Origin of the sequence: Alcanivorax sp., from assembly GCF_002733835.1 — a bacterium.
Taxonomy (GTDB): Bacteria; Pseudomonadota; Gammaproteobacteria; order Pseudomonadales; family Alcanivoracaceae; genus Alcanivorax.
In genome coordinates, this window is sequence record NZ_NVWY01000009.1 from 1 (window position 1) to 57,671 (window position 57,671).

The 57,671-nt window shown below is 60.5% G+C and carries 49 protein-coding genes (1 of these 49 running past the window's edge); 27 read left to right on the plus strand and 22 right to left on the minus strand.

Annotated elements, in window-relative coordinates; genetic code table 11:
- The 4 genes from trpD to COA55_RS16940 all read right to left on the minus strand — a co-directional run.
- The coding region (trpD, locus tag COA55_RS06575) for an anthranilate phosphoribosyltransferase (protein WP_290501087.1) at positions 1-1,001 on the minus strand (1,001 nt) is incomplete at its 3' end.
- Positions 1,002-1,003: 2 nt separating this feature from the next.
- Positions 1,004-1,594, minus strand: a complete 591-nt coding sequence (locus COA55_RS06580) for an aminodeoxychorismate/anthranilate synthase component II (protein WP_055099690.1) — start codon at positions 1,592-1,594, stop codon at positions 1,004-1,006.
- On the minus strand, positions 1,594-3,084 hold the full coding sequence (gene trpE / locus COA55_RS06585; RefSeq protein WP_026949651.1) for an anthranilate synthase component I: 1,491 nt from the start codon (positions 3,082-3,084) through the stop codon (positions 1,594-1,596). Before trpE ends, COA55_RS06580 begins: the two co-directional genes overlap by 1 nt.
- 247 nt (positions 3,085-3,331) lie before the next feature.
- Complete coding sequence (locus COA55_RS16940; protein WP_363969813.1) at positions 3,332-3,442, minus strand: helix-turn-helix domain-containing protein; 111 nt, start codon at positions 3,440-3,442, stop codon at positions 3,332-3,334.
- A gap of 357 nt (positions 3,443-3,799) precedes the next feature.
- On the opposite strand from COA55_RS16940, the gene thiC reads away from it, so the two are divergent.
- The 8 genes from thiC to COA55_RS06630 all read left to right on the plus strand — a co-directional run bounded on the left by thiC (position 3,800) and on the right by COA55_RS06630 (position 13,889).
- Positions 3,800-5,674, plus strand: a complete 1,875-nt coding sequence (gene thiC, locus COA55_RS06595) for a phosphomethylpyrimidine synthase ThiC (RefSeq protein WP_288368260.1) — start codon at positions 3,800-3,802, stop codon at positions 5,672-5,674.
- Positions 5,667-6,302, plus strand: a complete 636-nt coding sequence (locus COA55_RS06600; protein ID WP_290501088.1) for an NUDIX domain-containing protein — start codon at positions 5,667-5,669, stop codon at positions 6,300-6,302. Before thiC ends, COA55_RS06600 begins: the two co-directional genes overlap by 8 nt.
- A complete protein-coding gene (locus COA55_RS06605) occupies positions 6,299-6,757 on the plus strand; it encodes a DUF1249 domain-containing protein (RefSeq protein WP_290499686.1) in 459 nt (152 codons plus the stop codon). Before COA55_RS06600 ends, COA55_RS06605 begins: the two co-directional genes overlap by 4 nt.
- Before the next feature lie 237 nt (positions 6,758-6,994).
- Positions 6,995-7,801: a 3',5'-cyclic-AMP phosphodiesterase gene (gene cpdA, locus COA55_RS06610; protein WP_290501089.1), complete on the plus strand. Its 807-nt coding sequence runs from the start codon at positions 6,995-6,997 to the stop codon at positions 7,799-7,801.
- 98 nt (positions 7,802-7,899) lie between these two features.
- A complete protein-coding gene (locus COA55_RS06615; protein WP_290501090.1) occupies positions 7,900-8,490 on the plus strand; it encodes a YqiA/YcfP family alpha/beta fold hydrolase in 591 nt (196 codons plus the stop codon).
- An 81-nt stretch (positions 8,491-8,571) separates the two neighbouring features.
- On the plus strand, positions 8,572-10,458 hold the full coding sequence (parE, locus tag COA55_RS06620) for a DNA topoisomerase IV subunit B (RefSeq protein WP_290501091.1): 1,887 nt from the start codon (positions 8,572-8,574) through the stop codon (positions 10,456-10,458).
- A gap of 150 nt (positions 10,459-10,608) precedes the next feature.
- Positions 10,609-12,846, plus strand: a complete 2,238-nt coding sequence (gene parC, locus COA55_RS06625) for a DNA topoisomerase IV subunit A (RefSeq protein ID WP_063519680.1) — start codon at positions 10,609-10,611, stop codon at positions 12,844-12,846.
- Positions 12,847-12,998: 152 nt separating this feature from the next.
- Entirely contained in the window at positions 12,999-13,889 is an 891-nt protein-coding gene (locus COA55_RS06630) for an acyltransferase (protein ID WP_290501092.1), read from the plus strand.
- Positions 13,890-14,014: 125 nt separating this feature from the next.
- Here the strand turns inward: COA55_RS06630 and COA55_RS06635 are convergent, their stop codons facing one another.
- The gene (locus COA55_RS06635) at positions 14,015-14,755 is read right to left on the minus strand and encodes a TIGR04219 family outer membrane beta-barrel protein (RefSeq protein WP_290501093.1); all 741 of its coding nucleotides are present in this window, start codon (positions 14,753-14,755) and stop codon (positions 14,015-14,017) included.
- 148 nt (positions 14,756-14,903) lie between these two features.
- Here COA55_RS06635 and COA55_RS06640 point away from each other — a divergent pair, with 148 nt between their 5' ends.
- From COA55_RS06640 to COA55_RS06650, 3 genes are all read left to right on the plus strand, one after another.
- Complete coding sequence (locus tag COA55_RS06640) at positions 14,904-15,428, plus strand: DUF4262 domain-containing protein (protein WP_063518608.1); 525 nt, start codon at positions 14,904-14,906, stop codon at positions 15,426-15,428.
- Between the two features lie 54 nt (positions 15,429-15,482).
- Complete coding sequence (locus COA55_RS06645) at positions 15,483-16,022, plus strand: DUF2058 domain-containing protein (RefSeq protein WP_063519683.1); 540 nt, start codon at positions 15,483-15,485, stop codon at positions 16,020-16,022.
- 159 nt (positions 16,023-16,181) lie between these two features.
- On the plus strand, positions 16,182-17,027 hold the full coding sequence (locus COA55_RS06650) for a S1-like domain-containing RNA-binding protein (protein ID WP_290501094.1): 846 nt from the start codon (positions 16,182-16,184) through the stop codon (positions 17,025-17,027).
- A gap of 85 nt (positions 17,028-17,112) precedes the next feature.
- On the opposite strand, the gene COA55_RS06655 is transcribed toward COA55_RS06650, so the two are convergent.
- Positions 17,113-19,305 (minus strand): TonB-dependent siderophore receptor, encoded by a 2,193-nt coding sequence (locus COA55_RS06655; RefSeq protein ID WP_290501095.1) that lies wholly within the window; start codon positions 19,303-19,305, stop codon positions 17,113-17,115.
- Positions 19,306-19,476: 171 nt separating this feature from the next.
- Between COA55_RS06655 and COA55_RS06660 the strand changes: the two genes are divergently transcribed.
- Positions 19,477-20,091 carry a trimeric intracellular cation channel family protein gene (locus COA55_RS06660; RefSeq protein WP_290501143.1) on the plus strand — a complete coding sequence of 205 codons (615 nt, stop codon included), beginning with the start codon at positions 19,477-19,479 and terminating at the stop codon, positions 20,089-20,091.
- A gap of 20 nt (positions 20,092-20,111) precedes the next feature.
- Here the strand turns inward: COA55_RS06660 and COA55_RS06665 are convergent, their stop codons facing one another.
- Positions 20,112-20,387, minus strand: a complete 276-nt coding sequence (locus COA55_RS06665) for a DUF2218 domain-containing protein (RefSeq protein ID WP_290501096.1) — start codon at positions 20,385-20,387, stop codon at positions 20,112-20,114.
- Positions 20,388-20,477: 90 nt separating this feature from the next.
- On the opposite strand from COA55_RS06665, the gene COA55_RS06670 reads away from it, so the two are divergent.
- The 3 genes from COA55_RS06670 to COA55_RS06680 all read left to right on the plus strand — a co-directional run bounded on the left by COA55_RS06670 (position 20,478) and on the right by COA55_RS06680 (position 22,705).
- Complete coding sequence (locus COA55_RS06670; protein WP_290501097.1) at positions 20,478-20,909, plus strand: MarR family transcriptional regulator; 432 nt, start codon at positions 20,478-20,480, stop codon at positions 20,907-20,909.
- A gap of 112 nt (positions 20,910-21,021) precedes the next feature.
- Positions 21,022-21,594, plus strand: a complete 573-nt coding sequence (locus tag COA55_RS06675; RefSeq protein ID WP_290501098.1) for a DUF2780 domain-containing protein — start codon at positions 21,022-21,024, stop codon at positions 21,592-21,594.
- 67 nt (positions 21,595-21,661) lie between these two features.
- Positions 21,662-22,705, plus strand: coding sequence for a metal-dependent hydrolase (locus COA55_RS06680; RefSeq protein ID WP_290501099.1), 1,044 nt, complete (start codon positions 21,662-21,664; stop codon positions 22,703-22,705).
- Positions 22,706-22,861: 156 nt separating this feature from the next.
- On the opposite strand, the gene cfa is transcribed toward COA55_RS06680, so the two are convergent.
- The 3 genes from cfa to COA55_RS06695 form a co-directional block, all read right to left on the minus strand.
- Positions 22,862-23,950, minus strand: a complete 1,089-nt coding sequence (gene cfa / locus COA55_RS06685; protein WP_290501100.1) for a cyclopropane fatty acyl phospholipid synthase — start codon at positions 23,948-23,950, stop codon at positions 22,862-22,864.
- A gap of 244 nt (positions 23,951-24,194) precedes the next feature.
- Positions 24,195-25,241: an AraC family transcriptional regulator gene (locus tag COA55_RS06690; protein WP_290501101.1), complete on the minus strand. Its 1,047-nt coding sequence runs from the start codon at positions 25,239-25,241 to the stop codon at positions 24,195-24,197.
- Positions 25,241-26,134 (minus strand): diguanylate cyclase, encoded by an 894-nt coding sequence (locus COA55_RS06695; RefSeq protein ID WP_290501144.1) that lies wholly within the window; start codon positions 26,132-26,134, stop codon positions 25,241-25,243. The genes COA55_RS06690 and COA55_RS06695 overlap by 1 nt, the downstream gene beginning before the upstream one ends.
- Before the next feature lie 404 nt (positions 26,135-26,538).
- Here COA55_RS06695 and COA55_RS06700 point away from each other — a divergent pair, with 404 nt between their 5' ends.
- The 6 genes from COA55_RS06700 to COA55_RS06725 all read left to right on the plus strand — a co-directional run bounded on the left by COA55_RS06700 (position 26,539) and on the right by COA55_RS06725 (position 35,104).
- Positions 26,539-29,019 (plus strand): TonB-dependent receptor, encoded by a 2,481-nt coding sequence (locus COA55_RS06700; protein WP_290501102.1) that lies wholly within the window; start codon positions 26,539-26,541, stop codon positions 29,017-29,019.
- An 89-nt stretch (positions 29,020-29,108) separates the two neighbouring features.
- Positions 29,109-31,064, plus strand: a complete 1,956-nt coding sequence (locus tag COA55_RS06705) for a phytase (RefSeq protein WP_290501103.1) — start codon at positions 29,109-29,111, stop codon at positions 31,062-31,064.
- An 81-nt stretch (positions 31,065-31,145) separates the two neighbouring features.
- Positions 31,146-31,877, plus strand: a complete 732-nt coding sequence (gene tolQ / locus COA55_RS06710) for a protein TolQ (RefSeq protein ID WP_290501104.1) — start codon at positions 31,146-31,148, stop codon at positions 31,875-31,877.
- Positions 31,874-32,317, plus strand: coding sequence for a protein TolR (gene tolR / locus COA55_RS06715; RefSeq protein ID WP_290501105.1), 444 nt, complete (start codon positions 31,874-31,876; stop codon positions 32,315-32,317). Before tolQ ends, tolR begins: the two co-directional genes overlap by 4 nt.
- A complete protein-coding gene (locus COA55_RS06720; protein WP_290501106.1) occupies positions 32,314-33,054 on the plus strand; it encodes an energy transducer TonB in 741 nt (246 codons plus the stop codon). The genes tolR and COA55_RS06720 overlap by 4 nt, the downstream gene beginning before the upstream one ends.
- A gap of 88 nt (positions 33,055-33,142) precedes the next feature.
- Positions 33,143-35,104 carry a PhoX family phosphatase gene (locus COA55_RS06725; protein ID WP_290501107.1) on the plus strand — a complete coding sequence of 654 codons (1,962 nt, stop codon included), beginning with the start codon at positions 33,143-33,145 and terminating at the stop codon, positions 35,102-35,104.
- A gap of 160 nt (positions 35,105-35,264) precedes the next feature.
- On the opposite strand, the gene COA55_RS06730 is transcribed toward COA55_RS06725, so the two are convergent.
- Complete coding sequence (locus tag COA55_RS06730; protein ID WP_290501108.1) at positions 35,265-36,275, minus strand: zinc-binding alcohol dehydrogenase family protein; 1,011 nt, start codon at positions 36,273-36,275, stop codon at positions 35,265-35,267.
- Between the two features lie 151 nt (positions 36,276-36,426).
- Here COA55_RS06730 and COA55_RS06735 point away from each other — a divergent pair, with 151 nt between their 5' ends.
- Complete coding sequence (locus COA55_RS06735) at positions 36,427-37,911, plus strand: amidase (protein ID WP_290501109.1); 1,485 nt, start codon at positions 36,427-36,429, stop codon at positions 37,909-37,911.
- A 31-nt stretch (positions 37,912-37,942) separates the two neighbouring features.
- Here the strand turns inward: COA55_RS06735 and COA55_RS06740 are convergent, their stop codons facing one another.
- The 9 genes from COA55_RS06740 to efp form a co-directional block, all read right to left on the minus strand.
- Positions 37,943-38,860 (minus strand): metal-dependent hydrolase, encoded by a 918-nt coding sequence (locus tag COA55_RS06740; RefSeq protein WP_290501110.1) that lies wholly within the window; start codon positions 38,858-38,860, stop codon positions 37,943-37,945.
- A gap of 15 nt (positions 38,861-38,875) precedes the next feature.
- The gene (locus tag COA55_RS06745; protein WP_290501111.1) at positions 38,876-40,621 is read right to left on the minus strand and encodes an SDR family oxidoreductase; all 1,746 of its coding nucleotides are present in this window, start codon (positions 40,619-40,621) and stop codon (positions 38,876-38,878) included.
- A gap of 243 nt (positions 40,622-40,864) precedes the next feature.
- Positions 40,865-41,230 (minus strand): NirD/YgiW/YdeI family stress tolerance protein, encoded by a 366-nt coding sequence (locus COA55_RS06750; protein WP_063521415.1) that lies wholly within the window; start codon positions 41,228-41,230, stop codon positions 40,865-40,867.
- A gap of 159 nt (positions 41,231-41,389) precedes the next feature.
- Positions 41,390-42,358, minus strand: coding sequence for a pyridoxal-phosphate dependent enzyme (locus COA55_RS06755; RefSeq protein WP_290501112.1), 969 nt, complete (start codon positions 42,356-42,358; stop codon positions 41,390-41,392).
- Positions 42,358-43,638 (minus strand): DSD1 family PLP-dependent enzyme, encoded by a 1,281-nt coding sequence (locus COA55_RS06760; protein ID WP_290501113.1) that lies wholly within the window; start codon positions 43,636-43,638, stop codon positions 42,358-42,360. The genes COA55_RS06755 and COA55_RS06760 overlap by 1 nt, the downstream gene beginning before the upstream one ends.
- Positions 43,639-43,710: 72 nt before the next feature.
- Entirely contained in the window at positions 43,711-45,069 is a 1,359-nt protein-coding gene (locus COA55_RS06765) for a D-arabinono-1,4-lactone oxidase (RefSeq protein ID WP_290501114.1), read from the minus strand.
- Positions 45,070-45,160: 91 nt separating this feature from the next.
- The gene (ubiD, locus tag COA55_RS06770; protein WP_290501115.1) at positions 45,161-46,636 is read right to left on the minus strand and encodes a 4-hydroxy-3-polyprenylbenzoate decarboxylase; all 1,476 of its coding nucleotides are present in this window, start codon (positions 46,634-46,636) and stop codon (positions 45,161-45,163) included.
- A gap of 173 nt (positions 46,637-46,809) precedes the next feature.
- The gene (gene epmA, locus COA55_RS06775; protein ID WP_290501116.1) at positions 46,810-47,745 is read right to left on the minus strand and encodes an EF-P lysine aminoacylase EpmA; all 936 of its coding nucleotides are present in this window, start codon (positions 47,743-47,745) and stop codon (positions 46,810-46,812) included.
- 35 nt (positions 47,746-47,780) lie between these two features.
- Positions 47,781-48,350 (minus strand): elongation factor P, encoded by a 570-nt coding sequence (gene efp / locus COA55_RS06780; protein ID WP_063521660.1) that lies wholly within the window; start codon positions 48,348-48,350, stop codon positions 47,781-47,783.
- A gap of 45 nt (positions 48,351-48,395) precedes the next feature.
- Here efp and epmB point away from each other — a divergent pair, with 45 nt between their 5' ends.
- The 3 genes from epmB to COA55_RS06795 all read left to right on the plus strand — a co-directional run bounded on the left by epmB (position 48,396) and on the right by COA55_RS06795 (position 53,665).
- On the plus strand, positions 48,396-49,403 hold the full coding sequence (gene epmB / locus COA55_RS06785) for an EF-P beta-lysylation protein EpmB (protein ID WP_290501117.1): 1,008 nt from the start codon (positions 48,396-48,398) through the stop codon (positions 49,401-49,403).
- 156 nt (positions 49,404-49,559) lie between these two features.
- The gene (locus COA55_RS06790) at positions 49,560-51,320 is read left to right on the plus strand and encodes a hypothetical protein (RefSeq protein WP_290501118.1); all 1,761 of its coding nucleotides are present in this window, start codon (positions 49,560-49,562) and stop codon (positions 51,318-51,320) included.
- Positions 51,321-51,577: 257 nt separating this feature from the next.
- Positions 51,578-53,665: an EAL domain-containing protein gene (locus COA55_RS06795; RefSeq protein ID WP_290501119.1), complete on the plus strand. Its 2,088-nt coding sequence runs from the start codon at positions 51,578-51,580 to the stop codon at positions 53,663-53,665.
- Positions 53,666-53,826: 161 nt separating this feature from the next.
- Here COA55_RS06795 and serB read toward each other — a convergent pair whose 3' ends face one another.
- Entirely contained in the window at positions 53,827-55,062 is a 1,236-nt protein-coding gene (gene serB / locus COA55_RS06800; protein ID WP_290501120.1) for a phosphoserine phosphatase SerB, read from the minus strand.
- A gap of 243 nt (positions 55,063-55,305) precedes the next feature.
- Between serB and COA55_RS06805 the strand changes: the two genes are divergently transcribed.
- A complete protein-coding gene (locus COA55_RS06805) occupies positions 55,306-56,496 on the plus strand; it encodes a hypothetical protein (protein ID WP_290501121.1) in 1,191 nt (396 codons plus the stop codon).
- On the opposite strand, the gene COA55_RS06810 is transcribed toward COA55_RS06805, so the two are convergent.
- On the minus strand, positions 56,442-57,236 hold the full coding sequence (locus COA55_RS06810; protein WP_063537542.1) for an alpha-L-glutamate ligase: 795 nt from the start codon (positions 57,234-57,236) through the stop codon (positions 56,442-56,444). The two genes, COA55_RS06805 and COA55_RS06810, sit on opposite strands and share 55 nt — an antisense overlap.
- A 145-nt stretch (positions 57,237-57,381) precedes the next feature.
- Here COA55_RS06810 and COA55_RS06815 point away from each other — a divergent pair, with 145 nt between their 5' ends.
- Positions 57,382-57,671, plus strand: partial view of an enoyl-CoA hydratase gene (locus tag COA55_RS06815; protein ID WP_063520500.1) — the beginning only. The gene runs 469 nt beyond the window's last position; 290 of the gene's 759 nt are visible here — the first part of the coding sequence; it begins with the start codon at positions 57,382-57,384; its stop codon lies off the right edge, out of view.

The following is a 57,671-nucleotide window of genomic DNA, read 5'->3' on the forward strand; positions in this document are numbered from 1 at the left end:
CGCATGCGCTCGGCGGCTTCACCGTTATGAATCAAATCATCCGCCATCCGCACACCTTCCGCCAGTGTGCGGGTCACCCCGGACACATGGATCGCCGCGCCGGCGTTCAGGGCCACCATGTCCGCGGCCTTGGCCGACACCGGCCCGGTGCGCTTGCCGAACGCATCCCGGATCAGCGCCAGCGACGCCTCGGGATCGGTCACGTCCAGCCCCACCAGGGAATCTGACTCGATGCCCACGTCTTCCGGTGTGATCTGGAACTCCCGTACTTCACCATCCCGGAATTCCGCCACATGCGTGCGCCCCGCCAGAGTGATCTCGTCCAGGCCATCATGGCCATGCACCACCATCACGTGCTCCGCGCCCAGGCGTCCCATGACTTCGGCCATGGGCCGGCAAAGCCGGTCGGAGAAGACGCCGACCACCAGCCTCTGGACGGAGGCGGGATTGGTCATCGGGCCGAGAATATTGAACAGTGTGCGCATGCCCAGCTCCTTGCGCGGGCCGATGGCGTATTTCATGGCGCTGTGATGGCCGGGAGCGAACATGAACCCCACTCCCACCGCGTCCACGCACTGGGCCACCTGCTCCGGGGTCAGGTCAAGATCGATACCGGCGGCCTCCAGCAAGTCCGCGGAGCCGCTTTTGGAACTGACCGAGCGGCCACCGTGCTTGGCCACCCGGCAGCCGGCGGCGGCGGCGACGAAGGCGCTGGCGGAGGATACATTGAACAGATTGGCACCATCACCGCCGGTACCGACGATATCCACCAGATGGCGGCGGTTCTCGATGGTCACCGGTTTCACCAGCTCGCGCATCACCATGGCGGCACCGGTGATCTCGTCCAGGGATTCGCTCTTCATCCGCAACCCCACCAGGAAACCGCCGATCTGAGCGTCGGTGGCACCGCCGGTCATGATCTGGCGCATTACTTCCCGCATTTCCTCGGTGGACAGATCGATATGCTCCACCACCCGCGCCAGCGCGTCCTGAATGTTCATTGTTATTGCCCCCCGTGCTCGAGAAAGTTCTTCAACATGGCGTGGCCATGCTCGGTCAGAATCGACTCTGGATGGAACTGCACCCCTTCCAGGGGCAGCTCTTTATGGCGCATGCCCATGATCTCTTCCATTTCGCCCTGCTCATTCTCGGTCCAGGCGGTGATTTCAAAACATTCGGGCAGTGTCTCCCGGGCCACCACCAGGGAATGATAGCGAGTGGCGGTGAACGGGCTCGGCAGGCCGGCGAACACCCCCTGGCCGGTATGGTGCACCGACGAGGTCTTGCCGTGCATCACTTGCCCGGCACGCACCACCTCTCCACCGAACGCCTGCCCCAGGGACTGATGTCCCAGACAGACGCCGAGAATCGGCAGCTTGCCGGCGAAATGGCGAATCGCCTCCACGGAAATACCGGCCTCGTTGGGCGAGCAGGGCCCCGGCGAGATCATCAGCCGGTCGGCGCCCACCGCCTCCATGCCGGCCAGATCAATCTTGTCATTACGATGCACCAGCACCTCGGCCCCCAGTTCCTGCAGGTACTGGACCAGGTTATAGGTGAAGCTGTCATAGTTATCGATCATCAAGACCCGCATCAGCGTTCCCCCTCGTCCAGATTAAGCCCGCCCAGGGCCATGTTCACCGCGCGGAATACGGCACGGGCCTTGTTCATGGTCTCTTTCCATTCCAGATCGGGCTGGGAATCCGCCACCACGCCGCCGCCGGCCTGCACGTAAAGCCGGCCGTCCTTGACCACCGCGGTGCGGATGGCGATCGCCATGTCCATGTCGCCATCGAAGCCGATATAGCCCACGGCGCCGCCGTAGACACCGCGCTTGGTGGGTTCCAGTTCGTCGATGATTTCCATGGCGCGGATCTTCGGCGCGCCGCTCAGGGTGCCGGCGGGGAAAGTGGCCCGCAGCACGTCCAGCGGCCCCAGTTCCGGGCGCAGTTTGCCTTCCACATTGGAGACGATATGCATCACGTGGGAATAGCGCTCCACCGCCATTTTCTCGGTCAGCTTCACCTCCCCTGGCTTGGCCACCCGGCCGACATCGTTGCGGCCCAGATCGATCAGCATCAGGTGTTCGGCCAGTTCCTTCGGATCCGCCAGCAGTTCCTCTTCCAATTCCCGGTCCCGCTCCGGAGTTTCCCCCCGTTTGCGGGTACCCGCGATGGGCCGCACGGTGACGGTATCGCCCTCGACCCGGGTGAGAATCTCCGGCGAGGAGCCGGCGATGTGAAAATCTTCCAGGTCCAGATAGAACATGTACGGGGAAGGGTTGAGATAGCGCAAAGCGCGATAAAGATCCATGGCCGGTGCCGGGAATTCACAGCTCATGCGCTGCGCTGGCACCACCTGCATCACATCTCCCGCCAGGATGTATTCACGAATCGTTTCCACCGCCTGGCCATGCCGGTCGCGGGGAAACTCAGAGACGAAATCCTCTTCTCCCACCGGTTCGCCATAGCGATGGTGGCCGGGCTCGGACAACGGCGCCCGCAGCTTCGCCTCCAGCTCGTCCAGACGGCGCAGCGCCCGGCCTTCGGCGTGGCTGTCCGCCGGGTCCACCTGCACGATCAGGAACAGGCTGCCGCGCAGGTTATCGAACACCACCACTTCCTCGGAGCGCATCAGCAGGATATCCGGTACGCCGAGCACATCCTCCCCCGGCGCCGGCCCCAGACGCGGCTCGAAGTAGCGCACGCTGTCGTAGCCGAAGTAGCCCACCAGACCACCGTTGAAACGGGGCAGACCGGGGATCTCCGGGGTGTTGTATTCCTGCCGGTAGGCCTCGATCCAGGCGATCGGATCCGGCACGTCCAACTGGCGCTCGCCGTCGGCATCGGTAATCAGAATGCGCTGGCCGTGGATGCGGATCACCTCCGCCGCTGGCAGGCCGATCATGGAATAGCGCCCCCAGCGCTCCCCGCCCTGCACGGATTCGAACAGGTAGCTGTAGGGCCCGGCGGCCAGTTTGCGATAGGCGGACAGCGGCGTGTCCAGATCCGCCAGCACTTCGCGTACCACCGGTACGCGGGTGTAACCCTGGCGGGCATACTCATCCAGATTTCGTGGTGACATGGTGGTCCCCGATCTTGATACAGACGACAGATTGTAGACGGAAATAAAACGCGAGGGGTGCCGCTATCGGCAGTAGAAGCGGCAAGCGAAGAGCGTCACCATCGCCAGGCGGCGACGGAACGGGGCAGGAACTTGATTTGGAGGTCGGTGCGGCTCACCGGCTTTCCTTCGGCTTTTTGTATTGAGACCGGATTCTAGGACGTGCTGGGCCGGGGCGCAACACGCCCTGGCGAATAGCGTGCCCGCCCTACTTCACCTGCTGTTTGCCCAGCTTGCGGGCCAGGGTGCGGCGATGCATGCCGAGCCGGCGCGCGGTTTCTGTAGGTTTGGTTGATTTCCGAATGGCGGTGGCTGGCATCGATGGTCGGCAGCAGCGCGGCCCGCCCCTGTACCAGCGTTTCCTGATCCGCTTCCCAGGTCTGGCGGGCGGCGCGCCAGGTGCCGTCGTAGCTCCAGGCTGCGTTGGCGACTTCAGTAAGGTCAGCGGCCTGAACGGCACTGGCCAGTGAGGTAAGAAGAAGAACTAGGGGCGTTGCCGGGCTACGCTTCATTCTGGTGCACTCTTTTTGTGTGTCTGGTTAATCATTATGGTACTGGCAAGTACAGAAAATTAACACCGCCTGTTTGGGCCAGTTCCGCGGTTGTTCGGCTGTTGGGCGCTGGCGTATAGTGTCCGCCATTCCTGAATTTCTCTTATTTGCTTCTGGAGGCCGACGTGCCAGACGATCAGCGCCCCATCGCCAACGCCATTGACGAATCCTGCCAGCCTATCGCGGGTTCACGAAAGATCTATGTCACGGGATCGCGCCCGGACATTCGTGTCCCCATGCGAGAAATCCAACAGCATCCGACCCCATTGGCGGACGGAAAGTTCGAGGATAACCCACCGCTGTCGGTTTATGATACCTCTGGTCCCTATACCGACCCGGATACTCAAATCGACATCCGTAAAGGGCTGAATCCTATTCGGGCTGCCTGGATTGATGAGCGGGATGATACCGAGCAGCTGGCCGGGTTGACCAGCGAGTATGGCCGCAAGCGGGCCAACGACGTGGCCAAGGCCGGCCTGCGTTTTGAGCACACGCGCATTCCTCGCCGCGCCCGCGCCGGCAAGAATGTCAGCCAGATGCACTACGCGCGCCAGGGCATCATCACTCCCGAGATGGAATATATCGCCATCCGCGAAAATCAGCGGCTGCGTGAGCATCGCGAAGCGGGCCTGCCGGTGAACCAGCATCCGGGGCAGAGCTTCGGCGCGGCGATTCCGGCGGAAATTACCCCGGAGTTCGTCCGTGATGAAGTGGCTCGGGGCCGGGCGGTGATCCCCGTCAACATCAACCACCCGGAAATCGAGCCGATGATCATCGGCCGCAACTTCCTCACCAAGATCAACGCCAACATCGGCAACTCGGCGGTGACCTCTTCCATTGAGGAAGAAGTCTCCAAGATGACCTGGGCCACCCGCTGGGGCGGTGACACGGTGATGGACCTGTCCACCGGTGACAATATTCACGAAACCCGCGAGTGGATTCTGCGTAACTCGCCGGTGCCCATCGGCACCGTGCCCATCTACCAGGCGCTGGAAAAGGTCAACGGCGTGGCCGAAGACCTGACCTGGGAAATCTTCCGCGACACCCTGATCGAGCAGGCCGAGCAGGGGGTGAGTTACTTCACCATCCACGCCGGCGTGCTGCTGCGCTATGTGCCGATGACCGCCAACCGGGTTACCGGCATTGTGTCCCGCGGTGGTTCGATCATGGCCAAGTGGTGCCTGGCGCACCATGAGGAAAGCTTCCTCTATACCCATTTCGAAGAGATCTGCGAGATCATGAAGGCCTACGACGTGACCTTCAGTCTCGGCGATGGCCTGCGCCCCGGTTCCCTGGCCGATGCCAACGATGAAGCCCAGTTCAGTGAGCTGCGCACCCTGGGCGAGTTGACCAAGATCGCCTGGAAGCATGACGTGCAGGTGATGATCGAAGGCCCCGGCCATGTGCCCATGCACATGATCAAGGCCAACATGGATGAGCAGCTGGAGCACTGTGGGGAAGCGCCGTTCTACACCCTGGGCCCGCTGACCATCGATATCTCCCCCGGCTACGATCACATTTCCAGCGCCATCGGTGCGGCCATGATCGGCTGGTATGGCACCGCCATGCTTTGCTATGTGACGCCCAAGGAGCACCTGGGGCTGCCCAATCGCGAAGACGTGAAGGAAGGCATCATCGCCTACAAGATTGCTGCCCACGCGGCGGATCTGGCGAAGGGCCATCCCGGCGCGCAGCTGCGTGATAATGCCCTGTCCAAGGCACGTTTCGAATTCCGCTGGGAAGATCAGTTCAATCTGGGGCTGGACCCGGACCGGGCCCGTGAATACCACGACGAGACCCTGCCCAAGCAGGCCCACAAGGTGGCGCATTTCTGTTCCATGTGCGGGCCCAAGTTCTGCTCCATGAAGATCAGCCAGGAAGTGCGCGAGATCTACGGTGACGGCACCGCCCAGGTGGCCCAGGCCGAGGCGGGCATGGAAGAAAAATCCCGGGAGTTCCGTGAGCAGGGCTCCGCGCTTTATCATGAGGCCCATGAGTAATCATTCACTGACACCGCCATTTGGCCCGCAGGACGTGGAAGTGCTGGAACGGGAGACCCCGTTCCAGGGCTTCTTCCGGGTGGATACCCTGACCCTGCGTCACAAGCACTATAACGGTGGCTGGGGCGAGCCCGTCCGCCGGGAGCTGTTTGTACGGCCACCGGCGGCCGCCGTACTGCCCTATGATCCGGTGCGGGGCGAGATTCTGCTGGTGGAGCAGTTTCGGGTCGGCGCGCTGGAATGGCGGGATACGCCCTGGTGCCTGGAATTGATTGCCGGCATCGCCGACAAGGACGGAGAAAGTGCCGTCGACCTGATTCGCCGTGAGGCGGTGGAAGAGGCCGGGCTGACCCTGGGCACCATGGAGCCGATCGCGGCCTACATGCCCAGCCCCGGTGGCACCAATGAGCGCCTGCAGGTGTTCGTGGGCCATGCCGATCTGGCCGGCGCCGGCGGCATTTTCGGCTGTCCGGACGAGGGCGAAGACATTCGTGCGGTCACCGTAAGTGCCGATGACATTCCTGCGCTGCTGGAAAGCGGTCAGGTGGATAACGCCGCGTCGCTGATTGCCCTGCAGTGGTTGCTGTTGAACCGCGCCCGCCTGGATGCGGCCTGGGGCGGGCAGTGAGCCGCCGCGAGCGTTACCGGCTGGATTTTCGTGCGCTGATGACCCAGTGCGAGGAAAACTATGCGCGCCTGTTGCCCTTAATGAAGGCGTTGGGTGAGCGAGACAGCATGGCGGTGGACGTGGGACATGACCAGCATCCCCATACCCTGCAGATGCGTGTGCTGGAGCGTTCTCCCTACACCACCACGGTGCGTCTGGAAGATCAGGAATTGCTGGAAGCCTTGCCAGCGTCTCGGCTCACCGTGCGCATGTACCACGATGCGCGGCTGGCGGAAGTCACCGAAGCGCGTCCTTTCCGGCGGGTTAACGCCCGCTACGCCTACCCTAACCGCAACATGCATCAGCGCGACGAGAAGGTGCAGTGGAACCGGTTTCTGGCAGAGTGGCTGCGCCACCTCCATGACCACGGCCGCGACAGTGGCCAGGCCTGGCGCCAACAGGTCACTGGCAGTTGAGCAGATGGCGCTGTGAGTGCGTGGGTGCCTGCCACTCCCCGGATACAGAAGCAACCCGCTCTGCGGTTTCTTCGTAGAGAAATGGTAACCAATTCCAGCTCTTGGATCTGTTTCCTAGAAAAGTGCCATCATCTTGGTTATAAGTGACGTTGAGGGCGGCCTTGCGGTACTGGGGAGTACAAGGAAGGGCCGTCAACGAGATATGGGACCATAATAACGGTTACGGGAGCGGGGATCTTGACGCAGCAGTTGCAGCCCCTTCGAGTCGTGCAGTTGTCAGACTGTCATTTGTTTGCCGATCCACAAGGCAAGCTGCTGGGTTTGAATACCCAGTTCAGTCTGGACAAGGTGCTGGAGCTGATTCGCAAGGAACAACCCAATCCGGATTTGATTCTGGCCACCGGGGACCTGTCCCAGGATGCCTCCTACGAATCCTACGAGCGCCTGGATCGCGCTCTGTCCGGTTTCGATGTGCCGATTTACTGGCTTGAAGGCAATCACGACAAGCCTGCGCCCATGTTGCAGGCGCTGGCAGCCCACCGCGAAAAAATGAGTCCGTGCGTGCTGAATGTGGGCAACTGGACCATTGTCATGCTGGACTCCACCATTCCCGGCGAAGTGCCCGGCGAGCTATTCGACGAAGACCTGAAATTTCTCGACACCGCCCTGCGGGATGCCATCGGTGAGCACCTGATGGTATGTCTGCACCATCACCCGGTCCCGATGGAATGCACCTGGCTGGATACCCAGGTGGTAGGTAGCGCAGACAAGTTTTTTGAGGTCATCGACCGCCATGAGCGCATGCGAGCCATTATCTGGGGGCATGTGCACCAGGAGTATGACGCGCACCGTAACGGGGTACGGATGATGGCGGTGCCCAGCACCTGCGTGCAGTTCAAGCCCAAGAGCGAAGACTTTGCGGTTGACGATGCCAATCCCGGTTACCGTTGGCTGGATTTGCACCCGGATGGCCAGATCGACACGGGGGTGAGCCGGGTGGAAGGCATCACCTTCGAGGTGGATTTCACGGTCAAGGGCTACTGAATCAGTTGATAGTTGAAAGTTGATAGTGGACAGTTTGCGGAGTCGTTGATGTTGTTTCGCTGTCAACGTTCAACTGTCTACTCTCAACGGGTTTTACCATGGCTGTCCCCGAAACGTCTCTTCTCTATATCCACGGCTTCAATAGCTCCCCGGCTTCCCACAAGGCGGGGTTGTTGCGCTCGGTGTTCGAGCAGGCCGGTTGCCCGGAGCGGCTGATCGTGCCGGCGCTGCCGCCATCACCAAGGCTGGCCATGGCGGAGCTGGATGCGGCCATTGCCGGCGCCGGGCCGGTGGCGCTGCTGGGCTCGTCGCTGGGCGGTTTTTATGCCACCTGGCTGGCGGAACACCACGATCTGAAGGCCGCAATCGTAAATCCTGCGGTCAGACCGTGGCGACTACTGGACAAATACACAGGTATCCAGCATAACTACCATACCGGCGAGGCCTACCAGTTCGATCCGGTCTGGCTGGAGCAGTTACGGCACTACGAAGTGGCAGAGATCACCCAGCCGGAAAGCCTGCTGTTGCTGACCCAAACCGGTGACGAAACCCTTAACTGGGAAGACGGCTGGGACTATTACGGTGACTGTCACCGCTATTGTGGCTTGGGTGGCAGCCACGGCTTTGATAACTTTGACGCCTTCATACCGCTGATGCTGCGGTTTTGTGGGATTGAAATACACGCCTGATGCCCGAGGCCAGATGCCGGCCGTGTGATACATCATGCGCCCGGCATCTGGCGTCCTGCGTCTGGTGCTTCTGGAAAATCTATGGCCAATAACTATACGTCCGAAAATATTGAAGTGTTGTCGGGCCTGGACCCGGTGCGTAAGCGCCCGGGCATGTACACCGATACCTCCCGCCCCAACCATCTTGCCCAGGAAGTCATCGATAACTCGGTGGATGAAGCACTGGCCGGCCATGCCAAGTCGATCAAGGTCACCCTGCTCAAGGATGGCGGCGTGGAAGTGGAAGACGATGGCCGCGGCATGCCCGTGGACATGCATCCGGTACAGAAAAAACCGGGTGTGGAAGTGATCCTGTCTACCCTGCACTCCGGGGGCAAGTTCTCCAATAACAACTACCAGTTTAGCGGCGGCCTGCACGGCGTTGGCGTGTCCGTGGTGAACGCGCTGTCCACCAAACTGGAGATTCTGGTCAAGCGCGATGGTCAGCTGCACCGCATGGAATTCGGTGATGGCGAAAAGCGCAGCGATCTGGAAGTGATCGATACGGTTGGCAAGCGCAACACCGGCACCACCTTGCGCTTCTGGCCCGACGCCAAGTATTTCGATTCGCCGAAAATGTCGGTGACTCGCCTCAAGCACCTGTTGCGGGCCAAGGCGGTACTTTGCCCGGGCCTGCTGGTGACGCTGGATAACCAGCTCACCGGCGAGAGCGACGCCTGGCAATTCGATGATGGCCTGATCGAATACCTGCTGGAATCCAGCCGCGGCTGGGAGCGCGTACCGCAGGAGCCGTTCAACGGTTCCATGAGTGCGGAAACCGAGGCGGTGGACTGGGCGGTGACCTGGCTCCCGGAAGGCGGCGAGCTGATTCAGGAAGCCTATGTGAACCTGATCCCCACGGCCCAGGGCGGCACCCATGTGAATGGCCTGCGTTCCGGCTTGTTGGATGCCATGCGCGAGTTCTGTGAGTTTCGTAATCTTCTGCCCCGTGGGGTCAAGCTGACCCCGGAAGATATCTGGGACCGGGCAGCCTTCGTGCTCAGCGTGAAAATGCAGGATCCACAATTTGCCGGGCAAACCAAGGAACGGTTGAGTTCCCGCCAGACCGCAGCTTTTGTGTCTGGTGTAGTGAAGGATGCGTTCTCCCTGTGGCTGAACCAGCACACCGATGAAGCCGAAAAACTGGCGGACCTGTGCATCAATAACGCCCAGAAGCGTTTGCGCGCAGCCAAGAAAGTCACCCGGAAAAAAGTCACCAGCGGCCCGGCCTTGCCCGGCAAGCTGGCGGACTGCACCAGCGATGATCCGTCCCAGAGTGAAATTTTTCTGGTGGAAGGGGATTCGGCGGGTGGCAGCGCCAAGCAGGCCCGCGATCGGGTGTATCAGGCGATCATGCCCCTGCGCGGCAAGATCATGAATACCTGGGAAGTGGATTCCAGCGAGGTGCTGGGTAGCCAGGAAATTCACGATATCGCCGTGGCCCTGGGCATCGAGCCCGGCAGCGATGATCTTGGCGGCCTGCGTTATGGCAAGGTCTGCATTCTTGCCGATGCGGACTCAGATGGTCTGCATATCGCCACGTTAATCTGTGCCTTGTTTCTGCGCCACTTCCCTGCACTGGTCAAAAGCGGCCATGTGTTCGTGGCCATGCCGCCGCTGTATCGCATCGATGTGGGCAAGGAAGTGTATTACGCCCTGGACAAGGAAGAGCGCGATGGCGTGCTGGACCGCATCAAGGCGGAGAAAAAACGCGGCAAGGTGAACGTGACCCGCTTCAAGGGGTTGGGTGAGATGAATCCGCTGCAATTGCGCGAAACCACCATGGCCCGCGACACCCGCCGCCTGGTGCGTCTGGATGTTTCCACCGATGACGGCACTCACCAGCTGATGGATATGCTGCTCAGCAAAAAGCGCGCATCCGACCGCAAGGGCTGGCTGGAAGAAAAAGGGAATCTGGCGGAAGTATAAGGGTGCCGGACGCCGGATGCCGGAAGCCCGACGAAAACTAACAAGACAAGACGACGCCTGAAAAGTCTCAGCCACACGCTTGCCGTTTGTTCGGCAATAAGCATTCGGCTTCAGGCATCAGGCGTCCAGCATACGAGCTAGCGAGTACCTATGGCTGACGAATTTGAAAGTTTTCCGTTAAAGGAATACACCGAAAAAGCGTACCTGGATTATTCCATGTACGTGATTCTGGATCGGGCGTTACCCAATATTGGTGACGGGCTGAAGCCAGTGCAGCGGCGTATCGTGTACGCCATGAGCGAGCTGGGCCTGAAGGCCTCATCCAAGTACAAGAAGTCCGCCCGTACGGTGGGTGATGTGCTGGGTAAGTATCACCCCCATGGTGACTCCGCCTGCTACGAAGCCATGGTGTTGATGGCGCAGCCGTTCAGTTACCGCTATCCGTTGGTGGATGGCCAGGGCAACTGGGGTAGCGCGGACGATCCGAAATCGTTTGCCGCCATGCGTTATACGGAATCCAAGTTGGCGCCGTATGCGGAAGTGCTGTTGTCCGAGCTGGGGCAGGGAACGGTGGAATGGTTGCCGAATTTCGATGGCACCATGGAGGAGCCCAAGCTGCTGCCGGCCCGGCTGCCCAATGTGTTGCTCAATGGCACCACTGGCATCGCCGTGGGCATGAGCACGGATATTCCGCCGCATAACCTGCGTGAAGTGGCCAATGCCTGCATTCATCTGCTGAAAGATCCCGGTGCCTCGCTGGATGATTTGATGCAGTACATCAAGGGCCCGGACTTCCCCACCGAAGCGGAAGTGATCACCCCGATCAACGACATCATTCGCATGTATGCCGAGGGCAAAGGCTCTCTGAAGCAGCGTGCGGTATACGAACGTGAAGATGGCGATATTGTAGTGACCGCGCTGCCGTATCAGGTATCCGGGGCCAAGGTGCTGGAACAAATCGCCGATCAGATGAACAAGAAAAAGCTGCCCATGGTCAGCGATCTGCGCGATGAATCCGACCATGAAAACCCGACCCGCCTGGTGATTACCCCGCGCTCCAACCGGGTGGATGTGGAACAGTTGATGAGTCACCTGTTCGCCAGCACCGACCTGGAAAAGAACTACCGGGTTAACCTGAACATGATCGGCATTGATGGCCGGCCCCAGGTGAAAAGCCTGGACATGATTCTGAACGAGTGGTTGCAGTTCCGCATGGTCACGGTACGCCGTCGTCTGCAATTCCGTCTCGACAAGGTGCTGGAACGCCTGCACATCCTGGAAGGCCTGTTGGCGGCGTTCCTGAATATTGATGAAGTGATTCATATCATCCGTACTGAAGATGCCCCCAAGCCGGTATTGATGGAACGGTTTGGCATCAGCGACCGTCAGGCGGAAGCGATTCTGGAATTGAAGTTGCGCCATCTGGCGAAACTGGAAGAAATGAAGATTCGCGGTGAGCAGGATGAGCTCAACGAAGAACGCGAATACCTGGAAACCACCCTGGGTTCCATGGCGAAAATGAAGAAGCTGGTAGCCAAAGAGCTGAAGGAAGACGCCGAGAAATACGGTGATGATCGCCGCTCGCCGCTGGTGGAGCGCGACGACGCCAAGGCCCTGGATGAGACCGACCTGCTCAGCGCCGACCCGGTGACCGTGGTGCTGTCGGAAAAAGGCTGGGTGCGTGCCGCCAAGGGCCACGAAGTGGACGTGGAAGGGCTCAGTTACAAGGCCGGCGACAAGTACAGGGCCAGCGCCAAAGGCAAATCCAACCAGCCAGTCTGCTTTATCGACAGCACCGGGCGGACCTATTCGTTGCCGGCGCATACGCTACCCAGTGCCCGGGGGCAGGGTGAGCCCCTGTCTGGCCGGGTGAATCCGCCTTCCGGCGCCAGCTTTATGGCGGCGGTGATGGGCAAGGACAAGGATGCCTACCTGATGAGCACCGATGCCGGTTACGGTTTCGTGGTGCGCTATGCGGACTTGCTGGCGAACAAGAAAGCGGGCAAGACGGTGCTTAATGTTCCCAAGGGCGCGCGGGTGCTGCCGCCACAACCGATAGCCTCCACGGCGGATGATCGCATTGCGCTGGTTTCCAATGAAGGCCGGCTGTTGGTGTTCCCGGTCAGCGAGTTACCGGAAATGGTTCGCGGCAAGGGCAACAAGATGATGTCGATTCCGGGTGCGCGTGTGGCCGAGCGGGTGGAATTCGTGCAGGACGTTCAGGTGGTTGGCCCGGACGATGCCCTGACTCTCTACGCGGGCAAGCGTCATCTGACCCTGAAAGCCGGCGATCTTGAGCACTATTATGGCGAGCGGGGCCGTCGTGGGGCGAAGCTGCCGCGTGGGTTCCAGAATGTGGATGCCATGTCTGTGGAACGCAAGGGCTGATCGTGCGGACATAGAACGGGAAAGGCCGGTAATGCAAAGGTGCTGCCGGCCTTTTTTCTGTGTGTACACAAAGCAGGCTCGCAGTAAAAAGGTTCGCCGGGGCGGTGGTGCGGCGAGTGGATAGGGATTGGAGCTAACGAGGTTTGCGCGGAATGCTGACGGGTATCATTGCCATTGTGCTGTTGTTGCTAAACACCTTGATTCTGATTGGTCCGATGCTGCTGGTGGCGCTGCTCAAACTGGTGCTGCCCGGTGCCAAAGCAAAACGCGCCTGTTCGGCCATGGTCATGGGGATTGCGGAGAGCTGGGCGGAGATCTGCAAGGGGATTTTTGCGCTGCTGACACCCACCCACTGGGATATTCGTGGGGTGGAATCCCTGCGCAAGGACACCTCCTATCTGGTGGTCAGTAACCATCAGTCCTGGGTGGATATCCCGGCGCTGGTGCAGACGTTTAATCGCAAGACACCGTACTTCAAGTTCTTTCTTAAAAAGGAACTGATCTGGGTGCCGTTTCTCGGGCTGGCTTTCTGGGCGCTGGATTACCCGTTCATGAAGCGTTACAGCAAGGCGTTTCTGAAAAAGAATCCGCACCTGAAAGGCCAGGATCTGGAAATCACCCGGCGAGCCTGCGAGAAATTTCAGGGTATCCCTGTCACGGTGGTGAATTTCCTGGAAGGGACCCGCTTTACCCCGGCCAAGCACGCTGCGCAGCAATCCCCTTACCGGCATTTGCTCAAGCCCAAGGCGGGTGGTGTGGCATTTGTACTGGCCGCGCTGGGGGATAATCTGGATGCGTTGCTGGATGTGACTGTGGTCTACCCGGACGGGAAGACCCCGGGGTTCTGGGATCTGCTCAGCGGCAAGGTGCAGAAAGTGATTGTTGACGTGCGCACCTGCCCGTTGGAGCCCCGCCTGTGGCGCAGCGATTATCAGGACGATCCGGTGTTCCGTGAAGAAATTCAGCAGTGGGTGAGCGAGTTATGGCAGCAGAAAGATACTCGGATTGAAGTGCTTCGTGGCGGGTGCCAGGATCGTCCGTAACGGTAGGCGGTGGCATCTGTAGGCATTTGCCGGTCGGCTTTACCCGCGGGCACAGAGAGGCCGAAGGCCGTAAGCCGACAGTCCACCTTTCTGCTGGCGCCATCACCCCTGATACCCTGAGTGTTTTAGAAACCCAGAGAGATGGCGACATAGGGGCCGCCCACGTCCAGGTCGGTATCCAGATTGTTCACGTCATCGAGCACGATATTCATCTGGCTATACCCCAGTTCCAGCCCGAGCAGGTAGTCCGAGCGCCAGCCCACACGGGCGTTATAGTCGTTCATCTTGTTGCCGTCGTAGGCAATGGCGTTGAGTTCCGCCCCCACATAGACGCCGGGAACCGGAAGCTGTGCCCGGGCGCCTGCGTGCAGCATGGGCAAGGTTTCATCAATGCTCAGTGAGGTTTTCCCCGCCAGACTGTTCAGCCGGAGTTCTCCGTCCAGGCGGCGCAAAGTAAGGCCAAGATCCACTTTCACGGCATTGTTGAGAGGGCTGTAATAGAGAGTGCCGTCCAGCATCTCCAGGTCAAAGTCCGTGGCCACGCGAGTGTTGGCAACAAAATTTTGCCCATTGAATGTGAAGCTTCGGCTGATGAAATTGCTGGCGCTGTCAGACAGGTCGATATAACGCAGGCGCACATTGGGAACCAGCGGTACGGCGTGTTCCACCCCCAGGTAAAGCACGTTCTGGTCGGCCTTGTTGAAGCCCAGGTCATCCTGCACGTCGATGTTGGCGCCGCCGGAGGCCACGTTGCCTTCCAGTTCGGTATCCCAGGTATAGCCACCGCCATAGATCGCCACGCCGGGGGCTGCGTGGGCGAGGGGCGTGGCCAGTAGTGCGGTTACCAGCAAGCCGGCACGTTTCATGGGCTGTTCCTCATTGTTCTGGATTCGCCCCAGTATTGCAGCTGTGAGGGGTGGCACCAAGTGAAGGCGGAGTCTGTTATGATTGCGATCACACCGCGTTAACCGCTTGCCAGTGCCCCAGGGCGCTGCCTGAACCGATGATGACCCTATGTTTCTTGATGAAATGCCCGGCAAATTTCGTTATCCACAGCCGGAAGATGCCGAAGACAAAGCACTGCTGGCGGATATTCAGCGCAAGGGCTGGCATCACTTTGCCGTCTCCGGTGGCGATGGCCAGCCGGGCTACACCTTCAGCGTGGGGCATTTCCTCAACCTGAACCACCCGGAACTGATAGTGGTGGGTCTGAAAGATGCGCTGGCCAGCAAACTGTTGGACAGCGCTGCCGTGCGCATTCGTGGTCTGAAGAAGCCCTACCAGCCCTACCGTCTGTATAACGACATTGCCGACGGCCTGGAAGTGATGTTTCTGCCGGTGGCGTTTCCGCACTACAAGGAATATCTGGGCTTTGCCAACTGGTTCTACCAGAGCCTGCCGGCGCCGTACCCGGCGCTGCAGATGGTCTGGCCGGATCCCAAAGGCGTGTTTCCCTGGCAGCCCGGTTACGACACCCGTTTTCACCGTGCCCAGCCGTTGCTGGGCAAGGCACCGGCGTCACCGCTGGCCCAGCCTTAATGGTTTTTGACGGCCCTGCCAGGGCGATCTGTTCATGGAGAAAGAGAGAACATCATGGCGAATTCACTGCAGAAGCAATTGATGAAGGCGGGGCTGGCGGACGAGAAAAAAGCCCGCAAGGCCAAGCAGCAGAAGCGCGAGGATGTGAACAAGGCCAAGCGCGGTGAAATCGAGCTGGAAGATCCGGCGGATCGTGCCCGTCGCTTGCGTGAAGAAAAGGCCGAGGCGGATCGTCAGCGTGAAGCCCAGCGCAAGGCGGAGCGGGAAAAGAAAGAGATTGCCGCGCAGATCAAGCAGATGATTGAGCAAAGCCGGCTGGATCGTAACAACGGCGAGGTGGCGTTCCAGTTCGTGCAGAACAAGAAGATCAAGAAAGCCTATGTCACCGGCAAACAGCAGAAGCAGCTGGAACGCGGCCAGGTCGCCATTGTCGCTCTGGGTGAGAGCTTCGAGCTGGTGCCCACGGTGGTGGCGGAGAAAATTCGCCAACGGGATGAAGCGGCTGTGCTGTTGCTCAATGAACGCGGCAATGAAGCCGTGGATGAGGACGATCCCTACAAGGACTTCCCAATTCCTGACGACCTTATGTGGTAAGTGCTGCTACGAAGCTGCTGTAGGAGTTCCCTTCCAGGGGACGAACCTCGCACAGCGAGGCCATCGCCCGCAGGGCGATCAGGAAAACCAGAACGTAGCCGCTTGCGCAAAACGCTCATGTGAAGCGTGGTGCACTCTTCAACCAAACAGGCCAAACCCATGACCGTATCCCCCAAACTCGGCACTCGCCATTCCCTGGAAATTCTCAAGGTCATTCGCAATGGTTTGCTGCTGGATGGTGGCGACCTGGGTGAGGTGCTATTGCCGTCCCGGGAAGTGGAAGGCCAGACGCTGGGCCCCGGTGACAGTGTCATGGTTACGCTTTACAGCGATGGTGAAGGTCGGCCCATGGCCAGCCTGCGTACCCCGCGTGTGCAGCTTGGTCAGGTGGCTTCATTGAAGGTAGTGTCCACCAGCAAGGTGGGGGCGTTTGTGGATTGGGGCATGCCCAAGGACTTGCTGCTGCCGTTTGCCGAGCAGAAAGGGCCGGTGCGCGAAGAGAGCTGGGTGTTGGTGATGCTGACCACGGACCGGGAAGGGCGGCTGATGGTCAGTGCCCAGCTGGACCGTTTTCTGTCCGATACCTGTCAGGCGTATCAGCAGGGGGATGAGGTGTCGCTGGTGGCAGCGCACAGCACTGACCTGGGCTACAAGGTAGTGGTGGATGATCATGCCTGGGGCATGATTGCGGCCAGTGAACTGCGTGCGCCATTGCGCCTTGGGCAACGGGTGACCGGCTATGTGCAGCGCTTGCGTCAGGATCAGAAACTCAGCCTGTCCCTGAATGCGCCGGGGGCGGCGAAGAGTGATGGGCTCACGGAGCAGGTTCTGGCGGCGCTGGAAAAGGCCGGTGGCGAACTGCCTTTGGGTGACAAGAGTTCGCCGGAAGCCATTTTCCAGACTTTCCGCTGCAGCAAAAATGCGTTCAAGCAGGCCATTGGCGGCCTCTACAAGGCACGCCGGATTGTGATCGAGAAAGAGCGCATTTTTCTGTCTGACGTTTGATCTTTGCAGGCTCCGTGATTCCGTAGGTCGGCTTGGGCGCAGCCGTAAGCTGACACCCGCCTTCGCCAGGATTGCTAAACCGCAATCAGAACCGGTAGTCCATTTTCAAACTATACTTGCGGGCATCCCCGTAGTATCCCCCGTTATAGAACCCCAGGTTGTTGAAGTATTTCTCGTCCGTCAGGTTGCTCACGTTGGCGCCCACCGACAGGGCGGGAGTCACCTGGTAGCGAGCCATCAGGTCCACCAGGGTGTAGCTTTCCTGAACAAACTTGTAGTCGGCGCTGGCCCCGGGGCGCGTCACGAATGCATAGGTCTTGTTCTGCCAGGATATCGCCGTGCCGATGGTCAGGCCGTTCAGGTCACCGCGAAAGCGGTACTGGGTGGACAGGCGGATCATGTCTTCCGGCGAAGTGGTGTTCAGCTCGTCGCCATCCGGGTCTTCGGTAATGCGGTAGGTGTAACCTGCCTGTACCTGCCAGTCAGGCAGGATCTCGCCGGCGGCTTCCAGCTCGAAACCGTTGGTTTCGGCACCATCCACAGCTCGGTAGGCCACGGAGTTGGCTGGCCCGCCGGGAATAGGCTGACCGGTGGATTCAGCGAAGTTATCCTGATTGGTGCGGAAGACGGCGAGGGTGGTGTTCAGTCGGCCTTGGTTAAATTCGCTCTTTAATCCCGCCTCGTAGCTGTTGCCTTCTTCCGGGTCGAGAATCTGGTTGTTGATGTCGCGCACGGTCTGCGGTTGAAAGATGCTGGTGTAGCTGGCGTACACGGAGTGGTGGTCGGTCAGGTCATAGACCAGTCCCAGGTAGGGCACGACTTCGCCGTTCTCCTGATAGGATTCGTCGTTCAGCGGTCCTTGCCAGTTAAATCCTGTGGTTTCCTGCTCCCAGTCCACTACCTGGCCGCCGGCAATAACCGCAAGTCGGTCGGTGGGTTTGAAACGGGCGGTGGCATACAGGCTGGTCTGGCGGGAGCTTTGGTCTTCCACCGTGTTGGGCTTATCCCAGGCGGGCTTGGGAATATTGCCGTTCCAGTTGAGCAGGTCAGGCACCACGTTATTGAAGTTAACCGGTGACTGGGCGGTGTAATCCCGCTCTGCGTCGGAGTGGCTGACGCCGACCACCAGTTCGTGCTGGCGGCCGAAGAGGGCGAAGGGGCCGTTGGCATAGAGGTCGAAGGTATCCTGGGTCTTGTCCTCCACGAAGCGGCCGGCCCATAGCGTCATGCCGCTGCCATCGCGGTTCAGCTGGCCACTACCGGCGGAGGATAGCTCGGCGTCATAGTTGTTCTGCTGGTTGGTGTAGGCAAACTTGCTGTACCAGCCGTTCTCGAACTGATGCTCCAGGTTCACAAAGACGGTTTGTGAATCCTGGGCCCAGCTGCTCCAGTCGGTGGCCGGGTTCAGGTCCCGGTCCAGATCGGCGATGCCGCCGTCGCTGTAGAACAACGGGATGCCGCCCCAGGTAGACCCCATGGGATCATAGTCCATGTAGTCCATGCCCACGGTGAGCAGGGTGTTGTCGAACAGGTCCGCTTCAATCACGCCGTAGAACACCTGCTTTTCGTTTTCGTAGTGATCCAGAAAAGACTCGCCCTGTTCGTAGGCGCTGACAAAGCGACCGCGCACCCGGCCATTCCTGGACAGTGACCCGCTGGCATCGAACTCGCCGCGGTAACCGTCCCAGCTGTTCAGCTCCGCACCCACCTGGCCGGTGAAGTCGCGGGTAGGTTTCTTGCGCACCAGGTTTACCGTGGCGGACGGGTTGCCGATGCCATTGAGCAGGCCGCTGGCCCCGCGCAAGACTTCAATGCGGTCGTAGATGAAGGTATCGGACAGGGCCGCTTGTTTACCCAGGGTGTCGATGCGGGTAGACGGCATACCGTCGTAAAGAAAGTTGGTGATTTCAAAACCCCGGGCGAACAGTTGCTGGCGCTCGGTATCCTGGGATTTAACGGTGACACCAGGCGTGCGTTGCATCACTTCCGCCACGCTGTCGAGGTTGAAGTCGTCCATCTGCTGACGGGTAATCACGGAAACAGACTGCGGCGTTTCGCGGGGCGATAGCACCATGCGGGTTGCGGTGTTGGTGGCAGTGGTACCGTATCGCTCCGAGCCTTCGGTGGTCATACTGGCATCGTGTTCGTCCACGCTGCTGGCGGTGACATCGATATTGCCCAGCGTATGCGCATCGCTGCTGCTGGCGGTTTCGGAATAGGCCGTGCCGGACACCAGTAGCAAGCTGGTCGCCAGAACGGAAAAACGCAAATCAGACATGGTTTCCCCCGGAAATAATGAAATGCAGTGGCGGTGCACGCAGGTTGGCGGGCACCGGAGCATGTGATGGCTGGGGGATACCTGGCGAAAATCACAGGCGGTGGATGATAATGGTTTTCATTTGTAATTCAAGATGGCGACAAGAAATGCTGTGAGGCAAGGGCGATGACGATGCTTTTAGCGCTGTATCTGATAGGTATTACGGCGGAAGCCATGACCGGCGCATTGGCGGCGGGGCGGCTGCGTATGGACTTGTTCGGGGTGGTGATGGTGGCCTGTGTGACCGCCATGGGGGGCGGTTCCATCCGCGATGTGCTGCTCGGGCATTATCCGCTGACCTGGGTGGCACACCCGGAATACCTGGGGCTGACAGCGGCGGCAGCGCTGGTCACTACCTGGGTGGCTCCCTTGATGCAGCGTCTGCGCATGCTGTTTCTGGTGCTGGATGCGCTGGGGCTGATTGTCTTTACGGTGATCGGGGTGAAGGTGGCCCAGGGCATGGAGCTGGGTGCACCGGTGGCGGTCTTGTCCGGGTTGATTACCGGCATCTTTGGCGGGGTGATTCGTGATCTGCTGTGTAATCGCATGCCGCTGGTATTTCAGAAAGAACTGTACGCGGTGATTTCACTGGGGGCGGCCTGCCTGTACCTGTTGCTGCAATTCACCCCGTTGGGGGAAATGATCATCACCCTGGTGACACTGGCCAGTGGTTTCCTGATGCGCATGCTGGCGATTCGCTATGAATGGCACCTGCCCCGTTTTCAGTACAACGTCCCCGAACAGTAGACCCGGGTTGTGGTGTCGCTTCAGTGCCAGCGCAGGTCAACCGGTTCGCGGGTGGTGAAGCGGGCCAGGTGACTGTCGATAATTTCACGAAGGCGTTCCAGCTCATCGCTACTGGCCTGGCAGTGCAGGTGTAGTGCCTGGTCATCTGCACTCAACTCGCAGGTGCCGAAAGGAAAACGAATGGTGCCCTTGTGGTCGTCGAATTCGGTTTCCACCTTGTGGCTGAAATGTCGGCAGAGCTTCTTTAGATAGAGGGAGGCATGGCCGGTGGCCGCCAATCCATGGGCGTGTTTCATGGTGGTAACTCCTGTGCTTTAAGTTGATAATATCAACTATATTGCTATTTTGTTGACAGTGTCAACTAAAATGACAGTCGCGAGAACCTTATGCCTGATGATATTTCCGTGCCTCTTGCCCAGGCGTTCACGGCCACGCTTAACCGACTGCGCGGGGCCATGCGTGAACCGCTGTCCGCGCTACCGGTGTCGCTGGGTCCACCGGATATCGGCTTGCTACAGTTTCTGCTGAATACGCCGGGGGCCACCCCCCAGTGCCTGGCGCGCCACCAGGCCCGTGACAAGGCGCAGCTCACTCGCAAGATCAAGACCCTGGAAGCACAGGGGCTGATACGCCGGGAAGCCGACCCGCATGATGGCCGCAAGGTGCGCTTGTTCCTGAGCGAGCAGGGGCAGGCCATGGCGGATGCCGCTGAGCAGGTTCGCCGGGCGGCGTTTGCCGAGCTTCTGCAAGGCTTGAGCCGCAGTGAGCAAGAGCAGTTGCTCGGGTTGTTGCAGAAATGTCAGCAGCCGCTTGAATGACCCCCTGCGCAAAGCGTGCACAAAGTGATGGCCGTCGCCTTTTTGCATGGGTAAGGTTTGCCATACTGTTCCCCTCTGAACAGGGATGATTGACGATAACCAAGGAGCAACTATGAACGCTTTCCGTTTTGGCTTGATGGGCGCCTCTCTGTGCCTGGTCCTGAGTGCGCCGGCCCAGGCGTTTGATCTGAAATCCATGACCGACTCGGCCAACAAGGCGGTGAATGACGCGTCCGACAAGGCCAATGCCAGCGTGAGCCAGGCGAACGACGCGGCCACCAGTGCCATGGACAGCGCCAACAGCAAGCTGGCGGTGACCGGTGAAGCGAAGGCATTGGTGGATTCTTTGTCCACCGACCTGGGGGTGACGCAGCAGCAGGCGGCAGGCGGTGCCGGCGCCTTGCTGGCCATGGCCCAGAACAACCTGTCGGGTGATCAGTTCAGCGGCATCATGAACAAGGTGCCGGGGCTGGATTCCCTGCTGGGTGGCGGCGGTGGCATGGCCTCTTCCGTGCTGGGCAACATCTCGACCCTGCAGGGTGTCTCCAAAGCCTTCAGCGCCCTGGGCCTGAGCCCGGAAATGATCTCCCAGTTTGCGCCGAAAATTCTCGGCTTCCTGGGCGGTGAAGGTGTTGGCGCGACCGCACTGAACAGCCTGAAGGGCCTGTGGGGGGTGGCCGGTTAATGCCGTATTGACGGCCTGTTGGCAGGCGGGATGCGATACTGTCGCTCCGCCTGCCCTAGAGTAATTCATGGATTCATTGTCACAGGCCGTATTGGGTGCCTCCGTCGGGGGCGCTGTTCTCTCCCGCCCCCTGGGTCGCCGGGCTCTGCTCGGTGGCGCCTTGCTGGGCACCTTGCCCGATCTGGATGTACTGATTGATTACGGCGATGCGGTGGCCAATTTCACCGAGCATCGCGGTTTCAGCCATTCCCTGCTGGTGTTGTTGCCGGTGTCGCTGGTGCTGGCCCTGTGCCTGTCCCGCTGGCAGACACAGATTCCGTTGCGACGCTGGTGGTTGTTCACCGGGCTGTGTTTGATCACGCACCCGCTGCTGGATGCGTTTACCACTTATGGCACCCAGTTGTTCTGGCCACTGGGTGACCCGGTGGCCATCAGCAGTGTCTTTATCATTGATCCGCTTTATACCCTGCCCATGTTGGTTGCCGTGATAGTGGCTCTGGCACGACCGCCGGCAATGGCGGCACTGGCCACCGGGCTGACGCTGTCCTCCCTGTATCTATGCTGGAGCCTGGTGGCCCAGCAGTGGATGACACAGCGGGTGATGCCAACGCTGGCGCAACGGGGCTTGAGTGAGGCGCCACGTCTGGTGCAGCCCATGCCGTTTTCCACCCTGCTGTGGCGGGTGACGGTGCTGGGGGAACAGCAGAGACTGGAGATTGTCACCGGTGTGCTGGATAACGGCGATGCGCTGACAGTGGAAACCTTCCCCCGTTCGCCGCAGGACTATGCCGAGGCCATGCAGGTGCCGGCGGGCCGCAAGTTGGCCTGGTTCACCCGGGGGTTTATGGATGTGGACGCCGGGCCTGACCAGTTACTGGCCACGGATATTCGCTTGGGGGTGCCGGGGCTGCATCCCTTCCAGTTTGTGCTGGCGGAACAGGAAGACGGTGTCTGGAAGGCATTGCCCAGCCACAAGCTGCCGCGGCCCATGGCCAACCCGCAGGCCTGGCCGGCGCTGCTGGACCGGACCCTGGCCCGCCAACCGATTCTCTGCCTGACCACCCTGGAAGCCTTGCCGGCGGGTAGCCCCTGTCCATCGGTGATGCCCTAGTGGGCTGCTTGCAAAATCAGGTAACAGTTCGCGTCGCCAAAGCGCCCAGCTCTGCGTTGGAAAAGTTTGAAATAAGCCCACTATTCCTGCTCTTTTCCGCCTAGATCTGAACGCTTTCGCTGTGCTCCTTTGTTACCGAGTTTCACAAGCAGCCCACTAGCGGACGCCGGTATAGACCTCCTCGCGCCCGCCGGCATGGCTGAATACCCATTGCCAAAGCTGAATGTCCCGGGCCTGAAAGGCGCCGGCGCAGGCATTGAGATAATAGCGCCACATGCGCTGGAAGCGTTGGTCGTAACGATCGGATAGCTGCGACCAGTGTGCGACGAAATGGCGATCCCAGGCGCGCAGGGTGCGGGCATAGTCCGGGCCGAAATTATGCAGATCCTCACAGACAAACCAGTCCTCCGCGTTACGGGCAATCTGTGCGCAGGATGGCAGTTCACCATTGGGGAAGATGTATTTGTCGATCCAGGGATCGTGGCGGCTGGTGCTGGTATTAGTACCGATGGTATGCAGCAGCATCAACCCCCGGCGATGCAGCAGGTGGGCGCAGGTTTCCATGAAGGTGGCGTAATTGCGGCGCCCCACATGCTCGAACATGCCCACGGATACCACCCGGTCAAAACGACCTTGCAGCTTACGGTAATCCTCCAGGCGGATGTCGACGGGTAGAGACGCGCAGCGTTCCCGGGCCAGACTGGCCTGCTCCCGGGACAGGGTCACACCGCCGCCGGAGATCCTGTAGTGCCGGCAGGCATACTCCAGCAGGCCGCCCCAGCCGCAACCGATATCCAGCAGGGTCATGCCCGGTTTCAGATTGAGCTTGCGGCAGATCAGCTCCAGCTTGGCTTCCTGGGCCTGTGCCAGGGTCTCGGCGTCGCGCCAGTAACCGCAGCTGTAACTCATGGTGGGGTCGAGCATGGCCTCGAACAGGTCGTTACCCAGGTCGTAATGCTGGCGGGCTACCCGGGTGGAGCGATGCAGGCTTTGCCGGTTGAACAACCAGTGCCCCAGCCATTGCAGACCGCTCTGCAGCGGCGAATGGCTGACCCTGTTGGCGCCATGGGTCAGCAGGCGATGGAAGAATTCATCCAGCGCTTCGCAATCCCACCAAGCATCCATGTAGGACTCGCCCAGACCCAGGGAGCGTTGCAGGGCGATACGGGTCAGGGTGCGGGGGTGGTGGATCTGCATGTCCCAGGGGCGGGAACCGTTGATACGCACATCGGCGGCTTCCAGCACATCCCGGACCCGGCCGGCCGGCCGGTCAGGCCACGGTACACATGGGGGGCCGCTGATTGGTGAATTGACTGCGGACGTTGCACGCTTGCCATCGGGTGCCTCCTTGCCAGTTTGCCGGTCTATGCAGGCGACTGCATGGCTGCCCTTGGGAGTTATAGCATGGTCCCCGGTCATGAAAAGTCGATGACCGCACAACGATTCCTATCGTCAAAGGTCCGCGCCCGCCTTTCAAGTCGGGGCTGATTCAGGCCGGGTACAGGCTACCCATGGTGGCGGCCAGCGCCCGCTGGCAGGCCGCCGGAGTCAGCCCAGACCAACGCTTGAAAGAGCGGCGGAAGTTGGTGCTGTCGGTGAAGTTCAGCTGCCTCGCCACCTGTTCAGTGCTGTAGCCATGAAACTGTAACCAGTGAATGGCCTGATGCAGGCGCGCCTGATCGAGCAGTTGCTGGTAATGGCAGCCCTGGTCGCGCAAACGCCGCTTGAGGGTGGCCGGGCTGCACTGCAGCGGGTTGGCCAGCTGCTGCAAGGAAGGCGGGCTGGCCACGTTCTGCAGCAGCTGGCGATAAAGATACAACCGGAAACTGTCGCCGCCGGCCAGCGGGTCCAGCTGCGGCTGACACTGTTGTTTCGCTGCCCGCCAGGCAATGGTCGACGCGCCGGGCCAGGGGCTTTCCAGGTAGTGGCGCGGCAGGATCATGGCATCCAGCTGGCCATCAAAATAGAGGGTGTCGCCCAGGTGCACCTGGTATTGCTCCGGATAAGATGGCCGGGCATGGCGGAACTGGAAGGCCCAGGGCAGCCGCTCACCGCTGAGCCAGCGCGTTACTGACGCCAGCCCGGCCATGGCGGCCTCCACCACAAAACGATGCTCGCTGCCGTTGCCGCAACTGTCCAGCCAGTGCAGGCACAGGTGCCGGTCGGTGACCGTCAGGCGAGCGCCCAGCAGGGGAAACACCAGTTTGCTGAAACCGGTAAATACCTGCAGAGCATCGTGCAGGTTACCGGCATTGCCCAGCAGGGCACTGATGGCGCCGTAGTGCCCGGGAAACAGGCGCTGGCCATAACGGAAGCTCAGCTCCGGGTCAGGCAACAGTCGCCGGGCATTGTGGATTAGTTGCAGCCAGCCGTGCGGACTGAGCCTGGCTTCGCCGCTGAGAATTTGTTCCTGGAACAGGCCGGTGTGTCGCAACAGCCGGTTCAGGTCGATGCCTTGATCGTGGATCAGGTCAATCAATACCGCCGGCTGATGATGCGCGGGGATGAAGGCCTGATCTGCCAGATAGCCGTTCATCAGGCGACCTGGGGCTGACCCGAGCGGGATTGCAGCAGGCAACGATTGGCGCGCTCGATCAGGCTGTCCGCGCTGTCATGATGGGAGACGGCCAGGCCGGTGTGCACCGTTACCCTGTGGGTTTCGCCGCGTCGTGTCTTGAAGGCAAAGTGGTCGGCAGCCTGTTTCAGTTCCCGGCCCAGGTTCTCGGCAATCAGGCGTTCGGTGGCGGGCAGGACGACGGCAAAACGGTCGCCAGCATAGCGACACAGCAGATCCTTCTGGCGCAGGTTCAGGACCAGCAACTCGCTCAGTTCACGCAACAGCCGGTCGCCGTCGGCGCTGCCAAGCAGGCGGCGGCTGTGATCGAAGCAGTGCAGGTCAATCATGATCAGCGAAACCGGCTGTTGCGTATGCTGCAGCTCCAGCGCCAGTTGCTCGCGCAGGTAACGGGCATCGCTGAGCGGGGTCAGTGCATCGAAACTGCGGTGTTCACGGAAAATCCGTTCGCGCTTGAGCAGCTGCCGGTTGATGGCCTGCTGTTCCCGGTGCCAGTGATAGATGCCCAGTGTCAGCAGGATCATGCCCAGCGGCATGGAGCCGGATTCCACCCAGTGGTCCCAGTGCACATGGGCGGGCAGCTGAATGAACTCGTCCAGCACGTCCTGCCAGTAGGAGAAAAAGATAAACGCCAGCCCACCACTGAGCAGCCGGGTGACCCAGCCGGCGGGGCGGCTGTTGAAGATAAAGACGGTCCACATCAGCGACAGCAGGGCCGCCCCGCCTTCTCCGGCAATATCCAGCCAGGCAATGTCCGCCGCCGGTTTTAGCGCGCCGACCGCCAGGTTCAGTATCAGTATGCACAGGCCGATCGCCACGATGGCTGCGATGGACCAACGGTGCAGTGCTGTCATGTTTCCCACGAATAACCTCCATTGTTTGCGCAGGGTATATCTGGTTGTCATGTCAGGGTGATGACAGCTGCTCCAGGCGAGGGGGCGAGCCTGCTGTGAGCATCTTCCCGGCAAGAACCACCACGCGATGGCAATGATCATGGCTCAGTGGCTTTTACCCTTGAGGGGGGTCAAATCAGCTCACGGGTATGGCATTTCCGGCGTTGAAAAAACGCGGCGGCCAGCGGGTCAGGGTTTTGCAGGTTTCCATGGATTCGGGGTGGGGTGCGATAGGATCACTCGTGACTCGGGATGTCCGTAAGTTATTGATTTGAAATGGCTGCAACGGTGACGCGTCACCGAACTGACATATTTCCCGCCTACGGTGCCCGGCACACGACATCACCGTTACAGGGGGAATCTCCGTGGCTACACCCACTTTCCGATATCGCACGCTGGCGTTGGCCATCGGCCTGCTGTGCGGTTCCGTTCAGGCAGAAGAAGCGCAGACCGTACAGGGCAGCACCGAACACGTTACCGTGATTGGCCAGGCCGCCAGTCTCGACAAGTCACTGAAGGAAAAGCGCCGTTCCGACAGTATTTCCGATGTGGTCTCCGCCGATGGCGTGGCCCAGTTGCCGGATGCCAACGCCGCTGAGGCACTGCAGCGTATGCCGGGGGTGACCGTCGAGCGCGATCAGGGGGAAGGGCGTTATGTCACCGTGCGTGGCCTGGGCGCCGGTCTGAACGCGGTGTCCATCAACGGCTCCCTGCTGCCGTCTCCGGAAGGAGACACCCGCGCCGTGGCCATGGATGTGCTGCCGTCCGAACTGATCCAGTCCATGTCGGTGGTGAAGACGCTGACCCCGGACATGGATGCCAATTCCCTGGGCGGCACCATCGAAGTGCGCAGCCTGTCCGCGTTCGATCATGACGGCCCGTTCAATACTTTCTCCGCCAGTGGCAGCCATGACGACAACACCGGAGAGATCAGCCCGAAACTGTCCGGCGCCCTGTCACGAAAATTCAGCCTGGGTGACGGCACTGACAACTTTGGCGTGGCGCTGGCGGCCAGCTGGGAAGACCGGGATTTCGGTTCCGACAATGTGGAAACCGATGGCGGCTGGGACGACATCCGCGCCGGCACTCTGGAAGAAGTGCTGATGCGCAAGGCGGAGCTGAACCGCAAGCGTCAGGCGCTGGGCCTGAACTTCGACTTCAAGCCGGATGACATGACCTCCTTCTATCTGCGGACGCTTTATTCCAGCTTTGAAGACACGGAAAACGGCAACAATTCCCTGGTCGCCTTCGACCCGGTTGTCGGTGTGGGCGAAGACGGCACGGGCGAGGCGGAACTGGAATTCAAGAACCGCACCGAAACCCAGGAAATTCACTCCGTGGTACTGGGTGGCGAAAAACTGCTGGAGACCTGGACCCTCAACGGCCAGATCGGCTACAGCCATGCCTTTCAGGATACGCCCAACGAGGTGGAAGCCCTGTTCGTCGGTGGCCCTTTCAATGGCGCCTTCCACGACACCCGCAAGCCGATCCCGGCCATGGAGGCGGCGTACTACGATGCCAGCTCCTACGAAATGGACGAGTTGAAGCGCGAAGATCAACTGACTACGGATACCGAGGTCAATCTCAAGCTCGACTTCGCACGTGACTACGTTCTGTCCGGTCATCCGTCACAACTCAAGTTCGGTACCAAGCTGAGCCGCCGCGAGAAAGACAATGATGTGGAGGTGGTGGAGTTTGATACCGGGGATCTGGCCAGCACCAGCCTGGAAGATTACCAGACCGAAGTGGATTACGGCTTGGCGCCGTTCGGTCCCGGCGCCAGCAACAGTGCCATCCGGGGAGCCTTGGCAGGCCTCAACGGCGAACGCAACGAGGTCGATTCCCGCCTGGAAGATTTTGAAATGCGCGAGGACGTGAATGCGCTTTACGTGATGAACAGTATCGATATCGGCGACTGGCACCTGTTGGCCGGCTTGCGTTACGAAGGCACGTCCTTCGAGGCCGACGGGGTGCGCTACGACGATGCCAGCGGCGAGTGGAGCCCCAACCGCAGCGACAAGCAGGACGACCATGTGCTGCCTGGGCTGCATGCCAACTACCGGCTGGACAGCGACACCCTGGTGCGGGCGGCGTTCACCCAGAGTGTGGTGCGGCCTTCCTTCGAACAACTGGCGCCCTATGTCTATCTTGAAGACGATGACGGCGACCTGAAGGCGGAGTTTGGCAACCCGGAACTGGACCCGTTGAAATCCAGCAACCTGGATCTGGGCATCGAGCGCTATGTGGGCCGTGTCGGCCTGATGTCCGCCTATGTGTTCTACAAGGACATCAAGAACTACACCTATGCCACCGACCTGTCCGGTACCGGAGACTGGGCCGCCTATGACGAAGCCGTCACCTTTGCCAATGGCGACGAGGCCAGTATCTATGGTCTGGAACTGGCCTTCTCCCGCAAGTTTGGTCACTTCCTCACCGGCGCCAACCTGACCCTGAGTGACTCCGAAGCCAAGGTCGACGGCTATGACGGTGGCAACTACCTGAGCCGCGACATCGAGCTGCCATTGCACTCCGAAACGGTGGCTAATCTGACTGTCGGCTGGGAGAACGAGCGTGTCAGCCTGCGCCTGGCAGGGAACTACAAATCCGGTTACCTGGAAGAGATCAGCTCGCTGGATGAGCCGCTGAAAGATCGCTACGCCGATGACTCCCTGTATCTGGACTTCAGCGCCAGGTACTACATGACCGACCAGCTGCAAGTAAACGTCGACGCCCTCAACCTCACCGACGAGGTCTACTACGCCTACATCGGTAAAGAGCGGTTCAACGCCCAATACGAAGAGTATGGCCCGACCTTCAAGCTGGGTCTGACCTGGACCGGACTCTGATCGGATAGCGATTTTTTCAGGCACCTCTTCCCGCACACGAGAAGGGCGGGAAGGGGCGTTTTTTAAACCTTGTTTTGAGAGAGTTTTCTATGTCGATGCTCAAGCCGCATGTTTGCTGTGCCGCCTTGTTGATGCTGGCCGTGTTGCCCTTGTCGGGCTGCGGCGATAAGGCGGAAGAATCCGCCCAGAAGAAAAACCACGCGCAAAGCGATGTGCTGATCGAACCCATGGCGCTGGAGGAAAACATCACCGCGGAGGCGGCCCAGTGGTTGCCATCCCTGTCGTTCCTGCCCACCGCCGAAATGCTGGTTAGCGATGAAATGAACGGGCTGTTCCTGCTGGACGATAACGGCAAGACGCTGGCGCACCTGCCCGGCGGGTTCGGTGCGGTGGATCATCGCAGTGATGAGCAGGGGCTGCTGGTGGCGCTGGTGGATGAAAATCGCCAACAGGCCCTGCTGGCTCGCCTGAACGGCGACAACCTCAACTGGGAAAAGCGCCACCTGCCGCAGCCTGATTTCAAGATGGATGGACTTTGTCTGCACCGCGATGCCGGGAACAACGACTTCCTGTTCGTGGTGGGCGAGGAAGGCCTGGGGGAGCAATGGCTGGTGGCTGAAAACGGCCGGATTCTCAAGACACCCAGCAAGGTTCGCAACCTGAGCCTGCCGCCGCAAAGTGAATATTGTCAGGTGGATGATGGCGTTGAGCGTCTCTATGTAAACGAGGAAAACGTCGGGCTGTGGGTCTACCCGGCGCACCCGGAAGCGGACCTCAGCCGCGAACCGGTCAGTATCAAGGCGCCCTTCGGGGACATTGAGGGCGCAGCCGCCGCCATGGCGTTGTTGCCGGGCAGCGCTGTGCTGGCGCTGGATCCCAAAGCCGCGCGTCTGCATCGCTATTTGTACCGCGAGTCGGGCTGGCAGGCGCAGTCACCGCTGTCTCTGGGGGCGCTGGACGAACCGGAGCGGCTGGATGTGCGTCGCCAGGGTGACACGCTGGAATTGTTGATCCGTGACGATGCCGGTTTGTCCCGGGGCACGCTGGACTGGCAGCCGGACAGCCTGGATGCCCCCGCCGTGTTGCCGCAGTTGTCGGCCGCGGTCCAAACCGATCCGGTGCCCAGCCTGGGCGATGCCGCCGATGACCCGGCCATCTGGGTTCACCCGCAAGATCCCGGCAAGAGCCGGGTACTGGGCACCGACAAGCAGGGCGGTCTGGGCAGCTATGACCTGGCCGGCAAACAGGTGCAATACCTGCCAGTGGGCCGCATGAACAATGTGGATGTACGCAGCGGTTTTGCCCTGGGCGAGCGCACCGTGGATCTGGCAGCGGCCACGAATCGGGATCGCAATAGCATCCAGTATTTCGCCATTGATCGTGACAGCGGCGAGCTTACCGACCTGGGCGATAGCGCCACGCCGATGACGGAAATCTACGGTTTCTGCATGGCGAAGCAGGGAGAGGAAATTTATGCCATTGCCAACGACAAGGACGGCACCTTCATTCAGTACCGCCTGAGCGCCCCGCAGGGCGACATGCAGGCCGAAGAGGTACGCCGCTTCAAGGTGGACAGCCAGCCGGAAGGTTGTGTGGCTGACGATGCCGCCGGGCGCCTGTTCGTGGGCGAGGAAAATGCGGCGGTGTGGGCCCTGCCCCTGAACCCTGCCGAGGATGCCACGCTGACGGAAGTCATCTCGGTAGAAGCGCCGTTGATCGAAGCGGATATCGAAGGTATTGCGATCTGGCGTCGCGGTGAGCGGAGCTATCTGGTGATTTCCAGCCAGGGCAACAACTCCTATGTGGTCACCGACGCCACGCCGCCCTACACGGTGCAGGGCGCTTTCCGCATCGGCCTCAATGCGCAGCGCGGCATTGATGGCGCCTCGGAAACCGATGGCCTGGAAGTGAGTGCCGCCAATTTCGGTGGTGCCTATGCCGAGGGGTTGCTGGTGGTGCAGGACGGTCGCAAGCGCATGCCCGAAGGCAACCAGAACTACAAATACGTGCCGTGGGGCGCGGTGCAAGAGGCGTTGGGTCTCTAGGCGTCGGACCTCCGACGTCAGAGGTCCGATCGCTCAAGCATGACATTTTTCTGACATGGCAGTTTGATACAGGTATTCGATATGCATTCAACGATGAACGACATGACGATCTGGGGGCTGGTCAGCGACGCCAGTCTGGTGGTCCAGGCGGTCATGCTGGTGCTGGTGCTGGCGTCGGTGGGCAGCTGGTGTGTGATTGTGCTGCGCCATCTGGCCATGCGCCGCGGGGAAAAGCACCAGAAACAGTTCCTGGCCACGTTCCGTGGTGAAGACAATCTGGACTCCCTGGCGCAACTGCCCGTGCCCGGCCATCGCCAGGCCGCCCTGCAAACCCTGTTCAATGCCGGTTATGCCGAATACCAGTTGTTGTACGGCGACTGGGACGCCAGCCCGGCCTCGGTGCAGGAAGGGGTGGAGCGGGTCATGCAGGGGGTGATCTCGGAACAGGAAGCAGATCTGGAAGCGGGGCTTTCCTTCCTCGCCACGGTGGGGTCGGTGAGCCCCTATATCGGTTTGTTCGGCACCGTCTGGGGGATCATGAATTCCTTTATCGGTTTGTCCCAGGTGCAGCAGGCCACCCTGTCCACGGTGGCCCCGGGCATCGCTGAGGCCCTGATCGCCACCGCCATCGGCCTGTTCGCGGCCATTCCTGCGGTAATTGCCTACAACCGCCTGTCCGCTCGCGGCCAGCGGTTGATCGCTGGCAGCTACGCTTTCGGTACGGAACTGCAGCAACGCCTGCACCGGCTTCTGTACGGCAAGCGTAACGGCAGGCCACAGGAAGAGGGAGCGGGGCAGAGGAAAGCGTCATGAAGCCCCCAGCTCACAAGCACCCGCAAAAGGCCGAAATGAATGTGGTGCCCTACATCGACGTGATGCTGGTGTTGCTGGTGATCTTCATGGTCACCGCGCCCATGCTCACCCAGGGCGTGACGATCGAACTGCCCAAGGTGGAAGCCGAGGCGCTGCCCCAGGACAACGAGCAGAAAATTCTAACCCTGTCGGTCAAGAACGATGGCAGCTTTTACTGGAATCTGGGCGACGACCTGGATATCCGTGGCGAGACCGGCAACGCCGCTGACGTGGATGCCATGGTCGACCAGGTCGGTGCCATCGTGGCAGGCGAAGAGCGCGTGCAGGTGTATATCCGTGCCGATGAAGATGCGATGTACAGCATGGTGGTGGCGGGAATGGCGGCCCTGCAAAAGGCGGGGGTGACCCAGCTCGGGCTGATTACCGAGGCGCCACAATGACCGCTGCTGTTTATCATTTGCCGGATGATGTGTCGGTGCAGCGCCGTCAGCGCTGGCTGGCGGTGGGCCTCAGTGTCCTGCTGCACGGTTTGCTGGCGCTGTTTCTGCTGGGCAACCGGATGTCGACACCGCCGCCACCCCCGCAGATCCAGACCCTGGAAACCCGGCTGATCACCCTGCCGCCGCCGCCCGAGAAGGTGCCGCCGGCGCCTGCACCGGAACCGGTGGTGGAAAAACCGAAACCGAAGCCCGAACCAAAACCCGAGCCGAAACCGAAAAAGGCGGATGTGGCCTGGGAGCGGCCTGAGCCGGAACCAAAGCCTGAACCGGACCCTGAGCCCGAACCGGAACCGGTGTCGGAGCTGGAAACACCGGCACGGCCACAACAAGAAGTGGCGGAGACAGCGGCGGCGGAACCCGCGCCCCCGGCCTTTGTGCCGGAGCAGGTGGCGGCCAGTGATCTGCAGAGCAGCTACCGGCCATTAAGCAAGGCGCCACCGGATTATCCACGCCGGGCCCTGATGCGCGATGTAGAAGGCGATTGCACCGTGACTTACACAGTCAACAAGGCGGGCAAGGTGGAAGAGCTGGCGGTGGTGAAAGGGGACTGCCACCCCTTGTTCGAGAGATCCTCTCTTGCGGCGGCACGGCAGTTTCGTTACAGCCCGCACAAGATTGATGGCAAGGCGGTGGCAGTAACCGGCGTGCGTAACACCTTTCACTACAAGCTGCGCTGATCGCGCACCCTGCCACGCAGCAGGCTTCACGCAACAGGGCAAACGATGAGCAGCCGAAAAGCGTGCGGTATTTACATCAGGAATAACCATGAAAACACTGCGTCAACAACACGATGATTTTCACGAAGCACTGGAAGCCCAGGGTGATATGTCGGTGAACCCGTCCGCCAATCCGTCGCTGAATGACGTGATTCGTCTGCGCCGGCGAGGCTTTCTGAAAGGCACGCTGGGGTTGGCCGCCACCGGCTTCCTGGGTGGGGCTCTGACAGCCTGTTCGTCCGACACCGGCAAGACCGCACCGGGCTTCAAGGGGATCCCCATCCAGACGGCCACGGATTTCGACACCGTGCGGGTGCCGCCGGGCTATACCGCCAGGCCGTTTTTCTCCTGGGGGGATGCGGTGCTGGCGCAGGCACCGGCCTGGCGGGCGGATGCCGGGAATGACTGGCGCGAGCAGCTTATGCAGGCTGGCCAGAACAACGATGGCATGCATTTCTTTCCGTTCCCGGGCAACCCTAACCGTCACGGCCTGCTGGTGGTCAACCACGAGTATGTGAACCCCACCCTGCACCGGGACGGCTTCGAGGACGTCGATGGTAAACGGCCCCTGGCCCAGGTGCGCAAGGAACAGGCCGCCCATGGCGTCAGTGTGATCGAGATCCAGAAGGATGAGGCCGGACAGTGGCAGCGGGTGATGCCGTCGCGCTGGAATCGACGCATTTCCGGCCTCACCGAGATGGAAATCCGCGGCCCGCTGGCCGGTCATGGGCTGATGAAAACCGTGGCCGACCCGGATGGCAAGACCGTGATCGGCACCCTCAACAACTGTTCCATGGGCGTTACACCCTGGGGCACCTATCTGGCCTGCGAAGAAAACTGGCATGACTATTTCGTCAACCGGGATAGCGAGGATCAACGGGTGTCCCACCGCCGTTACGGTATTGGCGAGGGCGAACGGGCGGATAAATATGCCTGGAATACGGCGGAGCCGCGCTTCGATGCCACCTTTGATGAAACGCAAGCGTTCGGCGGTTATCTGCAAGAGCCCCATCGCTATGGCTGGGTGGTGGAAATCGACCCTTTCGACCCGGAATCCAACCCGATCAAGCGCACCGCCTTTGGCCGTTTCTGCCGCGAATGCTGCACCGCCTCACTGGGTGAGGATGGCCGCCTGGCGTTTTACTCCGGCGATGATTCCCGTGGCGAATACCTGTACAAGTTTGTGCCGGAAGGTCGCTATATCGAGGGCGACCGGGAGCACAACCGTCACCTGCTCGACAGTGGCACCCTCTATGTGGCGCGTTTCGATGGCGATGGCAGCGGTGTTTGGCTGCCACTGGTGCACGGTGAAAACGGGCTGACAGACGCTAACGGCTTTGCCGATCAGGGTGAGGTACTGGTCAATGCCCGTGCCGCCGCCGACCGGCTGGGAGCGACGACTATGGACCGCCCGGAGTGGGTGGCCGTGGACCCGAACAGTCGTGAGGTCTATGCCACTCTTACCAATAACTACAAGCGTGGCCACGCCCATCCCATTAATGCCGCCAATCCTCGCCACGACAATCATCATGGCCAGATCATTCGCTGGCGCGAACAAAACGCGGACCCCACCGCCACCCGGTTCACCTGGGATCTGTTTCTGCTCGCCGGCGAAGCGCAGGACAGCAGGGATGAAAACGGTAAGCTATTTCCCGATCATCTGACCGGCACTATCAATGGCGATCTCTTTTCCTCGCCGGACGGGCTGGCCTTTGACGCAAGCGGGCGGCTGTGGATCGAAACCGACTACGACGACCGGGATCCGTTGATGAAAAACATGGGCTGCAACCAGCTACTCTGTGCCGACCCGCAAAGCCGGCAAGTACGCCGTTTTCTGGTAGGGCCCCGTGGTTGCGAAATCACCGGCATCACCTTCACTCCGGACCAGCGCACCCTGTGGGTCAACATCCAGCACCCAAAAATCAGCTACCCGGCCAGCGACGGCACTACTCGCCCGCGCTCCACCACGGTGGTGATTAGCAAGGGTGATGGGGGAGTGGTGGGGACATGAATTAATAATGAATCATGAATAATTAATAGTTCGCGAGATCGGTTTTGGGTATTTCAAACGCAAGAGGCCGCGCCCATCCTCCGGGCGCGGCCTCTTGCGTGTAACGACATCGCGTGACGCATAATCGCGTAGTTATTCATTATTAACTATCAATTGCCTTTCACCCCCACCCCGCCAACACCAACTTGCCAATCGTTTGCCCGCTCTCCAGCCGCCGGTGGGCTTCTTTCAGGTTGGCGGCATTGATGGTGCCGAGCCCCTCACTGACGGTGCTCTGGATTTTGCCTTGATCCACCAGTGCGCTGAGTTGGGTGAGGATGTTGCCCTGGCGTTGCATGTCCGTGGCGAACATGGCGCGGGTGAACATGAATTCCCAGCTGAAACGGGCGCTTTTGGCTTTCAGGGGATTCAGGTCCAGGGGCGCGCGGGCATCGACAATGGCGCAGATGCCGCCGAACGGGGCCACGGCCTGGCAGGCCGTGGCCCAATAGTCGTCCAGATTCTGGGTGATGAAGATGCCATCAATCTGCGGGCAACCAATGGCTTCCAGCTGTGGTAGCAATGGCTTGCGGTAGTCCACCATGTGATGGGCGCCGAGGCTTTGGCACCAGTTGGCAGAGGTTTCCCGGCCTGCGGTGGCAATGACCTTGAGGCCAAAGTGGTGGGCGGCCAGCTGAATGGCGATGGAGCCCACGCCGCCGGCACCACCGATCACCAGCAAATTTTTCCCTTCACATTCACCGGGCTGAAAGCCGAGTTGATCTTCCAGAGCCTCCCATGCAGTGAGCGCTGTGAGTGGTAATGCGGCGGCCTCCTGCATGCCCAGACTGTCCGGTTTTTTTGCCACCAGGCGTTCGTCAACGCATTGATGCTGAGCGTTGCTGCCCTGGCGTTGCACGGCGCCGGCGTACCAGACCCGATCGCCAGCCTGGAAGTTTTCCACTTCCGCGCCCACCGCTTCCACCACACCGGCGGCATCAAACCCCAGCACCCGGTAACCGGGTTGTTCCAGGGGGCGCTGGCGCAGTTTGGTGTCAATCGGATTGACGGAGACGGCCTGCACGGCCACCAGCAGATCCCGCGGGCCGGGTGCGGGCAGGTCCAGCTGGATGTCCTCCAGGGCGTGAACATCCTCGATGGCTCTGGGCTGGTTGAATCCAATGGCTTTCATGCAGGCTCCCTCACAGTTCGACAACGTATTCCCACAAGTGCTGGTTGCCACGATTTGGCACACTTGGCTGGGCAGACTATGCCACAGTATGGCTTTATCGTCTGGCGGCAGATCATCGCCAGCGCTTCGGGACAGCAAAAGGGAGAGCACAATGAAGTTTGAAGAATACCGCCGGTTTGATGCCATTGGGCTTGCCGATTTGGTGACACGGGGGGAGGTCACGGCGGCGGAATTACTGGAGCTGGCGATTGCCCGTGCCGAGGCGGTGAATCCGCAATTGAATGGTTTGATCATCCCGTTGTACGACATGGCCCGAAAACAGGCCACGGGGCCCTTGAGCGGACCGCTGGCGGGTGTGCCCATGCTGGTAAAGGATCTGTTCCAGGAAATCGGCGGTGCGCCCAGCTATCAGGGTAATAAGGCGCGCAAGGCCAGCGATGTCCATGCACAACGAGATTCCACTCTGGTGGCGCGCTGGAAGCAGGGCGGGCTGGTCCCGTTTGGTCGTACCAATACCCCGGAGTTTGGCGCCAAGGGCATTACCGAGCCGGATTCGTTCGGGCCGGCACGCAACCCCTGGAACCCGGACCATACTCCCGGTGGCTCTTCCGGTGGCTCGGCAGCCATGGTCGCTGCGGGCGTGGTCCCGGTGGCCGGCGCCAACGATGGCGGCGGCAGCATTCGGATTCCGGCTGCCTGCTGTGGCCTGTTCGGTCTCAAGCCGGGCCGTGGGCGCACCCCCTGGGGGCCGGAATTCACGGAGGCCATGCACGGGATCGCCGTTAACCACGTACTCACCCGTAGCGTCCGCGACAGCGCGCTGCTGCTGGATATTGCCCAGGGCGACGAGCGCGGCAGCCTGTTTCAGATTGCCCCGCCAAAGCAGGCTTACGCCCTGTCTGCGGCCAGCCGCCCAGGCAAATTACGCATCGGCTTTTCCACCCGCTCGCCGCTGGGTACCGATGTGGATCCGGAAGCGATCCGGGCGGTGGAGAAAACCGTGGCGTTGTTGCGGGACCTGGGCCACGAAGTGATTGATGCCGAGCCGCAGATGGACGCCAAACAGATGTGCATGGACTGGCTGTCGGTCTGGTTTGGTCAGTGTGCTGCCGAAGTGGATGAGGTGAAGGCTATTACCGGTTGCGGTGATGAAGGCTTCGAGTTGGATACCCTGGCCATTGCGGCTTTTGGTCGCGCCACCCCGGCCCATGAATACGTGAAGTGCCAGACCCGCTGGCAACAGTACATGATCGCCATGGATGCCTTCCTGGAGCAGTACGATTTCTGGCTCACCCCCACCCTGGCCATGCCCCCTGCAGCTATTGGTGCCATGGCGACGCCGCCGTGGCAGCAGACCGCGTTGAAGATGTTGCTCAAGGTGGGCGGGGAAAAACTGTTGATGAAAACCGGCATGATCGAGCAGATGGCCATGGAGAATTTCAAATACATGCCCTTTACCCAGTTCGCCAACGTGACCGGGGTGCCGGCCATGTCTGTGCCCTTGCACTGGTGCCAGAACGGTTTGCCGCTGGGCTCCCAGTTTGTCGGTGGCCACGGCGATGAAGGCAAGCTGCTGGCGCTGGCCGCGCAGCTGGAAGCCGCGGCGCCCTGGTTTGATAAAACGCCGGACGCATGAGGCCAGACGCCCGACGTTTGGAGGGGCGGTTTTAGACGTTCATGGCCGCCTGGGCCGCTGGCGATCGTGCCAGATAGTCCAGGGCTTGCTGGGTGTCGCCTTCATGGATCGGATGAAAGCGTGGGGAGACCCAACGCAACGTGGCCTTGAGCAAAAAACCAAAGGTGGGAACGTTCCGGGTCTGCTCGCCGACTTGTTGCAGCTGGATCAGCACCTGCGGAATCAGTTTGCGGCCTATCTTACGTGCGGCCTTGTCGGAATCCTGCCGGGCCAGGCTGCGCCCGCCTTCGGCAATGAAGTAAATGAACAGCGGGAAAACAATGGCCATCAGAGCCTGGCGGCTGACATAAAACCCAAGCTGGGTCTTGCACAGATGCTCGAACAGATCGTAGGCCACGGTGCGGTGTTCCACTTCTTCGGCCAGGTGCCATTTGAACAGATCCACCATGGTGGGGTCGCCGTTCTGCTCCCAGCTTTCGTTGTCCATGGCCCACTGCCCCAACACACCGGTGAAATGTTCGATGGCGGCGATGATGCCGACACGCATCACCAGCCAGTGTTTTTTGAACGGTTTGCGCTGCATCAGGGTGAGCCCGAACGGCGCATCGGCCAGCGCGGTGCCAAACAACCATTCCACTCGTTTCAGGAACGGCTCTACGCTGAGGCCGTGACGTTCCAGATACAGTTGTGCCTTGCTGTGGGCGCGAGAGTGCACCGCTTCCTGTCGGATGAAGCCCTGCACGTCGGCCAGAAGCTGTTCATCCTGGATCAGCGGCAGGGCCTGGTTGTATACCCGACAGAACCACAGCTCGCCTTCCGGCAGCAACAGGTGAATACCGTTGATGATGTGAGTCGCAAAAGGATCATCGCGCAGCCAGTGCAACGGTGTCTGGTCAAAATCGAACTGTACCCGGCGCGCTTTCAGTTGGTGTCGAACAGTGGCATTCATGGTGTCCGGTCTCCGTCAGGGGGTCAGGTCAATGCGTGCAACGCGGCGTGACAGTGAAGGGGCGAAGCGGCTGAGCAAGCGTGTGCTCCAGGCTTCCGCCCCGACCAGTGACAGGGCCGGGTTGTTGAGTACTGCCTTGAGGATGGCGTCGGCCACATCGTCCGGTGAAAAATTACGACGTTTGTAGAGCGCATCGGCCTTGGCGCGTTTCTCGGCTTGTTCTTCTTCGCTGGCGCCGGCATAGACGGTGGCGTTGGCAATGCCGGTGGCAACAAAGCCAGGGCAGATGGCGGTGACGCCGATATCGTGCTCGGCCAATTCAGCACGCAGGCACTCGCTCAGCATGTGCACCGCTGCCTTGCTGGTGGAGTAGGCGGCCAGTTTGCGATTGGGGGCAAAGGCGGCGGCGGAGGCCACGTTAATAATGTGGCCGTGGCGATGGCCGTCGATCATCTGCTGGGCGAACAGACGCGAGCCGTGAATCACGCCCCACAGGTTCACTTTCAGCAGGCGATCCCATTCCTTGACGCTGGTATCCAACACTCCGCCAGCCATACCGATGCCGGCGTTGTTGATCACAATGTCGGCGCCACCCAGTTCCTTGGCGACCCAGTTGGCCAGGCGTTGCATGGCCTGGGCCGAGCCCACGTCGACTTTGCGAGACCAGGCAACGGCACCCAATTCCCGAGCCTTGGCTGCGGTGCCTTCGGCGCTGTCTTCATCAATGTCCACACAGACCAGGTCCGCGCCTTGCGCAGCGAAGCGCAGGGCGGTGGCGCGGCCGATACCGGAACCGGCGCCGGTGACGACCGCCGTTTTTCCATTCAGGGGGAGTGCGCTGCGGGCCGGGCGTACGCGGGCATGCTGCAGGGCGCCGCTCATGGTGCCTTTCTCTACGCCGCTGACGAATTCGTGAATCCAGTCGGCAATGCGTTCCGGGTGGCTGAGGGGGACCCAGTGGTTGGCGTTGATGTCGCGGCGGTAGAGTTCTTCTACCCAGAGATGCAGGTCTTCAAATAGCTGGGTGCCCACATAATTGTCGCGGGTGGGCACGATCAATTGGACCGGGCAATTGGCGTAGCGCTTTTCCGGGTTGATCAGCTTGTTACGAAAATTGGCCCGGTAGAGCTGCACGCCGAATTTGCCGTCTTTGCCCTGGGTGGGGTTGGCGTCGGGTTCGGCGACATTTTCCCGGTGCTTCAGATATTGCGGCCAGAGTTTGTCGAGGCCGCCCTGCCAGGCGCTGGGGGCGAGCACGGGAAGATGAAAGAAACCGATATACCAGGAGCTGAGTACCTGCTTGAAGACTTTCGCCTTGGCGGAGGCGGACAGGTTCAGGGTGCGTTCGCGCATCCAGTGGCCCATGTGGTCCAGGCAGGGGCCGGAAATCGTGGTGTAGGACAGAATGCGCGATTTCAGCGGCTCGCTGGTGACCGATTCCCAGCTTTGAATGGAGCCCCAGTCGTGGCCCACCAGATGAAATCCCCGGCCGGGGATCAGGGTATCCACCACCGCGAGCAGGTCGGCGGACAGCAGCTTCATGCGGTAGTCCGCTTGCGCTCGGGGTGCCTGGGAGGCGCCGGCGCCCCGCACATCATAGAGGATTACAAAGTAGTGTTTGGCCAGCTGCTGCGCCACCGGTTGCCACACGCTGTGGTTGTCCGGGTAGCCGTGCACCAGCACCACGGGCGTCTTTTTGGGGTCGCCGAGGGTGTAGGCCTGGAGTGAAATGCCCTGGCTGTTGACGGTGGTGGGGGTCATGTTGGCTCCTGAAAACATGGCGACGCGATATCTGGACAACGTCAAGATAATCGAATGTATCAGTGCTCAATGTAACGGTCAATGTGCTCGTTGTGGCAGCAAATACCGGGCAGTCAGTCTCACCGGCCAAGGGTCTCTGACGATGAGGTGGGAAGGGAAAGGGGGCGGTGGGGAATAAGGGGGGAGCGAGAAACGGCGGCCCGAAGGCCGCCGTCAACAAGGTCGGAGCAGGGGATCAGTGTATCAGTTGCTGATCGTCGCGCTCGGGCTGTTGGTGCTTGTGCCTTTCACTGAGTGCACCTTCTTCACATCCACCACGCTGCGGCCGTCGTCGTGATCCACTTCACCGGTAAAGGAAAGTTGGGTGCCGGCTTTCAGCGGGCGGTCAGCGGTCAGGTCATCATCGAGCTCGACTTCGAATTGGCCTTTGCGATCACGAAGCAAATAACGCTCATCGCCCAGCGCTTGAACCACTTCACCGTCCATGCGTACTTCAGTGCCTTCCTTGATGCCCTGATTAATGGCGGCGCTGTCGGTGGTGATGGTGTCGCCGGCGGTCACGGTGGCGGTGGCGCCCAGCAGTACAGATGCAAGAATCAATTTTTTCATGAGTCATCCTCCTTGGTTGATGTCTCAGGGGATTAGTGGGGCGATGGGGGCAGGTCGTTCCTGATGTTTGTAAAAGCTCGGTTAAAGCCTCTGCATAACGCTGCGTTTTGCGAGCTGGCTCACAGGTTTGGAAGAAGAGACGGGCATCGGTGGCCTGGGCTACTGGGGGTGGCTATTGAAGGTGTGCCAGAACAGGCAGGGTTGCACCGCGGTGTTTGCAAGGGCGAGAAACGCCGCGAAGGCTTTGCCGGTATAGGTATTTTCCAGGGTGAGGCCACTGTGGGCGGCGGCATTCACGGCCTGGATGCTGGCGGCGGTGGGGTGGCCGTAACCCGTACCCAGGTAGTTGTCATGCCATTGCAGAAAACTGCTATCGAATTGTTCCCGGGGCAGCCCCAGCTGTTGCCAGCATTGCCGGGCCATGCGAATGACCAGCCGGGCATTGCATACCGAGAACGGGCCGAGGTGGTCCTGGGCTACCTGCACGGCATGGATGCGGGCATTCAATCCGCTGAGCTGGTTGCCCACCAGCAACCCGGCCACGGTAGCGCCGGAACCGGCAGCGACCACAATGTCGGAGGGCGCCGGGCAGAGGCTGTCGTTGATTTGCTGTTCGAGTTCCAGCATGGCGTTGGCATAGCCAAGGGAGGCCAACGGGTTGGAGCAGCCGGCATACAGAAAGTAGTGGTCGCGGCGAAGTCGTCCCGGGTGCAGGTACCAGCCCAGTGCGGCCCGCAGCAGGCTGTTGCGATCGTGCAGCTGGGCGCCGGCCTGTTGCATGCGCTGGCGGTTCTGGTGAACCACGGGAGCATCCGGCTGCGGGAAGGTGAAAATCTCACAGCCCAGTTGTTCCTGCTCACAGAGTAAGGCGGTGGCCAGCCCGGCGTTGGTGCCGGTGGCTCCCAGGGTGACGACGCGCTTTATAGGCCGTTGGCGAATCTCGCCCAGTACCCACTCCAGTTTACGCAGTTTGTTGCCGCCGTACGGGTGGGCGCTGATGTCATCGCGTTTCACCCAGCAGAGCGACCCCAGTGCTGGCAGCGGTTCCACCGGGGTGGGCAGGTCGCACAGGGCAACGGGGGCAAGGCTGGCGAGGTGCGCAAACCGGCTGAGCAACGGCCAGGTCATCAGGCGCCGTTGCCCTGGGGAAGAGGGGGCCACCAGTCGGCAAGGGCACCATTATCCCACACCGCCAGGTCACCAAACTGCAGCAGCACGAATTCGCTTTGCGTGGGCCGAAAGAACAGTTGGTCGTCTATCTGCAGGGCGGTGTCCGGGCTGCCGTTGTACATCATCTGGTTGGTGCTCACACCGTACACCGGGTTGGCCTGGATTCCCGGCGGGGAAACCGGCTCGGCCTTCCAGTAGCCGCCGTAAATAAAATAGGTGCGCCGACGGTTGGCATCCCAGCCTTGCCAGAGTTCACCCAGCGGTAGTGGCCCAGGCAGGGTGAGGCCGTCCAGTTGTTTGATCACCGGGGCGGCGATAAAGGCGGCGGGCTGGAAGTCTTTCAATAGTGGCAGGTCGAAATCGCTGGCCTTGACCAGGCAGGAGCCGGCACTGAGTTCGTTGACCACGGTGGTGTTGTCGTAGAGTGCCACCGTGGGGCTGCCGGCGCCGTTAAAGCACAATGTCTGTTGCTGGTAGGCGGGGTTCAGCTGATACAGCCTGTCGATATAGCGTTGGTAGAGGGCTTCGGTTTCCCGGTGGCCCTCTTCGGCGCTCTGGATAAAGGCGGGCAATTTCCCCACGTGGGCATCGTAGCCCATGAAGCCGCTGAAACGCAGTTGCTCAGGATGGGCCTCGATCAGCGAGATCATGGCGTCCAGTTGTTGCGGGTCGTTGAGGCCTCCCCGGTGCAGGCCCACGTCAATTTCGATATTGATATTGAGTCGTCTGCCGTGTTCGCGGGCCAGTGCCAGGTACTGCTCAAGGCGGGCTGAAGAATCAATCAACCACTGCAATTGCTGGTCTGGATCGAAGGGGTGGGTCTCGCCCAGCTCGGTGTAGAAACGACGGGCGGCCTGGATGGGCATGGGTTTGCCCAGCAGCATATCTGCGCCGGGCTCGGCATCGGCCAGGGCATTCATGAAGGGTTGATGGAAAACCATCACTCGCTGGCTGCCGGTGTGGGTCATGACTTCCTGAATCAGCGGCACGCTGGGCAGGGATTTCGCCACGATGCGCAATTGGCAATGGCTGGGCAGCAGGCCGACCAGTGTCTGGCAGTTGGCTATCAGCCGCTGACGGTCAATGAGCATCAGCGGGCGGCCGGGGCCCTGTTGTTTCAGGGTATCGTTCAGCGACTGGAAGTAGGCATTATGGGCCGCCCCACGATTGTCCGGCCGCAGCCACCAGCCACCCGCAGCAAGCGCGACTGCGCCAAAAAGAAAATGACGTCGTTTCATAAGCGATAACCGATCAAGAGTGCGTAGGCCGCAAGGGCCAGCTAAGCCTTTGCGACATGGCCGATTTCTACCCTATAAAAACAGGCGCTGCAGATGCGGGTTCAACATCCGCCCCTGTGGGTCCAGTTCTTTGCGCACGGCCTGGAAACGGTCAAAGGCCGGATACAGTTCGGCCAGTTCCTTGCGTCCCAGGTTATGAATCTTGCCCCAGTGAGGGCGACCGGCGTAGCGACGCAGAATGGGTTCTACCACGTCGAAAAGCGGCTGGTAGTCCTGTTCAAAGTATTGGTGTATCGACAGGCTGGCGCCGGGCTGCTGATGGAACATGGACAGCAGGTTGTCGTCGGCGGCGACGTAACGGAATTCAATGGGGAAGAACACGTTGATGTCATGCTCGCGAATGGCGGCGCAGACTTCTTCCAGGCAAGCGATGCCTTGTTCCGCCGGTACCGTGTATTCCATTTCGTTGAAACGCACGGTGCGGTGATTGGCAAAGACTTTGTTGGCCGGGCCCACATAACGGCTGTCTTCCACAAACAGGGTGGACAGCTTCTGCAGGGTGGGGGTGAGCCAGCCGGCCTGCATGGCCAGTTTGGAGACCATTTCCAGCAGCTCGTTGTCGTCGGCACGGGTGAGGCTGTCCTGGGGATCCGTGGTGATCTCCATGGTCTTGACGATGGCCTGATCGCCCAGCGGGAAGGCGAAGAATTCGATGTGGCGGAAATTGTTTTTTTCCTTCTCCACAAAATCCATGGCCTCACGAAGCGGCAAGGTCCAGGTGTGTTCTTCCAGCCGGAAGGCCGGTTCGTGGCGAAAACCGATTTCGGTGACCACACCCAGGGCGCCCACGTTACAGCAGGCAGCGAGAAAGGTGTCGCCATCGGTGGCGGTTAATTCCAGCGCTTCGCCGTCGGGGGTGATCAGGCGCAAGGAATCCACTTGCCCGGACAGGCTTTGCAGGCCCAGCCCGGTGCCGTGGGTGCTGGTGGCAATGGCTCCGGCCAGGGATTGCAGGTTGATGTCCGGTTCATTGGTAAAACTGTAGCCCTGTTCGTAGGCCATGGCACTGGCCATGGCCAGCCGGGTGCCGCCACCGTAACGGAATACGTTGCCGTCAGTGCCACGCAGTCCGGCCATGGGCTCCAGGGAGATCAGGGTGTCGTCGGTGGGCACGATGCCACTGAAAGAGTGGCTGCCGCCGAAAGCCCGCAGGATGCCGGTGCTGTTGCGCATGGTGTTGCGCACCACGTTTTCATCGGTGGCGTACACCAGTTGTCGAGGGCTGGCGCTCTGGTTACCGGACCAGTTTTGCCAGGCGGGCGCGTTGCCGGTGCTGGCGAGCAGTTGGCCGGGGCCCATTGAGCCCAGGGCGCCGGTGGCGGCCAGGGATTTCAGGAAAGCACGGCGATTCAGTGACGAAAAAGCGGACATGGGCGACCTTGTTATCTTTGTTTTGTACGATCGTACCACATTTGTGTTTGGGCGCCACTGTTGTGATGTGATGCGGCGCCCACCCCGGGGGTTATTCCGGGGTATCGATACCCAGAGATGACCACATCTCGTCCACCCGGGCTTTCACCGCCGGGTCCATGGCGATGGCGCGGCCCCACTCGCGGGTGGTTTCACCGGCCCACTTGCTGGTGGCATCCATGCCCATCTTGGAGCCCAGCCCGGCCACTGGAGAAGCGAAGTCCAGATAGTCGATGGGGGTGTTTTCGATCATCACGGTATCGCGGGCCGGGTCCATGCGGGTGGTCATGGCCCAGATCACGTCTTTCCAGTCGCGGGCGTTGACGTCGTCATCGCAGACAATCACGAACTTGGTGTACATGAACTGGCGCAGGAAGGACCACACCCCCATCATTACCCGCTTGGCGTGGCCCGGGTACTGCTTCTTCATGGTCACCACCGCCATGCGGTAGGAGCAGCCTTCCGGGGGCAGGTAGAAATCCACAATTTCCGGGAACTGTTTTTTCAGGATCGGCACGAAGATTTCGTTCATGGCCACGCCCAGCACTGCCGGCTCATCCGGTGGCCGGCCGGTGTAGGTGCTGTGATAGATCGGGTCGCGGCGGTGGGTGATGCGTTCCACCGTGAACACCGGGAAACGTTCCACTTCGTTGTAATACCCGGTGTGGTCGCCGAAGGGGCCTTCGTCTGCCATGTCGTCCGGGTAGAGGTAGCCCTCTAAAACAAATTCGGCGCTGGCGGGCACTTGCAGGTCATTGCCGATACATTTTACCAGCTCGGTCTTGGAGCCCCGCAGCAAACCGGCAAAGGCATATTCGCTGAGGGTATCGGGAACCGGGGTCACCGCGCCGAGAATGGTGGCAGGATCGGCGCCCAACGCCACGCTCACCGGGAATGGCTCGCCGGGATGCTGTTGCTGCCATTCCTGAAAATCCAGCGCGCCGCCCCGGTGGCTAAGCCAGCGCATGATCAGCTTGTTGCGGCCAATCAGCTGTTGGCGGTAGATGCCCAGGTTCTGGCGTTCCTTGTTGGGGCCGCGGGTGATCACCAGCGGCCAGGTCACCAGGGGGCCGGCATCATCGGGCCAGCAGGTCTGGATGGGCAGCTTGTACAGGTCTACTTCATCGCCTTCCAGCACCTTTTCCTGGCAGGGGCCGGAGTTGGACACCTTGGGGCTCATGCTCAGGACCTTGCGGAATACCGGCAGTTTTTCCCAGGCATCGCGAAAGCCCTTGGGCGGCTCCGGTTCCTTGAGGAAGGCCAGCAGTTCGCCCAGCTCACGCAACTCCGCCACTGAGTCGCGGCCCATGCCCAGCGCGACTCGGCGCTCGGTGCCGAACAGGTTGCCCAGCACCGGGGTGCCAAAGCCCACCGGGTTTTCAAACAGCAGGGCGGGCCCGCCGGCGCGCAGGGTGCGGTCGCAGATTTCGGTCATTTCCAGATTCGGGTCCACCGGAACGGTGATGCGCTTGAGTTCGCCAAGTTGTTCCAGCTGGCTGATGAAGTCTCGAAGATCGCGGTATTTCATGACGTTCCTTGTTGATCCGGTAACCGAACGGGGTGTGCGGCGAGTATAGCAGGCTGGCGGGGCGCTACGAGTGACGCTCAATGGGCCAGGATAAGGCTGAAAATCGGGTCTGCTGAACGTGAGCCGTGTGGAGCGTGAACATTCTCTCCCGGTGATTGAAGCGAAAAGCGGGTTCAGGCGCGGGACCAGGGAAAGGTCTGGACGTCGTCAATGCGGCCATGGCTTTGCTGTGCCATCAGTAGCCGCTCTACGCCCATGGCTACGCCGCTGCAGGCGGGCAGGCCGGCGTCCATGGCGTCGAGCAAGAAAGGATCCGCGGCCATGGGGTTCAATCCATGCCTGGTACGCAGGATATTGTCCTGCTCGAAGCGTTGGCGTTGTTCGTCCGGGTCGGTGAGTTCCTGATAGCCGTTGGCCAGTTCCAGGCTGCGGTAATAAATCTCGAATCGGCGGGCGAGCAAGGCGCCGTCTTTGTCTTTATGGGTTTGCGCCAGTGCGGCGGCCCAGCCGGGGAAGTCAGTGACCACAGAGAGCTGTTCGGCGGGCAGGGCAGCTTCCACTTTGGTGACCATCAGGTAGTCCACGGCGGCGGTTTTGCTCAGCCCTGGCGGTGCGCCATGGTATTGCGCGCAGGCCACCAGTTCCGCGTCACTGGCGGTGAGCGGATCAAGCCGGGTGACCTGCAGGAACAGTTCGCGAAAGGAGTAAGTCTGCGAGGGCGTGTCGCAAAAGAGTTTGGCAAACAGCGCCAGGCATTCGTCCACCAGATCCTTGAGCGAAAAGCCCGGCCGATACCATTCCAGCATGGTGAACTCCGGGTTGTGTCGCCCGCCGGCCTCACCATCCCGGAACGCCTTGCAGATCTGGTAGATCGGCCCGCTGCCGGCGGCCAGCAGTCGTTTCATGTGGTATTCGGGGGAGCTCTGCAGGTAGCCGTAACCCGCCACCGGGATGCACTGGATGTGCAGGTCGCTGACGCCGTGGCGGGCCAGTTGCGGGGTGTCCACTTCCAGCACGTTGCGGGCATCAAAAAAGGCGCGCACTGTGCGTAGCAGCTCAGCGCGCGCTTTCATGGCCTCCAGAGAGGCGGTGGGCTGCCAGTCATGCATTGGGGTATGCTCGTCAGGCATCTGGCGTCAGGCGTCTAGCTTTTAATCCGACCCACGTAATCGCCGGTCCGGGTGTCCACTTTGACGATTTCACCGGTCTGCACGAACAGCGGAACGCGCACGACTGCACCGGTGCTCAGGGTGGCGGGTTTGCCACCGGTGCCAGCGGTGTCGCCTTTCAGGCCCGGGTCGGTTTCGGTGATTTCCAGCTCCACGAAATTGGGCGGGCTCACGGACAGTGGCTCACCGTTGTAGAGGGTCACCTCGCAGATGTCTTCTTCCTTGAGCCATTGCTTGGCGTCGGCCACAGCCGCTTCGTCGGCTTGCTTCTGCTCGAAGGAAGTCTGGTCCATGAAGTGCCAGAATTCACCGTCGTTGAAGATGTACTGCATGGGGACGTCCATCACGTCGGCGCCTTCCAGGGAGTCGCCGGACTTGAAGGTGCGCTCCCAGACCTTGCCGTTACGCAGGTTGCGCAGCTTCACGCGGTTGAATGCCTGGCCTTTGCCCGGCTTGACGAATTCGTTTTCGATGATGGAGCAGGGGTCGCCATCGAGCATGACTTTCAAGCCAGACTTGAATTCACTGGTAGAATAGTTGGCCATAAATAATGTTCCAAAGGTTGATGTATGGCATTGGAAAGGCTGGCAATGATAACGCAGGAAGCGGCCGGTTGGGAGTTGCCGGACTGGCAGCGCCAGCAGGCCGACCTGATTACCGACCCGGCGGAGCTGTTTGCGCAGCTGGGACTGGCCCCGCAGGATCTGCCCGCCAGCCTGGCGGCGGCAGGCGATTTTCCCTTGCGGGTGCCGCGTCGCTACGTGGACCTGATCGAGCGGGGCAACCCGAATGACCCGCTGTTGCGGCAAGTGCTCAGCGCGCCTGAGGAGCGCCAGCTCCAGCAGGGATACAGTGCTGACCCGCTGGAGGAAGCCGAGCACACGGCGGTGCCGGGCCTGTTGCATAAGTACCATGGGCGGGCACTGCTGGTAGTCACCGGGGCGTGCGCGGTGCATTGCCGTTACTGCTTTCGGCGGCACTTTCCTTACCAGACACATCTAAGCGGCAAGCGCTGGGAGCAGGCACTGGAATGGCTGGCGGCGCGGCCGGATATTAATGAGGTGATTCTCAGTGGCGGCGATCCGCTGACCCTGAACAATCGGCGCCTTGAGCAACTGCTGGAAGCCCTGGCAGGCATCCCCCACCTGCGCCGGTTACGCATCCATAGCCGGACTCCGGTGGTGATTCCCGAGCGGCTGGACGCGGGCTTGAGAGCATTGCTGACCGATGACCGCTGGCAAACCGTGCTGGTGCTGCATGCCAACCACCCGCGTGAAATCAGCCCGGCCCTGGCGGCGCGTTGCCGCGATTGGCGTGGTGCGGGTATCACCCTGTTGAACCAGAGTGTGCTGCTGGCCGGGGTGAATGACAGGGGGGAAACGCTGGCGGATTTATCCGATGCCCTTTTTACTGCGGGAGTGTTGCCTTATTACCTGCATCAGCTGGATGCAGTGCAGGGAGCAGCCCATTTTGCCGTGCCCGATGCCATTGCCCGGGAGCTGCATGCGGACTTGCGTGCGCGCCTGCCCGGCTTTCTGGTGCCAAGGCTGACTCGGGAAGAGCCGGGAGAGCCCGCTAAAACGGTGCTGGCCGGTTAAGAGGCGCGGTCCGCAAGCCCTTTCTGAGGAATGTGGCACAGCGTTTACAGAATTGTAGCGGTATCGTAAAGTCGTGTGACACAGGACGCATAAATAACAAGAACTAATACCAAATAACTAGGTAGCCTGGATGCCGCCAAGATAAGGATTATCTTCATGGAGCAACCAGCCCAGACAGTGCGATTGAAACTGCCCGAGCAGGATTTGCCGCACCTGACACTTGGCGCTGATCAGCCGAAGAAGCTGGAGCAGTGGGTGGAGTCTCTTCCGATCATGAATATGGGAGAAACGGCTCGACAGCTGTACCAGTTTATTCAAGAGCTTAATCGGCTGCAGATTGATTCCAAACTCCGCTTTCAGTTACTGGAAGTCGTGCGCCCGTCTATTCTTCATGTCAGCGATTCGCTGCAAAAACACTATCTGAATCAGTCCCTGGTGCTGCCCGAGAAGGCTCGCCGCGTGGCCAGTCTCGCCCAGGCCCTGCAGGGGCATCTGGCGAACGGGTACAAGCTGGTGGCGGTGCGTGGCATTCGCAAGGTCAAGGACAAGGCTGTTCGGCGAGCGGTGACTACCGCTATCCATCGGGCGGTGACGGCCCTGGGCGATACACTGCTGCGCTGTTATCAACTCTATTTCCCCAGCCCCCGTCATTTGTGGCTGGAGCTGCACCAGCTGTTCCTGCTGGCTGAACTCCACGGGATCAGCGCGACTCCGGTGGTGGATGGTGAAGTCGAAAGCAGTATCCAGTCCGCCTACGCCCGTTGCCTGTTGCTGGCCACGGCGAAACCCAATCAGTTGCGTCAGCAGGAGCTGGCGGGCATCTACAAGGCGGCGTTTGCCTGGGCGCCGCTGATCGAGATCAGCACAGCCAGTGATGATGACGACCTGTTTGTCTTTGACCTGCAGGCCGACCGGCCGCCGATTTACCGTACCCATGCCTCCCAGGCATCGCAAAGCTGGCGTTACATTGATTCCACCCGTCTGGTGGAGGCCATAACCGCCTGGCTGAGAGCTCCCGGTGACAGCGAACTGGTTGTGCCCAAGAGTCTCAATGAGGGTCTGCTTACCCACCTGCAGCAGGTCTGGGGTGCGCTGACCGAGCGGGCGTTCAAGCGCATGCCGGAAAGCGGCGAAATTGAGTTGTGCTTTGGTCTGGTGGGGGTGCACTACTTCCTGTCCGGCAAGGTGGCTTTTGAAACCATGGTGGAGCGCGGCAGCCTTTCCGTGCTGAGTGCCGAAGAAGAGCACAACCCTTTCCTGGCGAACATTCAGAAGAGCAACAAGCAGAAACAGCAGAACGCAGACCCCTGGGCAACGGCCTATCAATCGGATTATGTCGGCGAGACCATTGAAATGGGTGCGCCGGGCAGTCAGCGCTCGGAAGGCACTCTGCCAGTGAGTTATCACTGCCAGAAAGTGAACGCGAGCCCGGGGGGCTATTGCCTGTCGTGGCAGGGAAATACGCCAAGCCTGATGCGCACCGGTGAATTGCTGGCCCTGCGCGATCACCCCAATAGCCAGTGGTCCCTGGCCGTGGTGCGCTGGGTGACGCAGTTGCCGAACCATGGTGCCCGTTTTGGTGTGGAGTTACTGGCGCCAGGCGGACGTCCGGTGGCGGCACGGGCCCTGCGCAAGCAGGGGCTCGACAGTGATTTCATGCGCGGTGTGGTGTTGCCCGAGCTGGCTGCTGTGGGGCAGCCCGCTACCCTGTTGTTGCCCACGGTGGGCTTCAATGAAGGCGTCAAGGTGGAGCTGGTGGAAGCCGGCGAGCCGCGCCGGGTGCAATTGCTGCGCCGTACCCAGGGTGCGTCCGGGTTCAGCCAGTATCCCTTTCGGGATATGGCGACGCCGGCACCGACTCAATCCCCGGAAGGCGGGGATGATGATGCGCTGGATTCGATCTGGTCCAGCCTGTAGAAGTTGATGACGAACTAGGAAAAATGTCATTTGCGATTCGTCGTTCACAGGCTGCCGATTAGCCGCCTGTTAGAATAACAAAAAGTATCGTTGCGGCGAGGACGCCGCGAAACGTATGTGTCTCCATTTTGCCGTAACTTTTCATTAGGGGGCCTGGCCGTCGCGTAATGGCTGCAGGCCGGTGTTTTCGGCACATTCCCTTTGATGGTTGCCAAGACAGGGTAGTCAGGCACAATGGTGGGCCGTAAGAAAAGTGCATGAGTCATCGCCCCATGAGTTACGCCCTCGATAATTTACGTCTTCTGATCGCCCATGATTCCCAGGATGAGGCTGAGCAGCTGATGAACGCCCTGCGTAATGCCGGTCGTGCGACCCGGGCGCAGCTGGCGCTGGGTGAGGATGACCTGTTACGGGCCTTGAAAGGTGGCGCGTGGGAATTGATGCTGTGCCGCCCGACCTTCGGCGACAGCAGTTTTGAAAGCGTCATGGCGCACCTTAATCGCCTGGGCAAGGCGATCCCGGTGATTCTTCTCGAAGACAATTTCACCCCCGATACCATCAAGGCCGGCATGTCACTGGGGGCCCGTGGTGTGGTGCCCAACGATGATCGCGAGCTGCTGTCGTTGATGGTGGACCGGGTCATCGAGTTCCTGCGTCTTCGCAAGGAGCTGCAGCACTCCGAAATTGTGCGCCACGATGCGGAGAAGCGTCTGTCTTTGCTGATGGACCAGAGCCGTGATGCGATTGCCTATGTGCTTGATGGCATGCACATCCACGCGAATGACAATTACGTGGAAATGTTCGGTTATGAAAGCGCTGACGACCTGGCCGGGGTGCCGATCATGGATATGGTGTCGGCCTCGGACCATGCCAAGTTGAAGCAGCTGTTGCGCAGCCGTGCCCAGGACGAAAGCCAGACCCACGAGCTGGAATGCAAGGGCGTTAATACCGAGGGTAGCGAGTTCGATGCCACTTTCACCTTTTCGGCCAGCACTTACGATGGCGAAGCCTGCACCCAGATCGTGATTCGCGCCGCTGGCGTGAATGAGAGTGAGATGGAAGAGCGGCTTCAGGAAATGAGCCAGAAAGATCAGGTCACAGGACTGTTCAGCCGCAGCTGGTTTATGGATCGGGTGGATGAAAGTGTGGCCCAGGCCGCCAACGAAGGGCGCCTGTCCACCGTGCTCTATCTGCGTCTGGATGACTTTGAGCACCATCAGTCGGGTCTGGGAATTGATGGCGCGGATGAGATTCTGAAAAGCGTGGCCGAATGGCTGCGTGCCGAGGTGGGCGAGGCTCATCTGGCCAAGGTAGATGGCGAGGATTTTGCCGTTCTGCAACCGGTGGCCGATATGGATGAGGCCGCAGAACTGGCAGAGAGATTGCGTGCCGGCATTGAAACCCTGATGCCGGAAGTGGCCGCCAAGACCGTGCATATCACCGCCAGTGTGGGGGTGTCGTTTGTGCGCGAAGACGCCCGCAGCAGCCAGGACACGCTGACCACGGCGCTAAAATGTTGTAATCAGGCGCAACGGGAAAATGCCGGTAAGGGCAATGCCATCAAAGTGCACGATCCCATGGATGATGTGGCCGCCGGGTCTTCCGAGGCGGTGGCCATGCAGGTGCGTCAGGCCTTGGAGCAGGGCGCTTTCAACCTGCGTTACCAGCCGCTGATGAGCCTGGAAGACGAAACGGACCATGCCTTTGAGGTGTTCGTGAACCTGCCGCAGAAGCAGGGGGAGGCCATGGAGGCAAAAGAGTTTATGACGGTGGCAGCGGATCAGGGCCTGGTGGGCAAGATTGACCGCTGGGTGGTCCTCAATGCCATGCGCGCTGCGGCTGCCTTCAGCGAACCGGTCAGTCTGGTGCTGAACCTGAATGGCGCCTCCCTGGCGGATGCGTCGCTGGCTGACTGGCTCGGCAAGGCCATGCGTGCGGCCAAGATGGACGGGGCACGGGTCACGTTCCAGTTCAGTGAAGGCGACGCGGCCACGTACCTGAAGCAGGCTGGTGCCTTTGCCGAGAAAGTGAAAGCGCTGGGGTGTGGTATTTCCATCAGCCGTTTCGGCGGTGGGCTGGATCCGTTCAAGTTGTTCCAGCATATCCCGGCCACCATGGTGAAATTCGAAGGCTCTTTCACCCAGGAGCTGTCCAAGGCCGAAGGCCGCGAGCGCCTCACGTCGATCATCAAGCAGGTGAAAGAAGGCAACCGCAAGACGGTAGTGGGCTTTGTGGAGTCGGCCGCACAGATGCAGGCATTATGGACACTGGGAGGCGTGGATTATTTGCAGGGCTATTACCTGCAGGCGCCGATGGACAAGCTGGAAATCCCGGACGCAGCTTAAGAGTCATTAATAGTTAATAATGAATAATTAATAGTTGCGCGAAGCAACTCTTTGCCGCCTGAAACGCAAGAGGCCGCGCCCAAAGGTTTGGGCGCGGCCTCTTGCGTTTCAATGAACTGCCAGCCTCGTCCGTGACGCTGTCAACTGTCCACTATCAACTGTCAATTACTCTTCAGCAGCTCCGCCTGATCCTTGTCCCGCACACCGATGAGATAAAGAATGCCGTCCAGCCCCAGGGTAGAGATGGCTTGTTCCGCATTCTGTTTGACCAGCGGTTTGGCGCGGAAGGCGATACCCAGGCCGGCTTCACCGAGCATGGGCAGGTCGTTGGCGCCGTCACCTACGGCGATGACCTGTTCCAGGCTGATGCCTTCCTGGGTCGCAATGTCTTTCAGCAGGTCGGCTTTGCGCTGGCCGTTGACGATCTGGCCGACAACCCGGCCAGTGACCTGGCCATTCTCGATTTCCAGTTCGTTGGCATGGACATAATCAATGCCCAGCAGCTGCTGTAACCATTGCCCAAACCAGGTGAACCCCCCGGAAAGAATGGCGGTGCGATAGCCCAGCGCACGCAGGGTCGAGATCAACCGTTCGGCGCCTTCGGTGAGTTGGATGCGCTCGCGCACCCGCTCCAGGGCGCCTTCGTCCAGGCCTTTCAGTAGCGCCACACGAGCCTTGAAGCTTTCGTTGAAATCCAGCTCGCCACGCATGGCCTGCTCGGTAATGTCTGCCACCTGTTCGCCGACACCGGCTTCAGTGGCCAGCTCGTCGATAACTTCGGAACGGATCAGGGTGGAGTCCATATCGAACACCACCAGGCGACGGTTGCGTCGATAGGCGCTATCGCGCTGGAACGCGATGTCCAGATTGCGTTCGTTGGCGATATTCAGGAAGGCGGCACGCATGGCCTCGCCGTCTTGGGGCTCGCCGCGCACGGAAATTTCGATACAGGCGCGGCTGTCCTGATTGAGCGCCTCGCCTTCCAGATGTACGCGCCCGGACAGCCGGGCAATGCTGTCGATGTTGAGTCCGTTGTCAGCCACGGTGGTGGTCACATCGGCCAGCTGCTCGGCGGTGATCTTGCGCGCCAGCAGGGTAATGATGTGGCGGTCCTTGCCCTGGCCGGCTACCCACTCTTCGTAGCGGTCTTCGTCGATGGGCCGGAAGCGCACATTGATGTTCAGCTTGTGTGCTTCGAACAGCAGGTCTTTGAGTACCGATGAGGATTCCGCATCCGGCGGGGTTTCTACCAGTATGCCCAGTGACAGGGTGTCGTGGATAACGGCCTGGCCGATATCCAGAACATTGAGCCGGTAACGGGCAAGAATGCCCGTGAAGGCGGCGGTCAGGCCGGGCCGGTCATTACCAGATACCTGGATCAGAATGATCTCGCGCACGCGTGGGCTCCCAGTTGCAGAAGATAAAAAGTGCCAGAAGGTAAAAAAGCGTTAGATCGTCGGCGCTATCTTTGCCCCGAAACGGCGTAAGAGTAGCAGAAATGGTGGCTTGAGAGGCAGGTTCTTGTGCCTGGCCAGGTTCCCCAACGACAGGCGACTACGCCAATTGGGTCAAGTCCTGCCTGGCCGGGCGCGGTATACTGCGCCGCAGTCTCAACGGTCAAGAATACGGAAAGCAAAGTTATGTCACTGTGGGAGCAATGGCGGCCATGGATCCGGCAGCAGCGGAGCCTGCTGCGCGAGCTGATTCTTATGCTGTTGGCCATGCTGGTGGTCGGCGTCTATTTCCTTGAGCACTTTTCTGCCGGCCTGGAGCAGGAGCGTAAAGTGCAGCTGCAAGCGTTGGCGCAGCAAACAGCTCGCCGTGCGGCGGAAGCGTTGGCCAGTGAGGACTCCATCAGCATTAATCTGATTGGGCGGGAAACTGTACAGCTGAAACCGGTGCTGGGCATTCGCTTCGAGGATACCTCCGGGGAGCAGGTCGGCGCCGCAGGGGAAAAGGCTTCCCCCTTGCGAGTGACCGTGCCGGCAGCGCTCCCCGATGGTGAGCTGGCGGGCACTCTGACCTTGCTGGGTGACAATACGTTGCTGCCGCGCAAACAGATCGAAGCGGGTTTTGTGCTGGCGGTGCTGTGCCTGTTGTTGTTACGAGTGGCGGCTGCGCTGATACAGCAGCGCCTGCAGCCGCCCGCGCAGGATGAGCCTGATGTATCCGCCCCGAGGGTGCCCCAGGAGTCGCCACATCATGATGCGCCGTTCCCGCCGATAGTCCGCTCGCCTGTGCCGGACGGCGCAGAGATGCAGGCCCAGTTACGCCTCAGCATTGTGAACTTCGCGCATATCCGGCAGCGCTACACGGAAGAGGCGTTGAAAGAGGTGCTGGCGGAGTACCAGCAGTTGCTGGATCAAGTGGCGGCACTGTATGACGGCCACCAGGGGCCGGTGATTGGTGAGCAGGCGGGGTTGTATTTCTATCAGGGGCCGGCATCACGCGCCGCGTTTTCCGCCCTGTGTGCTGGCCTGCTGTTCCTGAGAGTGGTGCGGCTGCTGGCGCCGCAGCGCAAACAGGCGGGCAAGATCTCTTTGGAATTCAAGGCATTGGTGACGGCGGACCCGGATCAGGAAGAAGCCTGGGCCCTGTGTGTGGCGGGTGTGCCGGGGCGTCTCAATGTGCCTGACAGCCAGCTGACCGTGGCCGAGCTGGATGTGAAAGCGCTATACCAGCCAGAGAAAGCCCAGGTGGTTTGTGCGGGTGACCACCGGGTGCGTTTGCAGCCGGTGGAACAGTTGGCCCACCGTTACCAGGCGCTGTTACGCACTCAGGCGGAGACCTTGCTGTCCGATGACGGAGGCAGGGTCGAGCCCAGCAGGTAGTTGTGCATGGCCTGTTGCACGTCCCTGTTCAGGGCGGCGATGCCGGTGTTCCCGAACAGGCGATTGAATTCCAGAATGTAGGGATGGCCATCCACCATGGCCACGTCGAACCCGGCGTGGTTGATGTTCAGATAACGGGCCAGCCCTTCCACCAGTGACAGTGCGTTGCCTGGCACCGGCAGGTCGGTGCGCACCCGGCCACCCTGGCTGACGTTATTGAGAAAGCCGGAACCCTCCCGCCAGTAGCTGGCCACCACGCTGTCTCCGACCACGACAATGCGCAGGTCGCGCACGATGGGCAGTAATTTCTGTACGTACAGAACGGTTTCGCGGGCGGCATAGTCCTGTAACTGTTGCCGGTTTTCGATCAGGTAGACACCCATGCCCTGGCTGGAGCGCACCGACTTGGCCACAAACGGAAAGCGCCATTGATCGAGAATCTGGCCGATGCCGTATTTGTCCGATGAGGTGATCAGGGTTTCGGGCACATGGTCCGGGCAGGCCGTTTGCAGGGCGCGAGTCATCTCCACCTTGTCGTGACCCAGGTGGTAACTGCACAGGCTGGGAAAAATCGGCCGCTTGAGCACGTAATGCAGGCTGTTGATCTGCCAGTAACCGGGGAATAGCAGCCAGTCCGCCGCCGCGAGTTCGTCGCGGTGCTGATGCATATGCTCCGGTTTGATATAACGCACACCGGGGAGCCCGAGGGTGCGGAAAGGATCGAAAGTAATCAGTTTCACTATAGGGATTCCGACCGAGGTTCGCTTTTTTAATCGCCTTTGACCGGCTGGTCAAGCGTCTTTGTCGTTATTCGCCCTTGGCAGGTGGGGGCGCGCCCGCTAGCCTTGCCCGACTATAAATACGATTGGGAGAGCTGTCGTGACGATGCCGACACTGGAAAGTGATCTGGTTCTGGTGAACAACACCGAATCAGTGATGGAAATTACCCTGAACCGCCCGGATAAACTGAATGCGCTGACCAGTGCCATGTACCGGGATTTGGTCAAGCTGCTGGCCACTGCAGAGCAGAGTGATGATATTCACGTGGTGCTGTTCAGAGGGGAAGGCAAGTCCTTCAGTGCCGGTAACGACCTGGTGGATTTCCTGAATGCCAAGCCCGGTGAAGCGGGGGAGGCTGCCCATTTCATTCAGGCCATCCACGATTTCCCCAAGGT

Coding starts and splice junctions, on each gene's coding strand:
- tolQ (WP_290501104.1), top strand. CDS start 31,146: ATGCATTCAACGATGAACGACATGACGATCTGGGGGCTGGTCAGCGAC.
- COA55_RS06750 (WP_063521415.1), bottom strand. CDS start 41,230: ATGAAAAAATTGATTCTTGCATCTGTACTGCTGGGCGCCACCGCCACC.
- COA55_RS06665 (WP_290501096.1), bottom strand. CDS start 20,387: ATGAAACACGCCCATGGATTGGCGGCCACCGGCCATGCCTCCCTCTAT.
- COA55_RS06805 (WP_290501121.1), top strand. CDS start 55,306: ATGTCACTGTGGGAGCAATGGCGGCCATGGATCCGGCAGCAGCGGAGC.
- COA55_RS06690 (WP_290501101.1), bottom strand. CDS start 25,241: ATGAACGGCTATCTGGCAGATCAGGCCTTCATCCCCGCGCATCATCAG.
- COA55_RS06675 (WP_290501098.1), top strand. CDS start 21,022: ATGAACGCTTTCCGTTTTGGCTTGATGGGCGCCTCTCTGTGCCTGGTC.
- COA55_RS06645 (WP_063519683.1), top strand. CDS start 15,483: ATGGCGAATTCACTGCAGAAGCAATTGATGAAGGCGGGGCTGGCGGAC.
- COA55_RS06755 (WP_290501112.1), bottom strand. CDS start 42,358: ATGACCTGGCCGTTGCTCAGCCGGTTTGCGCACCTCGCCAGCCTTGCC.
- trpE (WP_026949651.1), bottom strand. CDS start 3,084: ATGTCACCACGAAATCTGGATGAGTATGCCCGCCAGGGTTACACCCGC.
- COA55_RS06680 (WP_290501099.1), top strand. CDS start 21,662: ATGGATTCATTGTCACAGGCCGTATTGGGTGCCTCCGTCGGGGGCGCT.
- tolR (WP_290501105.1), top strand. CDS start 31,874: ATGAAGCCCCCAGCTCACAAGCACCCGCAAAAGGCCGAAATGAATGTG.
- COA55_RS06655 (WP_290501095.1), bottom strand. CDS start 19,305: ATGTCTGATTTGCGTTTTTCCGTTCTGGCGACCAGCTTGCTACTGGTG.
- COA55_RS06730 (WP_290501108.1), bottom strand. CDS start 36,275: ATGAAAGCCATTGGATTCAACCAGCCCAGAGCCATCGAGGATGTTCAC.
- epmA (WP_290501116.1), bottom strand. CDS start 47,745: ATGCATGACTGGCAGCCCACCGCCTCTCTGGAGGCCATGAAAGCGCGC.
- COA55_RS06695 (WP_290501144.1), bottom strand. CDS start 26,134: ATGACAGCACTGCACCGTTGGTCCATCGCAGCCATCGTGGCGATCGGC.
- COA55_RS06600 (WP_290501088.1), top strand. CDS start 5,667: ATGAGTAATCATTCACTGACACCGCCATTTGGCCCGCAGGACGTGGAA.
- COA55_RS06630 (WP_290501092.1), top strand. CDS start 12,999: ATGCTGACGGGTATCATTGCCATTGTGCTGTTGTTGCTAAACACCTTG.
- COA55_RS06670 (WP_290501097.1), top strand. CDS start 20,478: ATGCCTGATGATATTTCCGTGCCTCTTGCCCAGGCGTTCACGGCCACG.
- COA55_RS06740 (WP_290501110.1), bottom strand. CDS start 38,860: ATGAATGCCACTGTTCGACACCAACTGAAAGCGCGCCGGGTACAGTTC.
- COA55_RS06580 (WP_055099690.1), bottom strand. CDS start 1,594: ATGCGGGTCTTGATGATCGATAACTATGACAGCTTCACCTATAACCTG.
- COA55_RS06745 (WP_290501111.1), bottom strand. CDS start 40,621: ATGACCCCCACCACCGTCAACAGCCAGGGCATTTCACTCCAGGCCTAC.
- COA55_RS06765 (WP_290501114.1), bottom strand. CDS start 45,069: ATGTCCGCTTTTTCGTCACTGAATCGCCGTGCTTTCCTGAAATCCCTG.
- COA55_RS06705 (WP_290501103.1), top strand. CDS start 29,109: ATGTCGATGCTCAAGCCGCATGTTTGCTGTGCCGCCTTGTTGATGCTG.
- epmB (WP_290501117.1), top strand. CDS start 48,396: ATGATAACGCAGGAAGCGGCCGGTTGGGAGTTGCCGGACTGGCAGCGC.
- ubiD (WP_290501115.1), bottom strand. CDS start 46,636: ATGAAATACCGCGATCTTCGAGACTTCATCAGCCAGCTGGAACAACTT.
- COA55_RS06760 (WP_290501113.1), bottom strand. CDS start 43,638: ATGAAACGACGTCATTTTCTTTTTGGCGCAGTCGCGCTTGCTGCGGGT.
- COA55_RS06790 (WP_290501118.1), top strand. CDS start 49,560: ATGGAGCAACCAGCCCAGACAGTGCGATTGAAACTGCCCGAGCAGGAT.
- COA55_RS06720 (WP_290501106.1), top strand. CDS start 32,314: ATGACCGCTGCTGTTTATCATTTGCCGGATGATGTGTCGGTGCAGCGC.
- parC (WP_063519680.1), top strand. CDS start 10,609: ATGGCTGACGAATTTGAAAGTTTTCCGTTAAAGGAATACACCGAAAAA.
- COA55_RS06725 (WP_290501107.1), top strand. CDS start 33,143: ATGAAAACACTGCGTCAACAACACGATGATTTTCACGAAGCACTGGAA.
- COA55_RS06660 (WP_290501143.1), top strand. CDS start 19,477: ATGCTTTTAGCGCTGTATCTGATAGGTATTACGGCGGAAGCCATGACC.
- COA55_RS06640 (WP_063518608.1), top strand. CDS start 14,904: ATGTTTCTTGATGAAATGCCCGGCAAATTTCGTTATCCACAGCCGGAA.
- efp (WP_063521660.1), bottom strand. CDS start 48,350: ATGGCCAACTATTCTACCAGTGAATTCAAGTCTGGCTTGAAAGTCATG.
- COA55_RS06795 (WP_290501119.1), top strand. CDS start 51,578: ATGAGTCATCGCCCCATGAGTTACGCCCTCGATAATTTACGTCTTCTG.
- COA55_RS16940 (WP_363969813.1), bottom strand. CDS start 3,442: ATGCCAGCCACCGCCATTCGGAAATCAACCAAACCTACAGAAACCGCG.
- COA55_RS06735 (WP_290501109.1), top strand. CDS start 36,427: ATGAAGTTTGAAGAATACCGCCGGTTTGATGCCATTGGGCTTGCCGAT.
- COA55_RS06650 (WP_290501094.1), top strand. CDS start 16,182: ATGACCGTATCCCCCAAACTCGGCACTCGCCATTCCCTGGAAATTCTC.
- parE (WP_290501091.1), top strand. CDS start 8,572: ATGGCCAATAACTATACGTCCGAAAATATTGAAGTGTTGTCGGGCCTG.
- COA55_RS06615 (WP_290501090.1), top strand. CDS start 7,900: ATGGCTGTCCCCGAAACGTCTCTTCTCTATATCCACGGCTTCAATAGC.
- COA55_RS06635 (WP_290501093.1), bottom strand. CDS start 14,755: ATGAAACGTGCCGGCTTGCTGGTAACCGCACTACTGGCCACGCCCCTC.